At 49.8% G+C, this 51,360-nt stretch carries 44 protein-coding genes and 1 tRNA gene; 24 read left to right on the forward strand and 21 right to left on the reverse strand.

All coding sequences use genetic code 11. The features are described from left to right. The 4 genes from AACZ40_RS05975 to AACZ40_RS05990 form a co-directional block, all read left to right on the forward strand. Positions 1 to 374 (forward strand): GYF domain-containing protein (locus tag AACZ40_RS05975; RefSeq protein ID WP_339673608.1); only part of this gene is annotated, 374 nt, incomplete at its 5' end. Between the two features lie 37 nt (positions 375 to 411). Continuing rightward, positions 412 to 1,320: a PrsW family glutamic-type intramembrane protease gene (locus AACZ40_RS05980; RefSeq protein ID WP_339673610.1), complete on the forward strand. Its 909-nt coding sequence runs from the start codon at positions 412 to 414 to the stop codon at positions 1,318 to 1,320. A 561-nt stretch (positions 1,321 to 1,881) separates the two neighbouring features. Further along, positions 1,882 to 3,069 (forward strand): hypothetical protein, encoded by a 1,188-nt coding sequence (locus AACZ40_RS05985; protein ID WP_291166499.1) that lies wholly within the window; start codon positions 1,882 to 1,884, stop codon positions 3,067 to 3,069. Positions 3,070 to 3,451: 382 nt separating this feature from the next. After that, positions 3,452 to 4,639, forward strand: a complete 1,188-nt coding sequence (locus tag AACZ40_RS05990; RefSeq protein ID WP_291166498.1) for a site-specific integrase — start codon at positions 3,452 to 3,454, stop codon at positions 4,637 to 4,639. Positions 4,640 to 4,822: 183 nt separating this feature from the next. Here AACZ40_RS05990 and AACZ40_RS05995 read toward each other — a convergent pair. The 3 genes from AACZ40_RS05995 to AACZ40_RS06005 all read right to left on the reverse strand — a co-directional run bounded on the left by AACZ40_RS05995 (position 4,823) and on the right by AACZ40_RS06005 (position 6,632). Beyond that, positions 4,823 to 4,911, reverse strand: a tRNA-Ser gene (locus tag AACZ40_RS05995). Positions 4,912 to 5,193: 282 nt separating this feature from the next. Then, positions 5,194 to 6,072 (reverse strand): dTDP-4-dehydrorhamnose reductase, encoded by an 879-nt coding sequence (rfbD, locus tag AACZ40_RS06000; protein WP_291166496.1) that lies wholly within the window; start codon positions 6,070 to 6,072, stop codon positions 5,194 to 5,196. Between the two features lie 71 nt (positions 6,073 to 6,143). Beyond that, positions 6,144 to 6,632: a GNAT family N-acetyltransferase gene (locus tag AACZ40_RS06005; protein ID WP_291166494.1), complete on the reverse strand. Its 489-nt coding sequence runs from the start codon at positions 6,630 to 6,632 to the stop codon at positions 6,144 to 6,146. Between the two features lie 161 nt (positions 6,633 to 6,793). Between AACZ40_RS06005 and AACZ40_RS06010 the strand changes: the two genes are divergently transcribed. The 3 genes from AACZ40_RS06010 (at position 6,794) to AACZ40_RS06020 (ending at position 10,479) form a co-directional block, all read left to right on the forward strand. Next, entirely contained in the window at positions 6,794 to 7,363 is a 570-nt protein-coding gene (locus tag AACZ40_RS06010; RefSeq protein WP_291166493.1) for a Uma2 family endonuclease, read from the forward strand. A 109-nt stretch (positions 7,364 to 7,472) separates the two neighbouring features. Beyond that, positions 7,473 to 8,873: a Si-specific NAD(P)(+) transhydrogenase gene (gene sthA / locus AACZ40_RS06015; RefSeq protein ID WP_291166491.1), complete on the forward strand. Its 1,401-nt coding sequence runs from the start codon at positions 7,473 to 7,475 to the stop codon at positions 8,871 to 8,873. A 181-nt stretch (positions 8,874 to 9,054) separates the two neighbouring features. Next, positions 9,055 to 10,479: a sulfatase gene (locus AACZ40_RS06020; RefSeq protein ID WP_291166539.1), complete on the forward strand. Its 1,425-nt coding sequence runs from the start codon at positions 9,055 to 9,057 to the stop codon at positions 10,477 to 10,479. Positions 10,480 to 10,550: 71 nt separating this feature from the next. Here the strand turns inward: AACZ40_RS06020 and AACZ40_RS06025 are convergent, their stop codons facing one another. Further along, positions 10,551 to 12,536 carry a redoxin domain-containing protein gene (locus tag AACZ40_RS06025; RefSeq protein WP_291166489.1) on the reverse strand — a complete coding sequence of 662 codons (1,986 nt, stop codon included), beginning with the start codon at positions 12,534 to 12,536 and terminating at the stop codon, positions 10,551 to 10,553. Between the two features lie 304 nt (positions 12,537 to 12,840). On the opposite strand from AACZ40_RS06025, the gene acpS reads away from it, so the two are divergent. After that, positions 12,841 to 13,227 (forward strand): holo-ACP synthase, encoded by a 387-nt coding sequence (gene acpS / locus AACZ40_RS06030; RefSeq protein ID WP_291166488.1) that lies wholly within the window; start codon positions 12,841 to 12,843, stop codon positions 13,225 to 13,227. A gap of 22 nt (positions 13,228 to 13,249) precedes the next feature. Here the strand turns inward: acpS and AACZ40_RS06035 are convergent, their stop codons facing one another. Both AACZ40_RS06035 and ftsH read right to left on the reverse strand, forming a co-directional pair. Continuing rightward, positions 13,250 to 13,840: a TIGR00730 family Rossman fold protein gene (locus tag AACZ40_RS06035; protein ID WP_291166486.1), complete on the reverse strand. Its 591-nt coding sequence runs from the start codon at positions 13,838 to 13,840 to the stop codon at positions 13,250 to 13,252. Next, positions 13,837 to 15,894: an ATP-dependent zinc metalloprotease FtsH gene (gene ftsH / locus AACZ40_RS06040; RefSeq protein ID WP_291166484.1), complete on the reverse strand. Its 2,058-nt coding sequence runs from the start codon at positions 15,892 to 15,894 to the stop codon at positions 13,837 to 13,839. Before ftsH ends, AACZ40_RS06035 begins: the two co-directional genes overlap by 4 nt. Before the next feature lie 400 nt (positions 15,895 to 16,294). Between ftsH and AACZ40_RS06045 the strand changes: the two genes are divergently transcribed. The 3 genes from AACZ40_RS06045 (at position 16,295) to AACZ40_RS06055 (ending at position 20,030) form a co-directional block, all read left to right on the forward strand. Further along, on the forward strand, positions 16,295 to 17,440 hold the full coding sequence (locus AACZ40_RS06045; protein WP_339673616.1) for a 1-deoxy-D-xylulose-5-phosphate reductoisomerase: 1,146 nt from the start codon (positions 16,295 to 16,297) through the stop codon (positions 17,438 to 17,440). Next, positions 17,431 to 19,452 (forward strand): site-2 protease family protein, encoded by a 2,022-nt coding sequence (locus AACZ40_RS06050; protein ID WP_291166481.1) that lies wholly within the window; start codon positions 17,431 to 17,433, stop codon positions 19,450 to 19,452. The genes AACZ40_RS06045 and AACZ40_RS06050 overlap by 10 nt, the downstream gene beginning before the upstream one ends. A 140-nt stretch (positions 19,453 to 19,592) precedes the next feature. Beyond that, a complete protein-coding gene (locus AACZ40_RS06055; protein ID WP_291166479.1) occupies positions 19,593 to 20,030 on the forward strand; it encodes a hypothetical protein in 438 nt (145 codons plus the stop codon). Between the two features lie 21 nt (positions 20,031 to 20,051). Here the strand turns inward: AACZ40_RS06055 and AACZ40_RS06060 are convergent, their stop codons facing one another. Next, positions 20,052 to 21,554, reverse strand: coding sequence for a hypothetical protein (locus AACZ40_RS06060; RefSeq protein WP_291166477.1), 1,503 nt, complete (start codon positions 21,552 to 21,554; stop codon positions 20,052 to 20,054). Positions 21,555 to 22,223: 669 nt separating this feature from the next. On the opposite strand from AACZ40_RS06060, the gene AACZ40_RS06065 reads away from it, so the two are divergent. From AACZ40_RS06065 to AACZ40_RS06075, 3 genes are all read left to right on the forward strand, one after another. Further along, the gene (locus AACZ40_RS06065) at positions 22,224 to 23,372 is read left to right on the forward strand and encodes a prepilin peptidase (RefSeq protein WP_291166476.1); all 1,149 of its coding nucleotides are present in this window, start codon (positions 22,224 to 22,226) and stop codon (positions 23,370 to 23,372) included. Between the two features lie 109 nt (positions 23,373 to 23,481). Beyond that, positions 23,482 to 24,600, forward strand: coding sequence for an SAM-dependent methyltransferase (locus AACZ40_RS06070; RefSeq protein ID WP_291166475.1), 1,119 nt, complete (start codon positions 23,482 to 23,484; stop codon positions 24,598 to 24,600). 5 nt (positions 24,601 to 24,605) lie between these two features. Next, on the forward strand, positions 24,606 to 25,460 hold the full coding sequence (locus AACZ40_RS06075; RefSeq protein WP_291166474.1) for a hypothetical protein: 855 nt from the start codon (positions 24,606 to 24,608) through the stop codon (positions 25,458 to 25,460). Between the two features lie 33 nt (positions 25,461 to 25,493). Here AACZ40_RS06075 and AACZ40_RS06080 read toward each other — a convergent pair whose 3' ends face one another. Next, complete coding sequence (locus AACZ40_RS06080) at positions 25,494 to 25,781, reverse strand: hypothetical protein (RefSeq protein ID WP_291166472.1); 288 nt, start codon at positions 25,779 to 25,781, stop codon at positions 25,494 to 25,496. Between AACZ40_RS06080 and AACZ40_RS06085 the strand changes: the two genes are divergently transcribed. The 9 genes from AACZ40_RS06085 to AACZ40_RS06125 all read left to right on the forward strand — a co-directional run bounded on the left by AACZ40_RS06085 (position 25,780) and on the right by AACZ40_RS06125 (position 39,142). Next, complete coding sequence (locus AACZ40_RS06085) at positions 25,780 to 28,872, forward strand: PSD1 and planctomycete cytochrome C domain-containing protein (RefSeq protein WP_291166471.1); 3,093 nt, start codon at positions 25,780 to 25,782, stop codon at positions 28,870 to 28,872. The two genes, AACZ40_RS06080 and AACZ40_RS06085, sit on opposite strands and share 2 nt — an antisense overlap. 59 nt (positions 28,873 to 28,931) lie before the next feature. Beyond that, positions 28,932 to 30,359 carry a DUF1501 domain-containing protein gene (locus AACZ40_RS06090; protein ID WP_291166470.1) on the forward strand — a complete coding sequence of 476 codons (1,428 nt, stop codon included), beginning with the start codon at positions 28,932 to 28,934 and terminating at the stop codon, positions 30,357 to 30,359. 190 nt (positions 30,360 to 30,549) lie between these two features. Continuing rightward, entirely contained in the window at positions 30,550 to 32,670 is a 2,121-nt protein-coding gene (flhA, locus tag AACZ40_RS06095; protein ID WP_291166469.1) for a flagellar biosynthesis protein FlhA, read from the forward strand. 85 nt (positions 32,671 to 32,755) lie between these two features. Further along, entirely contained in the window at positions 32,756 to 34,096 is a 1,341-nt protein-coding gene (flhF, locus tag AACZ40_RS06100; protein ID WP_291166467.1) for a flagellar biosynthesis protein FlhF, read from the forward strand. 88 nt (positions 34,097 to 34,184) lie between these two features. Then, positions 34,185 to 35,165: a P-loop NTPase gene (locus AACZ40_RS06105; RefSeq protein ID WP_291166465.1), complete on the forward strand. Its 981-nt coding sequence runs from the start codon at positions 34,185 to 34,187 to the stop codon at positions 35,163 to 35,165. A 326-nt stretch (positions 35,166 to 35,491) separates the two neighbouring features. Further along, positions 35,492 to 35,767 carry a hypothetical protein gene (locus AACZ40_RS06110; protein ID WP_291166463.1) on the forward strand — a complete coding sequence of 92 codons (276 nt, stop codon included), beginning with the start codon at positions 35,492 to 35,494 and terminating at the stop codon, positions 35,765 to 35,767. Positions 35,768 to 35,842: 75 nt separating this feature from the next. Further along, positions 35,843 to 36,619, forward strand: a complete 777-nt coding sequence (locus tag AACZ40_RS06115; protein WP_291166462.1) for a FliA/WhiG family RNA polymerase sigma factor — start codon at positions 35,843 to 35,845, stop codon at positions 36,617 to 36,619. A 256-nt stretch (positions 36,620 to 36,875) separates the two neighbouring features. Next, on the forward strand, positions 36,876 to 37,835 hold the full coding sequence (locus AACZ40_RS06120; protein WP_291166460.1) for a MoxR family ATPase: 960 nt from the start codon (positions 36,876 to 36,878) through the stop codon (positions 37,833 to 37,835). Beyond that, on the forward strand, positions 37,832 to 39,142 hold the full coding sequence (locus AACZ40_RS06125; protein WP_291166458.1) for a DUF58 domain-containing protein: 1,311 nt from the start codon (positions 37,832 to 37,834) through the stop codon (positions 39,140 to 39,142). Before AACZ40_RS06120 ends, AACZ40_RS06125 begins: the two co-directional genes overlap by 4 nt. On the opposite strand, the gene AACZ40_RS06130 is transcribed toward AACZ40_RS06125, so the two are convergent. After that, the gene (locus tag AACZ40_RS06130; RefSeq protein WP_291166456.1) at positions 39,139 to 39,639 is read right to left on the reverse strand and encodes a nuclear transport factor 2 family protein; all 501 of its coding nucleotides are present in this window, start codon (positions 39,637 to 39,639) and stop codon (positions 39,139 to 39,141) included. The genes AACZ40_RS06125 and AACZ40_RS06130 overlap by 4 nt on opposite strands. A gap of 557 nt (positions 39,640 to 40,196) precedes the next feature. Here AACZ40_RS06130 and AACZ40_RS06135 point away from each other — a divergent pair. Continuing rightward, on the forward strand, positions 40,197 to 40,775 hold the full coding sequence (locus AACZ40_RS06135; RefSeq protein ID WP_291166455.1) for an FHA domain-containing protein: 579 nt from the start codon (positions 40,197 to 40,199) through the stop codon (positions 40,773 to 40,775). On the opposite strand, the gene AACZ40_RS06140 is transcribed toward AACZ40_RS06135, so the two are convergent. The 12 genes from AACZ40_RS06140 to AACZ40_RS06195 form a co-directional block, all read right to left on the reverse strand. Beyond that, positions 40,756 to 42,891, reverse strand: a complete 2,136-nt coding sequence (locus AACZ40_RS06140) for a YfhO family protein (RefSeq protein ID WP_291166453.1) — start codon at positions 42,889 to 42,891, stop codon at positions 40,756 to 40,758. The two genes, AACZ40_RS06135 and AACZ40_RS06140, sit on opposite strands and share 20 nt — an antisense overlap. A 99-nt stretch (positions 42,892 to 42,990) precedes the next feature. Further along, positions 42,991 to 44,208 carry a hypothetical protein gene (locus AACZ40_RS06145; protein WP_291166451.1) on the reverse strand — a complete coding sequence of 406 codons (1,218 nt, stop codon included), beginning with the start codon at positions 44,206 to 44,208 and terminating at the stop codon, positions 42,991 to 42,993. Between the two features lie 68 nt (positions 44,209 to 44,276). Next, positions 44,277 to 45,209 (reverse strand): lactate/malate dehydrogenase family protein, encoded by a 933-nt coding sequence (locus tag AACZ40_RS06150; protein ID WP_291166449.1) that lies wholly within the window; start codon positions 45,207 to 45,209, stop codon positions 44,277 to 44,279. Between the two features lie 59 nt (positions 45,210 to 45,268). After that, positions 45,269 to 46,159 carry a class II aldolase/adducin family protein gene (locus tag AACZ40_RS06155; protein ID WP_291166447.1) on the reverse strand — a complete coding sequence of 297 codons (891 nt, stop codon included), beginning with the start codon at positions 46,157 to 46,159 and terminating at the stop codon, positions 45,269 to 45,271. Between the two features lie 64 nt (positions 46,160 to 46,223). Then, complete coding sequence (locus AACZ40_RS06160; protein WP_291166445.1) at positions 46,224 to 46,505, reverse strand: EutN/CcmL family microcompartment protein; 282 nt, start codon at positions 46,503 to 46,505, stop codon at positions 46,224 to 46,226. A gap of 20 nt (positions 46,506 to 46,525) precedes the next feature. Further along, positions 46,526 to 47,197 carry a hypothetical protein gene (locus tag AACZ40_RS06165; RefSeq protein WP_291166443.1) on the reverse strand — a complete coding sequence of 224 codons (672 nt, stop codon included), beginning with the start codon at positions 47,195 to 47,197 and terminating at the stop codon, positions 46,526 to 46,528. Between the two features lie 31 nt (positions 47,198 to 47,228). After that, positions 47,229 to 47,489 carry a EutN/CcmL family microcompartment protein gene (locus AACZ40_RS06170; protein WP_002647073.1) on the reverse strand — a complete coding sequence of 87 codons (261 nt, stop codon included), beginning with the start codon at positions 47,487 to 47,489 and terminating at the stop codon, positions 47,229 to 47,231. 46 nt (positions 47,490 to 47,535) lie between these two features. Next, on the reverse strand, positions 47,536 to 48,966 hold the full coding sequence (locus tag AACZ40_RS06175) for an aldehyde dehydrogenase EutE (RefSeq protein WP_291166440.1): 1,431 nt from the start codon (positions 48,964 to 48,966) through the stop codon (positions 47,536 to 47,538). Between the two features lie 71 nt (positions 48,967 to 49,037). Beyond that, positions 49,038 to 49,556 carry a hypothetical protein gene (locus AACZ40_RS06180; protein WP_291166438.1) on the reverse strand — a complete coding sequence of 173 codons (519 nt, stop codon included), beginning with the start codon at positions 49,554 to 49,556 and terminating at the stop codon, positions 49,038 to 49,040. Positions 49,557 to 49,582: 26 nt separating this feature from the next. Then, on the reverse strand, positions 49,583 to 49,894 hold the full coding sequence (locus AACZ40_RS06185) for a EutN/CcmL family microcompartment protein (RefSeq protein ID WP_291166436.1): 312 nt from the start codon (positions 49,892 to 49,894) through the stop codon (positions 49,583 to 49,585). 50 nt (positions 49,895 to 49,944) lie between these two features. Beyond that, positions 49,945 to 51,135, reverse strand: coding sequence for an acetate/propionate family kinase (locus AACZ40_RS06190; protein WP_291166434.1), 1,191 nt, complete (start codon positions 51,133 to 51,135; stop codon positions 49,945 to 49,947). 97 nt (positions 51,136 to 51,232) lie between these two features. After that, positions 51,233 to 51,352, reverse strand: coding sequence for a BMC domain-containing protein (locus AACZ40_RS06195; RefSeq protein ID WP_339673627.1), 120 nt, complete (start codon positions 51,350 to 51,352; stop codon positions 51,233 to 51,235). Between the last annotated feature and the right edge of the window lie 8 nt (positions 51,353 to 51,360).

Here is a 51,360-nt window from a genome sequence, read left to right on the forward strand (position 1 = left end):
AGCCCAAATGGTGGATTTCGAAAGGTGAGAGGCCAGACGGTCCTTTTGACGTTGATATGATACGTGGAAGAATCAAGGCGCTTGAGCTCTTTCCAGATAATCTTGCCTGTCCTTTGGGCGGTGATGAGTGGAGACCACTTAGAGATTGGAAGGAAGCGTTCGAAGACGCGATTTCTGTTGCTGCATCACTGCTTCCACCCCCTCCGCCGCTCAATTATTCCCCTGATTGTGTTAAGACGAGTTCATCTCCTGAAGAGATGGCCATTCGAACGAGTGGAGAAAAGAAACCAATCTCTGAAAATTTACAGGGGCATCCTAAAGCATCCTCCGAATTCCCCCAAAAATATTGCCTCTGGAGCAAATTCCCCATTTGAGGCCAATCTCCAGGGAAAACTGGATCTAAAAGAGCACGTGCAACCAGGCTGGCTTTTATACCTGATGATTATGGTTCCGTTTTTATTACCAAGTTTTGGATCGACTCCCGGCAGCCCGTGGTTCCTTGCCATCGTTGCGACGATCTTCGGTGGTATTGTCTTTTCAGTTTTGATTCACCCCCGGGGAAACAGTTACGGGATCGGCATAGGAGCATTTCTCTTCACATTCGTCATTGCAATACCGTTGCTCTTTTTCTTCCAAGATATGGCTACCAGGTATGCTGGAGTCACTTTTTCGGAGGTCATGAAGGGCGGTGAAGGGCGTTTCAAACTATTTTTCTGCCTGACCTGGTTGATCGGAAATGGCTACAACCAACTCTCCCCTGAAGATCTGGGGGCGAGCCTTCCCTTCTTTTATCAATTAATTGCGATGTTCTCGAGTGTCGCTTTATGCGAGGAAGTGCTGAAACTCGTTCCCGTAATGTTCATGGCTAATTGCGCTGGGGAAGGGAGGCGGAAAAACGTGTTGTTTACTGGAGCCATGTCAGGGCTCGGATTTGGAATTGTAGAGGGAGTGCTGTACCACTCCCAGATGTATCAGCCTCTGGAAATGCCGCTCTCTATCTATATGCTGCGTTTCTTCTCGGTAGCAATGCTGCATGGCTGCTGGACGGTAATTTCAGCGGCCTGTTTTTATCATCTCACAGAAAATCCGGATGATAAGTCTCATAATCCACCAACAGACATCTTTGAATATACGTTTTTGATTCTAATTTCGGTGATCGCTTCGATGTCCCTACACAGCCTCTATAATGTCCTCATTTCACGGTATCTCTTTCTGGGTCTATTGATAGCATGGTTGACAGTATTTGTCACTGTGCGCGTATTTGATACTCCACATGAGCCCCAGAACTTGCCTCATCCGGATTCAGCCGGAGTTGAGTGATCACTTTGCTTCATTTAACCCAAGGGCCACCTCACATAGCGGCAGCATCCAGGGACATATCGAATTTTCAGCACTGGTAACTGGCAATATTTAGCTGACTGAAGTAAAGGTTTTCAGTTTCTTACTCCGTGGCAGTCAACTTTTTGCCTCATCGTCTCTTTCTTAATTGCATTATACTTATCAGCAGCAGTGTTAATCTAAATTATGGGAAAAACGCATCATAATACATTATCGAAATATAAAAGCAAGCAAATAAAAAATATTAAAAGTACTAGATTACAGACTGCTTATTATTTTCAGCACTTTTAAAATAGTAAGTTTGATTTACTGATAGCGATTACCTAAATTTCGTAGGTTTTCGTGTCATAATACATAAGGAGAAACCTGATTAGCCGTCAGAAGACAAAGCAGACACAGCTATTGGAAATTGCCAATCGAACTCGCCAGGTCTGCACTAAAACTTTAAACATCATTTATTGTCTTCTGCAATATGCAGTTAATCAGTTTTCTGCAAGTGGTTAACATCTGGTGTCAATCACGGACTAGATAGGTACTGTCGTCATGCAATCATCCGACAACGCTCAAAATCAAAAAGACTCCTTCGACTTCATTCGTTTTATACGACCGCTGATTCTATCACTAGAATCAATAAAACGTGAGCCGTTTCAGTTGAGATCTTTATCAATCCCGATGAGGTGGGAAGTGACTCGGCGTCACCCCTTTTATCAAAGACTTTGGAAAGACTCCGCAGACTTCTATCGAAAAGAAACTATATCAACAAATCCATTTGAGCAATTAAAACGTGAATCAGCGGTTGAACTTTTGGCTCTGATCGGAATTTCCGGAGAACCTCCCGACCCGAGTACTCCATTTTCTAAGCTAGGCGAATCTGAACTCAATAAAGCATGGCTATCTGGCGCAGTCCATCCTATCACTCTACGGGGAATGGCTGGTATTTTATTGGCAACATTACCTGAGAGTACCCTCGGGGAATTAGGCCTATATCTGATCGAAGCCTCTGGTGAAAAAAACGATAAAGAAAAGCAAAGTCGAGACAAAAGTCTATCCAAATTGATATCGTACAAATGCGATGCACTTGACTCTTTTCCTGATGAACCACTGGTTTCGGTTAATCCGGCTGCGTCTCAGCGTCTAATCAGTGAGGCAATCAAGGACCTGCATGCACAATGGAAAAATAAACGTGAACTGAAAGAGCAGAGAGACCGCTCAGACAAAAACATAAAGTACTTAGATGTGTGGGATCTGCGTGAAGGATTTTCAAACGAAGGGACTTATGACGTTTCTCAAGAGCGAACCTTCAAAGAAATTGCCAAAGAGCAAAGTTCCCCACTTACCACAGTTAGTAACCATTATCGAAGTGCATTCGAACTGATAATCGGAAAACCATATTCTCCCGAGTTGTGGTGGAACACAATGGGCGTTTTCAAGCTGAATCTATTCAATTTTGAACACAGCGTTGTTAGCCAGCTACGACCGAGAAAATCCCGTACACCACGCCCGGTTCCCGAGTCAATACTTGGTGCGGAGATTGACTTCCTCAATCAGGTCACCCGAACCGATGAGTATGAGTTAACTTATGTTGAATTAATGGCGGAGCTCAAATCATTTATTGGACAAGGACTGAGCGATAAAGAGATCCATGAGAGACTAGGTGTTGAAACTGAAAATCCAGTATTAATAGAGACACTCACTTGGATGCGTTCCAGGACAAGTGAGATCGAAAAATAACGTCTACACTAATTGGTAACCGGTAGAGGGTGAAAGTATTTCATTCCTTCTAAAAACTACCGGATGCCATTGATGAATCACGCAGACGCAACTCTCTCCGATCCAGAATTCCTTTCTCCAAAAGAGTTTGCGTTATCTAGTGGTCTTTCGACCCTAACTGTTCGCCGCTATCTCAATTCAGGGCGACTCCCTTTTATCCAGCCGGGCGGTTTTCGCTGTCGAATTCTTATCCCCCGAAACGCCCTGAATTCCTCAGGAAAAATCCCTTCAGAAAATTCGCCCCCACCACCACGCGCGAATAAGCCAGGGACCAAGACATTTGGTCCGGAACCTGCCTGGAAGAAAAAACACAAAAATCGTAAAAGCAAAAAGTGAGAATTCTATGCCACGAAAGCGTAAAAATCAAAAAATCAAATTGAAATATTTCATTTGGGTGATTTCTCAAAGAGGAAAGACATACCAAGCAGACGGACGTTCAAACACAATTAATGTTGGCCGTCACTCACTAGGAACATCGATTTACGAGGAAGCGATAGATGCAGTTTATGAACTCGACAGAATCAAAGCCGTCGAGCATGGACTTCTCGATGTTGATGAACTTGACCGTCAGGAAAAACGATCTTTATCTCTCTTAGAAGGCCGTCAACACTACGAAGCAGACATATCGAGTTCGCTTCTCACTGGTGGAATCAGACAAAGCAGCCAAAAACGCTACAGAGCAGTACTTGATAAATTCATCAAGTTTTGTGAATTAGAACAAATATCCTGCTGGGATCAAGTCGATGTCAAGCTTTTAAAAAGATATGCCGCTTATCTAGAAAGTAAAGACTATGCCTTCCGCACAATATATCTTGAAGTAAATACGATTAAACAAATCATCAATTGGTTGATTAAAGAGGAGCTTCTACCGAATGGAAAAGCCATTGATTTATCGCTCCCAAAGGCGCAAGGAACTTCAACCTATTGCTGGAAGCAGACAGAAGTAGCAGTGATGGTAAAGTACTGTCGCAAAAACAAAGCTTTAAACTGGCTAGGGGATATTATAATCTGTCTTGCTTGCACCGGTTTGCGAATCAGCGAATTAGCCTCTCTTCGATGGTCTGATATTGATCTAGAAGAAGGAATATTGCGTTTAACAGATGAGACTATGATAAAGAAAAAATCCAAGGCCAGTAAAAGGACAACGAAATCTGGTTATAACCGATCTTTTCCAATAAACTCAACGCTGATGGAAGTGTTCCATAAAATGCCTAATCGTTCAGGAAATGTTTTTCGTGGACCTCGAGGTGGACAGCTCAAACCAGATACAGTACGACTTATTTTGATTCGGGATGTAATTAAACCGTTAGCAAAAAAGTTTCCCCAGGGTGAGGATGAAATTGGCTTTGCTGATGGCCGTCCCCATAGCTTTCGGCATTACTTCTGCTCTACCTGTGCTAATAGTGGGATTCCGGAAAACATGGTAATGAGGTGGCTTGGGCATCGAAGCAGCGAGATGGTACAGCATTATTATCATCTACATGATGCCGAAGCAAAACGACGCATGGATACATTAAATTTTATTGGATAAGTTCGACGGGTGTTCCGTCGAATCACATTTGGAGTAGGCGTTGGAGGACTGAGAATCTTTGAAATTCGTGAGTTTATTGACCGCAGTTTTGTCACAGTTTTTGTCACAGTTGACTGTGTCAAAAAAAATGGTCGTTGCAAATCACTGATAAATAAGTGTTTACAACGACCATAGATTTGAATACGGAGAGAACGGGATTCGAACCCGTGGAACCGTTTGCACGGCTCACCGGTTTAGCAAACCGGCGCATTCGGCCACTCTGCCATCTCTCCTGTATGCTTGGAATGCCACACAATGGCGACAATCAGCACTCTTTATGCTGTTTTTCACGTTGAAAGTCAACGATTGAAGACTTGAATATACAGAGACTTCGGTAAATTGACAACACAGCGGACAGGGAGTGTATCAAACCAAAATCCCAGCTGCAATAGTTTCGTCGTTCTGAAGTCTGAAAGCGGGAAACCAGTTGTGCCTACACTGCGATCACAGTGAAAATCGATAGATTCGTCACTCAATCTACTCAATAAATAATTGTCTAAGCTATTTTGAACAGGTCACTTAGGGCTGATTTCTCCCTGTGATTCAAGATAGCAGCTGAGAGATTGTTTCCAGTCTGGAATCGAACCCCCGATGGCAGCCGTCAGCCGCGAACAGTCCAGGACACTGAAGCGGGGCCGATCAGCCGGGGCGTTATACTGCTCAGTTGTGATAGCATGTGTTTTCACTGAGATGCCCGCCAGTTCGAATATCGTGCAGGCAAATTCGTACCAGGTGGCCTGTCCCTGACAGGTAGCGTGATACAGACCAAACTGGTTGGTTTCAATTAAACGGGTTAATGCTGCTGCCAGATCTCGAGTGGCTGTGGGAGTGCAGTGTTGATCATTGATGATGGACAGCTCGTCACGTTCTTTACCCAGCCGGAGCATGGTTTCCACAAAGTTGCCATTTCCGGTTTTTCCAGCCACTCCATACAGACCACAGGTTCGAATAACATAATGCTGCGGACACAGGGCACGGACGAAATATTCACCGGCCAGTTTGCTGAGACCATAAGCGCTGACAGGTCCGGGGGCTTCCTGTTCTTGAAAAGGAATCTTCCGCGATGTATCGAGACCGAAGACGAAATCAGAGCTGATGTGCATTAAGCAGATATTCTTCTCAGAACAGTAGTGAGCGAGATTTCGTGGCCCTAATGCATTAACCGCATACGCGATCTCTGGTTCTTTCTCCGCCTGATCGACTTTATTATAAGCGGCGGTATTAATGATCAGCTCTGGTGGAGATTGACCTAAAGTGTCTGCAATGCGATCGGGGTCTTCAATGGAAATCTGTTGATGTGTCAGGCCGGTTACCTGATAACCGGCGGCAGTCAGGCTTTCAGCCAGATCATGTCCCAGTTGACCTCGAGAACCAATTACGGTGATCCGTTGCATGAAAAATGCCTTTGATATTTTCTAAGGGAAAATGACATGTTAACCGGCCGCTGCAGCCAGGTATTCTTGCCTTATTTATTGTCTGTGGTCGAAGTCAGCGGTGCAACGAAATGTACCTGTTTCACAATTTCTCGGAACCCGAGTGAAGTATAAAGGTGATAGCCCACGTCATTCTGTTCGAGCGTCTCGATTTTAGCCAGCGTGAGATTGAGATTTCTGAAATGCTGTAATGCATGTTCCAGCAGTTGTCTCCCCATCCCCTGTCCGCGATACCGGGGAGCGAATGCCATATTGGGAATGTATCCGATGCCCGCTTCCGGATCATGCCAGGTTGAGATATAACCGGCAATTTCGCCATCCACTTCAGCAATAAAGATGCCCTCGGGTTCTCGACGGGCATCTGCCTCGACGTGTCCTGCTTTCCGCCATTTCCAGTCGTGGCCATTCACCAGGCCGTATTCGCGTTCAATTCCTTCATCGATTGAAACACCATGAAAGGCTTCAACCGTGATTGATTTCAGGGTTTCCAGGTCAGCAGGTTGATAAATGCGTATTTTCATGACTCTGATTCAAACGGGATTATGAAATGGAAGATCTGAAAAGAGTGACGGGAACGACTGATGTATGCTATGCTGTTACTATGAAAAATTAAAGGAGTCCGGGGGAGTCCTTTCACAGAGTTTTCAGGCTCAGTATCGATTTAGTTTGATGGGAACAGGGTATGGATGATTCAGCAACCTTCACGGCAGACCAGTTTCTGGCTATCAGGCTGGAATTACCCGACGGCGGCCGCTGGACGGAATTGAACCAGGGTAAAATTATTAATCTGGATCCACCCGATATTGAGCACGGCACGATTGTACTCAATATTTCCAAAGTGCTTTCTGTCTATCTTCACAAGGTCAACCAGGGGTATGCCTGTTTCGATTTAGGACTGCTGGTGACGCGAAATCCCGATACGGTTCGATTTCCTGCAGTCAGTCTTTTTAACAGCGGCAAGCGATTTGAAGAGACGGACAAGACGATATCAGAACGCAAGCCTGACGCTGTGATCGAGATTGCCTCCACAACTCCTCGACGAAAATCTATGACGGGGCATGTGAAAGATTATGTCAACTGGGGAATTGATCTGATCTGGGTGATTGATCCGGAATCTCGCGAAGTTCTGGAATATCAGCCGGGAAGTGGGAGTGAAGTAATCGATGTGCATGGCAAGTTGACAGGTAAAAAGGTCCTGCCGGGCTTCGTGATGCCCGTGAAAGCCTTGTTTGCAGAACCGGATTGGTGGTAAGGTAAACATTATCGTACTCAATCAGAGATGAACGGATCATCAACACTACTGCAGACAGATCGCTCGTTTCAGTAGGATTAACGCGAAAAGTTGCAAGGAATATTCAGGGATGCCAGACGCACACTATGATGTGGCAATCATCGGTACCGGGCCCGGGGGTGAAGGGGCTGCGATGCAGGCCATCAAGCAGGGCAAGTCGGTAATTTCGATCGAGAAATTTCATGAAATCGGCGGAAATTGCACACATAAGGCAACAATTCCCAGTAAGGCTCTGCGTTATTCGATTCTGCAGATGTCTGAGATCAATAACTACATGCGACAGATGGGCCGACTGGGAATGGTGCTGGACCTGGAGTTTCCAGATCTGCGAAAGACGGCGGCATCGGTGATCCAGAAGCAGGTAGGGATGCGTCGTACGTTTTATGAACGGAACGGTGTTGATCTGGTCGAAGGAGAGGCTCGCTTTCTGGATCCGCATCGCATTCACATCAATACACCCAGTGGTCTGACAGAAGAGATTACCTTTGATTATGCGATTATTGCGACAGGCTCCCGACCATACCGGCCTGGAGATGTCGACTTCAGCCATCCGCGGATTTTCTGCAGTGATACCATTCTCGATTTGAATTTTACCCCTCGATCAATCAGTGTGTATGGAGCCGGGGTGATCGGTTGTGAGTACGCGTCTATGCTGCGAACGATGGGGATGAAGGTCAATCTGGTGAATACCCGCAGTTCCCTGTTGGACTTTCTGGATGATGAAATCAGCGATGCACTCAGTTATCACATGCGAGAGAGCGGGGTGCTGTTAAGACACTGTGAGAGCTACGAATCTATCCAGGGAACGGATGATGGTGTGATTCTTTCACTGCAGTCGGGCAAGAAGCTGAAAACGGATATTTTTCTGTTCGCTGCAGGACGAGCGGGGAATTCGGAAAATCTGGGTCTGGAAACCCTGGAGATTACGCCCGATTCGCGAGGCCAGATTGAAGTCAACGATGATTTTCAGACAATCCAACCTCATATCTACGCGGTGGGAGATATCATTGGATATCCTTCCCTGGCGAGCGCCGCCTATGTGCAGGGACGCTATGCGGCCAGTCATCTGGATAATGGGGAGTGCGAGCGGGCACTGATTCGTGATATTCCGACAGGCATTTATACCAGCCCGGAAATCAGTTCACTGGGAAAAACCGAACGGGAACTGACCGAAGCGAAAATCCCTTACGAAGTCGGACATTCCATGTTTAAACATCTGGCCCGCGCCCAGATCATGAACCGTCCGATCGGGATGTTGAAACTGCTCTTCCATCGGGAGACACTGGAAATTCTGGGGATACACTGTTTCGGTCCGAACGCTTCGGAAATTATTCACATTGGCCAGGCCATCATGTCTCAGCCTGGAGAAGCGAACACCTTGTTGTATTTCATTAATACAACGTTCAACTACCCTACGATGGCAGAGGCTTATCGAGTAGCTGCATTAAACGGCTATAACCGTCTGTTCTGATCCCGGCAGCAAAAGCGAACAGAAAAGCAGCGACGCTTCCAGAGACTCACTGGTTGGATATGAGTTATGATTAATTTGCTTTCGCCAGTTGGCCCGGGGCGGTTATAATCGGCTGTCCTGTCATTCAATAACTGTTCTTGCTCAGGGGATTGGTATGTGTCGCTCGCTCGTTTTGTTAGTGGTGTTTTGGTTGGAGATAATTGCTGGCGGGGGGAATTCATTTGCAGCAGAAACACAGCAGCCGAATGTACTGTTTATTGCCGTCGATGATCTGAACGACTGGATCAGTTGCCTGGGGGGGCATCCTGACTGTAAGACGCCGAACATCGATCGCCTGGCATCACGAGGCATGTTATTTACCAATGCCCATTGTGCTGCTCCTGCCTGTAATCCATCACGGGCGGCGTTAATGACGGGAATTCGTCCTTCCAGTTCGGGCGTATATCTGAATTCTCAACCCTGGCGGCCGGTCATGCCAGACGCGGTTACGCTGCCTCAACACTTTCGAAATAATGGATATGAAGCGGTTGGCTCCGGCAAAATCTTTCATGGCGGCTACAACGATCTGGGATCGTGGGATGATTATATGAAGCAGACCGGAGATCCCAAGCCGGATCCTGCGGTCTTAAATGATCCACACAGCCGCGCCGGAACTATTATCTGGGGCGTACTGGATGTTGAAGACAGCGAGATGAGCGATTACAAGATGGCGAATTATGCCATCGATTATCTGGGCAAACAGCATGACAAACCATTTTTCCTGGCCTGCGGCATTTATCGACCGCATATGCCCTGGCAGGTACCTCGCAAATATTATGATATGTACCCGCTTGATAAAATACAGCTTCCCAAAGTGTCGGATGACGATCTGGATGATGTTCCGCCAGCCGGTGTCAAGATGGCGAAGCCGACCGGCGATCATGCTAAAATTCTGAAAACGGATAACTGGCGCTATTCCGTGCAGGCCTATCTGGCGAGCATTGCTTTCGCGGATGTCCAGGTCGGTCGTGTGCTGGATGCCCTCGACGCCAGCCCATATGCGAAGAATACTATCGTGGTTTTATGGGGCGATCATGGCTGGCATCTGGGCGAGAAACATCACTGGCGCAAGTTCTCGCTCTGGGAAGAAGCCACCCGGGCTCCTTTGATGATGGTTGTTCCCGGCGTGACCAGGCCTGATTTACGCTGTTCTAAGTCAGTAGACTTTATGAATATTTATCCGACACTCTGTGAGTTGTGTGATCTACCGATTGGCGGCTACCTGGATGGCGTCAGCATGGTTTCGCTGTTGCGAGACCCGGATATCATCTGGGAGCGCCCGGCATTGACAACGCACGGTCGCCTGAATCATGCGTTACGCGATAACCAGTATCGACTCATTCGTTATCGAGATGGCAGTGAAGAACTTTATGATCACAAAACAGATCCCATGGAATGGAAGAACCTGGCTGACGATCCCCGGTATGCGGAAGTCAAACAGCGACTGGCAAAATCGTTTCCCGACAAAAATGCATTAGATGCACCTCATGACACGAAACGGAGTGGCAAGCAGAACAGGAAAAAGCAGGGGCAGGGTAAAAAGAAACAACAACCTGCGAATAAATAGAGATGTTGCTCATTCAGCTCCTGAATCAAACAACATCTCTCAAGTGAATCCCGTGGCTCGGAAAATGAGTGTCACTCCGTTTTTTTACCTTGTGTCTTTTCGAGCATGGCTGCCAGCTCGTCGACGGTGACAATCGAATCTTTGTCCTGGTCTGCCTGAAAAAACAGGGGGAGTTCGCGAAGCGGGACTTCGTCGCGTTCGAGTTTCCCGTTGGAGTTTTTGTCACGCCGTCTCACCAGTTTAAAGGCGACTGTTTTGAACTGGTTTTCGGCGGTAGCGGCCTCTTTGGGAATGGCGACGTTGAAATAACCAATCATCATTTCATTCCAGGTCTGGTCGCCCCAGGAAACATCTTTGGTCGGATCCGGATTGGATAAATTAGTGTCCGAATTGTTGTAGTGAGCCACACAGTGAATATATTCCCCGGCCTGGATAGGAATCGGTTTTTCTACACTATAAGCGGTCTGCCAGTTGAAATCGAAGGCTGGAACATCAATCAGAACTTCCCCCGGTTGATCGGGAGTTTTGCGAAGTTCGTAGCGAAACGCTTTGCCTCGCAGATGCATGTGTGGCATAAAGCTCAGGATCATTGCATCACGGTCGCTGGGGGGAGACGTGGCTTCGATTTTGAAATTATCATCATGGGCATCAATCGAGAAACGACGACGTACGAAGTCTTCATTGATAACCTGTGCAGTTACAACCTGATGAGTCACTTTGGATTCGTCGGTAAAGATCAGGCCGACTTTACTCCGGTCCTGCTGTTCCACGCCGATGGGGGTGTAATGCATCTGAAATACCAGCTTGGAACCAGCGGGTATTTTTTTTGCCATGCCTTCCGGGAGCATGACTTCGCGTGAGCCAGGCACATAGCCGACCAGGAACTGGTCTCCTTCGCCGAACACGCGGACCCGTTTCCCCTGCGGCGGGCGCGCAAAGACGAGAATATGATGCACCACAGCACGATTGCCCGGCAGCGCTTCTGCACCACTCAGCCATTTGTCTTCGGTAAAACCAGGATCAACGGTGAAGTACTGATATTTGACTCCACGTTTTCCAGCCTGGGCGGGCACGTTGAATGGTTTGTCATCCATGTAGAAGACGGCATCCGGTTTCTGGGGTAACTTCCAGCCGGTAACGTAAGTCTGTGGTTTTGGCAGATTTTTGGGATCTCCCTGTGGTGCACCATGCTCAACCCAGGAATAGATAAGTTCTTTTTCTTCTTTCGTCAGGCTGCGATCATTGGCAAATTTTCCATGCCTGGGGTCGGCGTGCCAGGGGGGCATCCGCTGGTCGCGGACTACTTCTGCGATGGTTTCTGCCCATCCGGCGACCTCTTCATATTCATTTAATGCGAAGGGGGCGATTTCACCTTCACGATGACATTCCACACAATGTTTCTGGAACAGTCGGGCGATTTGATTGGAGTAGGTGACCTTGCTGTCGAGATCGGGTTCCCGGATGCGTCCAATAAAACATCCCACTGGTTTAGTGGAGGGTTGACTGACCTGTTTGCCGGCGAGTAATTCCGTCAGGGCCACTTTCAGATCTTCCCGCTGAGGTTCATCTCGGAGATAGCCCACACCATACTGGTCGTCAACACGCCCATGATAGCAGACCTTACGCTCCTGGTTGAGAACGAAAATTTCCGGAGTGCGTCTGGCACCGATCTGATCCGCGACATGATTGCCGGCATCTTTCAGCACGGGAAAACTGATTTCATGTTTTCGGGCATACGCGGCGATTTCAGTAAGGGAATCCTGTTGATTGGACATAATCGCATAAAAGGCGACTCCCTGGCTGGCAAACTCATCGGCCAGTTTCTGCAGGCGCCCGCCATACAGCTTTGCCAGAGGGCATTCCGTTCCCAGGAATGCGATCACGACCAGCTTCTGCTCTCGCTGATCGTCCAGTTGGACGGATTTGCCACGGAAATCCTGCAGAGTGAAGTTCTTCACCTGTTTACCCAGCAGAGTCTCCTGCGATTCGGCTGAAGCAATTGAGGAAAACAGACAACAGGACAGGATTCCTGTGATTAGATAATAGAAGCATCGCATTCGACCTTGAACTCCCCTCTCAACTCATATTTAATGATGGGCGCAACTTGGGTTTCGAAACCTGTGATGGGCATCTAACCCGGACCAGGATTGATGGTAGCGTGAATTGGCATGATTTCGTCCAATCTCTCTCATAGAGCCGAATCATAAGCTGTTTAATCCAGCACTGATCGCCAGCTCTATAGGTAGTTACCCTGACTGCTCTATAGGTAGTTACCCTGACTGAGGTGAATCTGTTTCAGAATTCAGGAAAAGATCTGATTTTAAATCATTATACAAGTGACCAGAAGCAAGGTAAATATCAGTGATCTTAGGATTGGGGACAGATATCGTTGAGATCACACGAATTGGTCAGATGATCGAACGTCATGGCGATACGTTTCTTAATCGTGTGTTTACCGAAAACGAAAATAAGTATTGTGGTTCCAAAAAGAACAAAGAGCAGCATTATGCAGGTCGCTGGGCGGCCAAAGAAGCAGTTATGAAGACCCTGGGGACCGGATTTATCAAGGGGATTGGCTGGAAGGAAATCGAGGTTGTCAATCTCAAGAGCGGTAAGCCAACGATCGTGATCTCGGGGGGGGTAGAGCGTCACGCAGGGGAGATGGGGATCAGTGAGATTTTGATCACAATTTCCCACAGCCGCGAATTTGCCACCGCGACCGCGATCGCACTGGGAAAGATCAATTAAGCAGCCTGGCTCGAGGTGCTGGTCAGGTCTCTTTCAGGTCCAGAATCTTTTCAATGACGGGCAACTGGTGATGAGTGAGATGATCCACCAGGGTAGCCGGTGCTTCATCGGCAATGATCAGATCGCGGTATTTGGATTTGATAAATTCTGTTTCAATGCAGTGATCGACTAAATTCAGCAGCGGATCATAAAAGCCGGAAGTATTCAGCAGCCCCATCGGCTTTCTGTAAATGCCAAGTTGAATCCAGGAGACGACTTCGAAGACTTCTTCGAGAGTCCCAAAGCCGCCAGGCATGGCAATAAATGCATCGCACAACTCTGACATCAGGGCTTTGCGGGTATGCATGTTGTCTACAATATGCATCTGGTCTACACGCGGGTGGATCAGTTCTTTCATTGCCAGCTGTTGCGGAATGACTCCGATGACTTCGCCACCGGCATCCAGAACGGCGTCGGCGATGATACCCATTAAGCCGACGCTGCCACCGCCGTAAACGAGTGAAATATTGCGATCGGCCATCAGACTCCCGAGTTCAACTGCAGATTGCCGGTACTGAGGATTGTTCCCGGATTTTGAACCACAAAAGACGCAAATGCTGTTGAGTGTGCTCATGCTCCGGTTCCGTCGGCTGCCTGATCATTTTCGGAAGCATTCTCTTCCGGCACCTGTTCCCCGGTTTTTCCTTCCGGGGCATTCCCTTTATAGGTTCCCGGTTTGATCTGCGGGCCACGTTGATGCTCTTTAAGAATCGCCTGGAGCTGTTCCATATCCATGACTTCTATTTCCAGCAGATCCCTGGTAAGGTGCTCCAGCAGTTCACGTCGTTCATCCAGAACTTCATAGGCAATTTTGGAGCATTGATCGATAATCCGCCTGATTTCCAGGTCAATTTCCCGTAACGTGTTTTCGCTGTGGACACTCTCGACTCCCCCTTGGGAATCGCCGAGGAACGGAGACCGCCTGGTTTCGCTGTAATGGACGCGACCCAGTTTGGGGCTCATACCGAATTCGGTGACCATACGCCGGGCGAGGTCGGTGGCACGCTGCAGGTCATTCTGAGCACCCGTTGAAGTTTCCTGGTAGATAATTTCTTCCGCGGCGATGCCCCCCAGCAGGACGCAAATGCGGTTTTCCAGTTCGCTTTGTGTTACCAGTTGTTTTTCTTCTTCCGGTCGCTGCAGCGTATAGCCCAGCGCACCCAGTCCACGCGGGACAATCGAAATTTTATGAACGGGGTCAACGTTCGGCAGAGAGCAGGCCACCAGAGCGTGTCCACATTCGTGGTAAGCGACGCGGCTCTTTTCATCTTCATGAATCAGACGTGTTGATTTTTCCAGACCGGCAACAACGCGTTCGACGCCTTCTTCGCATTCGTGCATGCTGACCGCGTTTTTGTTATTTCGGGCAGCGAGCAAAGCTGCCTCGTTGATCAGGTTGGCTAAATCGGCTCCGACGAAACCAGGTGTGATTTTTGCGATGTGCTGCAGGTTGACTGAGTCATCCATCTTGATCTTGGCACTGTGGACCTTGAGGATCGCTTCCCGCCCCCGTACATCGGGACGATCAACGAGTACGTGTCTGTCGAAGCGACCGGGACGCATCAGGGCCGGGTCGAGTGTTTCCGGACGGTTGGTGGCACCCATGACGATGACGCTCTGATCTGAACCAAAGCCATCCATTTCAACCAGCAGAGCGTTTAGAGTCTGTTCCCGTTCATCGTGACCGCCGGGCATGCCGCTGCCTCGCGTTTTTCCGAGGGCATCGAGTTCGTCAATGAAGATGATCGCCGGTGAACGTTGGGCTGCCTGCTGGAACATATCCCGGACCCGGGCTGCGCCTACGCCGACAAACATTTCGACAAAATCTGAACCGGAAAGACCATAAAAGGGGACACCCGCTTCACCGGCCACCGCTTTGGCGAGCATCGTTTTTCCTGTCCCGGGAGGGCCTACCAGCAGGACTCCCTTGGGAATACGACCACCGAGTGCCTGATATTTTGCCGGAGTTCTCAGAAACTCGACGACTTCGCGCAGTTCTTCGACCGCTTCATCAATACCGGCGACATCATTGAAAGTGACTTCGATATCTTCCTGGGCATACATGCGTCCGCGGCTGCGTCCGAAAGACATCGGCGAACCGGCTCCCCCCATGCGGCGGAAGAGATAGATCACAAAAATCAACAGCACGATCGGAAAAAACAGGACCGCGATCAGTGATTCCCATTCAGAGGGGCGGCTTTCCGAATCGACCACAATATCCTTGCTCTCCAGTTTGGATTGCAGTTGAGCACGTTTTTCTGATGCGATACCCCAGACCGGGATGTAATAATTTTTGGTGGTGTCAGCCAGGGTTCCTTTCTCAGAACCTTCCTGTTTGGGCTGGTCCTGAAACACGATGTAATCTGTGCCGAACTTCAGTTCGTGAACGTTGGTTTTATTAAATTTGCCATCATCCAGACCTTTGACGAAATCGCCAAACTTGAGTTTCTCACCCCGCTTATTGTTCGAGACAATCGAGAGTGTGATAACCAGAATCAATCCACCTACGACGAGATACCAGAGCGCATTGCTTTTCGGGCCTTTGGGTTCAGCCCGCTTGCCATCCCCTTTGGGAGTGCGTTCAGGAGGGACGGGACGATCTTTTCGGTTCGGATCCGGGTTTGACATGGAGCTTTATCTTTTTTCCAAGCGTGTATATTGCTGAATTCCGGTCATTGAAGTAATCGGAACATAAGGTCAGTTGGTTAAGTCCTCAATGAAAGAACCTCTCAACGAAGAAGGGATCTTAACACAGAATGCATCTTATTCTTTAAGGCTAATGTATGTCGTTTCAGCAGAGGGGTCAATCAAACGTTTTCCGAGAAATGCGGGTTCTGACCTGAAACGCAACTGAAAAGGACCTTTTGCAGAGTGAATGCCCCTTGCCATGTTTAATTATTACGCCTAAAATGCGGATTCGTTGGTGGTTAGGACAAAAAAACAGTACCAGGGAATGTCATTTTCCGCTCTCCTCAAGAATCAATACAACAGTCAATTATAACGACTGAGGATGAAAAAACAGGGTCGAATGAAGCGAATAGCCGTTCTCGGGTCTACGGGTTCGATTGGTACCAGTACTCTTGATGTGATAGCCGCCCACCCAGAGGAAATGCAGTTAACTGCAATTACCGCACATAACAGCTGGGAACAGCTGGCTGAGCAGTCACAGCAGTTTCACCCTCGCTGGGCAGTTCTGAGCAATTCGCAGTGCGAGCCAGCTGTCTGTAGCAGCCGTTTTGCAGCAGGCACTGAAGTGCTGTTCGGCAACGATCAGATCGAGCGCGTGGCTTCTGCTGAAGATGTAGATGTTGTGATTTGTGGCATTGTCGGCGCAGCAGGACTCAAAGGAGCCTGGGCGGCGGTTGAAGCAGGAAAAACAGTTGGAATCGCCAATAAAGAGACATTAGTGGTTGCCGGTCCTTTAATTATGGATCTGGCCGCACGGAGTCAGGCGACCCTGCTTCCGGTTGACAGTGAACATAATGCAATCTTCCAGGCATTGCAGGCGGGCAAGCCTCAGGAAGTCAAACGGATCATTCTGACCGCGAGTGGCGGCCCTTTTCGTGGATTCACCCAGTCTGAACTGAAAGACGTGACACCAGAAAAAGCTTTAGCTCACCCGACCTGGGAGATGGGGCCTAAAATCACCATCGATTCGGCCACGATGATGAACAAGGCGCTAGAGATTATTGAAGCAAAATGGTTATTCAACCTGACTTCCGATCAGATCTCTGTCGTCGTGCATCCCCAGTCCATCGTACATTCGATGGTGGAATTCGTGGATGGTTCGGTGATCGCCCAGCTTTCGCCACCCGATATGAGGCTTCCCATTCAGTACGCACTTACGTATCCTGATAGGAAAGCAGGCCTGAATACTCCCATGGACTGGAGTCGGTCATTTGAGCTAACCTTTGAACCACCTGACCTGGAAGCGTTCCCCGCGTTGCGACTGGGATATGAAGTTGCAGAGCACGGGGGGACGTGCGGTGCGGTATTAAACGCAGCTAACGAAGCTGCTGTAGAGCGTTTTTTGTCGGGTGAATTGCGTTTTTGCGATATCGCGACCTCCTGTCAACAAATATTAGAATCACATCAATTCGATCCCAATCCAAGTCTGGAAGATCTATTTCTGCTGGATGACTGGGCTCGCAAGGAGATAAAAAAGTGGAAGTAGTGCTGACCAGTCTGTTGTTAGGAACAATCGGAGGAAAAATTGCCAATATTGCCATGGTCGCTCTGGGGCTGGGGCTGGTGATTTTTTTCCACGAGTTGGGGCACTTCGCTGTTGCCAAATGGTGTGATGTTAAAGTCGAGCGATTCAGTATCGGCTTCGGCCCGATCATCTACAGTTTCAAATATGGTGAAACGGAGTATGCGCTGTCGATCATCCCTTTCGGCGGTTATGTGAAAATGCTGGGTCAGGACGATGTCGACCCCAGCCAGTTGAGCAGTGAAGAAATAGCGCTCGATCCCCGCTCCTATTCGGCCAAACCCGTTTATCAGAGGATGGGAATTATTTCTGCGGGTGTGATCATGAATATCATCACCGGCATGTTATTCTTCGCATTTGCATTTCGCCTGGGAGTGGCATCGACACCCTGTATTGTCGGGACTGCCGTACCGGGAATGCCCGCCTGGGAATCTGGCATCCAGCCCGGAGATGTGATTCACAAAATCAATGGTAACGAGACGACCTCCTTTATGGACATCATTCGCAGTGCTGCCTTCAGTGATGGAGATATCACGATGGAAGGGACACATCTGAACGGCGAAAAATTCGAAGTCAAGGTCACTCCGGATCAGACCGGAACCCGGCCACAAATTGGACTGCTGCCGGCACAGAGTCTGCAGATTCCCGTTTTCCAGGATCCCAATGAGCGAATCACCAGTAAAGGCACTGCGGCGGCGAATGCGGAGCCTCGTTTTTTGCCGGGTGATACAATAAAAACGATCGATGGTGAAACCATTGAGAATTACGCGCAGCTGCAGCGAGCCTATGCAGCAAAAAGCAGTGAGACATTGAAAACGGGAGTCGTTCGCAACGGGACTCCCGATACCGAAATTGTGGAAATCGAAGTCAAGAACAATCCCTTTCGGACTTTAGGATTGTGGATGGAAATTGGTCCGATTGAGTCGATTCAGCAAGGCTCCCCCGCTGATCGAGCAGGTTTGAAAGTGGGTGATAAAATCACCCATATTGACGGTCAGGATGTGGGCAAGGCTTTGAATCCATTGCGGCTGCCTAATTATTTTTCGGGTCGAGCCGGTGAAACGATTCCCATTGTCGTCAATCGAGAACAGGATGGTGACCAGCCAACCGAGGTCAACCTGAATGTCGTTCCGCTCGACAATCCCGCCTGGCTGGAACATCCCGTCTTTTCCAATACTCCGCTGGCGGTGGGTTCACTGGGGATTGCGTTTCACCTGATTCCCACGGTACTCAAAGTCGAAGAGGGAAGTCCTGCTGCTAAAGCGGGAATTAAACCGAACGCCCTGGTCAAGAAAATCAAAATTCGCTATCCGGAAAATGAAACCGAAGCAGACTGGGCACCGATTCCGGAAGTTACATACGAATTCGATGATAAAAACAAGAACTGGGCGAATGCATTCTGGGAGATGCAGGTTCGTCCCGGCTGGCCTGTCGAACTGACATTCAGTCAAGATGGTAAAATTATCGAAGAAAAACTCCAGCCATGGGTCAATCCCAAACAGAAACCGGAAGAGCAATGGTCTCTGCCTGTCCGGGGGATCCGCTTACAGTCACTGCGTGAAATTCAGCAGGCCGACAGTATGGGCCAGGCTCTGGGGATGGGAGTGCAGTACACAACGAATTCAGCAAAAGACATTTACCTGACTCTGCGAAGTCTGATTACCGGTCGCGTCTCCCCCATGGAATTGAGCGGTCCAGTGACGATTGCCAAGGTTGCTTATGAAGTGGCCCATGACGGTTATGCACAACTGCTGCTGTTCCTCGGGTTCCTGAGTGTCAATCTGGCTGTGTTGAACTTCCTGCCGATTCCTGTCCTGGACGGAGGTCACATGGTGTTCCTCTGCTGGGAAGGCATTACCCGCAAGCGACCCAACGAAAAAGTTCTTACAGCTGCTACCTACGTGGGAATGATCTTTGTGCTGGGGCTGATGATTTTTGTGCTGTACCTGGATATCTTTCTGCGGGCATTATCTTAATTTCATTTCCTGAGTGACTTCAAAAAATCATTGGGATCACAAGTTTAGATGTGTTAAGCTGAGAGTAACTTCTGGTAGGAACGAGATGCCGGGAGTTGAAGGTCCTGTCGTATTTTGGGAGCACATCGGAGAACCGATTTATGACTGCAGGTCAATCCCCTCGTGGTTCAGGAGATCAGGCGGCGGCCTGGCTGGCAACGGTATTCACACTTACCGGCGGATTATTTGCGTGCATCTTCGTCGTTGTCACCAGTGGAGAACCGCCGGGCAGACCCATGATGGTCGCCATAGGCGTCATTACCGTCTTACTGTTAACGCTCTGGCTGTTACGTGATAAGCCCCCGGAATCACAGCAGGAGAAGCTCAAGTTGTGGCACTGGTGGAAGAAGCAGGAAGCAGATCCCTACGAATACAAACCACGCCCCCGAAAAAAAGCGAGCCATACCGATTATGGTACGAATCAGCCGCCCACTCTGGACTCGATCCGGGAGGCCACTGATGAGCAGCGGACCTGGGTTCCCTCGATCCGGAATATCAAAGAAACTTCAGAAGACGCCCCGTCGGATCGATCTGAATAAACTCAACAAGTTACCGGGAGTTTATCGGTATCGTGAAAAGATGCCACGACGACGTGCCGAACGCGAAGGATCATCGTCGGGAGTATTGTTCTGACGGTACTGGGGCTGCTGATGGCTCTGAGCGGCGTTTTGCTGCCGCAGGAATCGATTGGAGTAGCCGATGATCTGGTCCGAGGGTTCCGGTTGTTCAAAGTCTCTGCTCTTAGCCAGTTCCTCTAAATACTTTGCATATTCAGGACGGGTTCGTTCACGATAAATGACCAGTGAGTCAATCGCGTGATACATGCCACCCGGTTCCAGAGGCTGACTTTTATATTCAATCAGATCGGTCGCGATACGATAGACGGCGCTGCGGACCCATTGCTCATCCAGTCGGTTCTGGGGCAAAGCTTCCATGATGAATTCCAGTGTATGGCCAGTGGTTGAGACACGCTTGTTGACATCACTGGCATACTCCGGGCCTTCAAAATACTTTGAGGAGAAGGAACCGTCCCGATTCTGCATGGAACGGGCATACTCAGCATATTGACGAACCCGCATGCTGGCTTCCAGCCAGGTTCCCCGCAGTTGTTTCTGATCTTTGAGGTAGCAGTTAACGGCACTGGCTGTCGCGAACAGGCCGTGAGTTCCACCGCAGGCTGATTTGGTTGGTTCAGACTGCATCTGCTCCCGTACCAGTCTCTCCATACTCCACTCTTCCTGTCGGTCGCTCACCCATTCTGCATCCCAGGGGAGGTAGCGGGAGAACGCCCACAGGGTCCAGGTGATTTCTTCGTTGGTATTCACTTCTGCCTTGGCATTACGGATCATATCAGCGATTGTGATTGTTTTTTCGCCCGTTTTAAATTCATGGTCGAGTGGAATACCGGCCATCGCGTAGAATGCCAGAAACTGATTCGGGTGACCTTCAAACGCGTATGGCTCTGTAAAAGGGTGTCCTTTACCACCATGGGGGGTGGTAATAAACCAGGGGCGTCCACGGAAACTGGGGCCAGTCGATACCCAGTCGATGGCGCGAATGCGTTTGTTATTCTGGTACAGCGAGTATTCCCAGCGTAGCGCGAGAATTCCGTGTGCAATCTGCCACGGAGTATGTATGTTCGTTGAAAGCATCCGGCGGTGAGAGACTTCGATCGCCTCGTCTACAAGTTTGTCCAGCGGATCTACAATTTCCGGGACGGGAGGCGCTTTGGGGCCCTCTGGTTTTTTCATCTCAGGTGAGGACTTGCTGGCAATACCAGGAAATGGCTTGGGTTCCGGTACGGAGCCTGATTTGTTTTTCGTTGTTTCATCAGCCAGAAGTTCCGGTTTTCTGGCTTCAATACTGAAATCCGGTTTGCGGGCAACCAGCGGGGTTTCCATGTCTTCAGGCGTTGTGGTGACCTGTCTGACTCCCTTGGAATCTGCCTTGAGATCGGGGACCAGTAACTGGGGTCCAGAGGCTCCCTGAAGATCACAGGCAATCTGAGATAATGTGGTGAATACAATTAAAGTCGAACATTTAATCCAAAGGTGGGGGGGCATCCTTGAATTCATTGCTGTGTGCTTTCCAAATCTACAATTTGTATTCTAATCAGGGCAGGAAATTTCCGTGAGCCTGGGAAATTTCATCCATACTTTCGGGTAATATCTCGGATTGATGTCAGGGAATAACGTCTCTAAACAGCGAAACTGAAAGCAGTGACTTCCAACTGTCGTTCAAGCCTGAGGTCGGTAATTAAATCAGAAAATGTGGTCGGTGTACTCTTACGGATTTCGAAAATCAGATTCTTTTGAGAGAGATAATTCGTATCCGAAGGAGTCGAGGTTCGTGTATATTCATTTCTTGAGATACATGGATTATCGGTAGATGTAATTCGATCTGTTGACCGGGGTTTTGGAGAAAGCGGAATCTCAGCAGACTTTGTCAAGATTCGAGTACCAGTTACGTAAACTGGTGTATGTATTTTTGATGCGGACCGAATTATGATATCTTGAGTTGAAATATCTGTTCTCCGATTCCGATGACTTCGCACAGATTGACCTAAGGGAATTCCGCAAAATTAGGAGTTATAATCTTTTTAAGTCAAGTCAGAGCTATCCGAATCGATTCAGATTTGGACTCGAGAATTTTATGAAAAGATGGTGTGATACGTACAGCTGACGGTGAGCCTGATTCTTGAAACAAATGGAACCCTAGATAGACCCTGAGCCATGCAACTGATGTTAGAGTTTTCCTCAAGTTCGCACTTGTGGGTACTGGAGGTGTTTACTGCCCTCTGGTTTTTCGTGATGGGGTCTGTGATTGGCAGTTTTTTGAATGTCGTCATTTATCGAATGCCTCTGGGATTAAATATTTCTAAACCCAAGTCCCGCTGTCCGGTATGTGAAACACCGATCCAGACGCGAGATAACCTGCCGATTCTGGGCTGGCTTCTGTTACGAGGCAAATGCCGCACCTGTCAGACACCGATCTCGGTACGGTACCCGATCGTTGAAGCACTGACAGGTATCTTCTTTCTTCTCTTATATATCCTGCTGGTCCATTCTGGTGGGCAGTTTCTTCCCTACCGCACTCCCAACCGTTTCTGGGGGAGTTATCAGATCCTGGAAGGTCGGACCTGGGACCTGATTGCCATAGATGTCTATTACAGTTATCTGTTTATCGTTCTGCTGGCATCAGCCTACATTCATTATGATGGTCAGGAAATCCCCCGCCGGTTGTTACTCTGGTGTTTTGCGATTGGCCTGGGGGCTGGAGCAGTCATTCCTGCTTTACATCCTGTTCCGGCTTTTATTTCCACTCCGTCAGAACTGTCAACTGGCAAAGGACTACTTAATGAAATTAACTATTACGGTGTGCTGCAGGCAGCCATTGAAATGGAAACGCTCAAGACACTGGGTTGGGGGCTTTTATATGGCATCATTACAGGAGTCCTGTTCTGCTGGCCGGTTTTATTCAAGCAACAATCAGCCAGCCCGTTCCGGTCACGAACCTCCTGGTTGCTGATTCTGGTGGGCGTTTATCTGGGCTGGCAGCAGGTGGTGACTGTCGGGTTTCTGGCGGCATTCTGTCTGTTCTGCTTTGAGCTGTCATTCAGGGGAAATCGATCTTTACTATTGCGATTGCCGGCATCAGCTTTTATCGTAGCGATACTTACATTACAGTTATTGTTCGGTAAGTATCTGACAATCCTTCCCTTTCATCTAAGTTACCTGAGCTATCTGCTCGTAACAGCCACTCAGATTGTAGCAATCCCTGTTCTGACGGGACTGTCGCAGTCGATCTATATAAAACGGGTACTTCAAAGTCATACAGAGGACCAGATTTCAAGTAATGAATCCAGATCCATCACATTCTGATCTCACTTTGCCTGATGTCGTCCTGCGGTCACTTGAAAGCGGGGAATGTATCCAGTTGCTGTTATGCAAGCCGAGGGAGAAGCAGGTTTCAGCTTTGAAAAAAGTTACGATGAGACCTTTGGAAATCAAAGGAAAACCCCATTTTCAGTTTGCTTTCCTGCGAGGCAGGCAGGAAGTTCATGAGAATCTGCTGCAGGCTGAGAGTTTTCAGCGACTCAGGGAACTCTGGTCAGAATATTTTCAAGAGGGATATCTTTTTACGCAGCACGCTGACTATCATTTTCGCAAATCAAAGCAGGGAACTGTTTCTTTGAAGAAACATGCCCCGACCAAAGCGCGCCAGCAGGAATCGGAAACACATAACCGAACGAAACAGTATCTGATTCCTGAAGGGGTGCCCTGCACTTTTCTGGAGGCGATTGGTGTGATGACTGACACGGGCAAGGTGAAGTCAGCACAATACCGCAAGTTTCGACAGATTAACCGCTACCTGGAATTCATCAATGATATTGTGCCCTCCCTGTCGGGGAGTGGAGAACTCAATATCGTTGATTTTGGTTGTGGTAAAAGCTATCTCACTTTTGCCACACATTATTTATTCACCGAAGTCCTGAAACGCAGAGTGAACATAACGGGGCTCGATCTGAAGCAGTCTGTTGTATCGCACTGCCAGCAGATTTCCGCTGATCTGCACTGTGATGGCCTGACATTCAATACGGGAGATATCTCCCGCTTTCAATCAGGTTCCCAAAAATGTGATCTCTCCATTTCCCTGCATGCCTGTGATACGGCGACTGATGCCGCGATTGCAGCGGCGATGTCTGCTGATACGGATGTGATCATGGCCGTGCCCTGTTGCCAGCATGAACTATTTCAGCAGATCAGCAGCGGGCCCCAGGCCGGTTTATTGAAACATGGAATTCTGAAAGAGAGAACAGCCTCCCTGGTGACAGATGCCTTACGGGCTCTGGTACTGGAAATCAGTGGTTATCGTACTCAGGTAATCGAATTCATTGAGACGGAGCATACACCCAAAAATCTGCTGATCCGAGCGGTCAAACGACAGTCCCGACTGCCAGTGCGGGAGTGGCGCGAACTGGTCAAACAGTTTCGGTCATTAAAAGAGCAATATGGAATTAACACATTTTATCTGGAGCAGGCATTGGGAGAACAATTTCAAAAACAATGCCAGACTTCGGGACATATCATGACAGGGATTGATGGATAGACTTAATGATGCCTGAGGAATCAGAAACAGATCCCCAAACAGAACCAAAACGAATACGTGTCCACTCCAGTGTGATGCTGTTTGTCTGCCTTACGCTGGTGTCGGCTTTTTTGATTTACTGGATTCAGATCCGTGAGACAAATCAGCCTGTTTATCCATCAGGAAACTTCAATCCAGCGCCTGCCGTGGCTGTCGTGCCTTCCGGGAGTGCGCACAAAGCAGAGGTGGCTAATATCCAGCCAGGTTCTGTTTCCTCTGACTCAACAGTGGATCTTGTTCTGACTCAGGCCACCAATCGAAAACCTCTCTTACCTGACCTGAATACCATCAACGAAGGTGAACTGGAATCAACCAGCTGGCAGAACCCTTTTTACAAACTGTTCTGGAAAAGTCAGGGCTGGCTGTTCACCGAAGAAGGAATGGAATCTGCTGCGGATCAGGTTTCAGTGGCAACATTCAACAGGCCGTACCAGAAAATCAGTGTCAGTTTTCGTGTGGCAGTTGATAAGGATTTTCCGGAATTTGAACTGCAGTTACTGACCAGGAAAGAAGATCATGTCGATCAGATTCTGGTTTCCAGTGTCATTCATTTTCGAAATGATGCCGTCAGTATTTCGGAATCTGTCGGGAATACCAGACTGGAACTGAAACAGGTCAAGTTAGATCTGAGTCGAACCAAACCGGAAGCCGTGCCTGTAAGGCTGGTGGGGACCGGGAACCGCTTTGTGGTCAGTATTGGCAGGCGGCGGGTGCTCACCTGTGCCCAACCCGCACTGCAGTCGGGAAAAGAATGTTTTCTGTGCTTTCTCACTAATCGGCAACGCGTCAAACTGACCTCTCTGAGAATTGAAGGCGAGTGAATCTGAGGGCAAATTCTTCAGAAAATGAGGAGTTCAACAGGGGAAATCAGAACTGTACATCCAACAAAAACTTGCAATCTGCCATTTCTGCTGGTAACCTGAATGAGAGCCTCTTACCGGGTTCTGAGTTAAATCTTTAGGATGAACTAAATCGTTTCTCATTTTGAAGATATTGCAGCGATGTTCTGCATCAGACTCAATGAACAAGCGACCTGCCTGCTTCTCCAGCGAACCCGCATTCTGATTTATGTTCCTGAGTGGGAACGGAGTTGATCCAATATCACAGAAACGCGGCTTACCTTCTATATCGGGTTTTTCCATGCGGGATTTGTTAAGACATGTGACAGCCACTGTATTGATCACCACAGCCATGGTGCATTCCGGATTCGCAGCGGACAACAAAGTCGGCATAGATTTCGAAAAACAGATTCGTCCTCTTTTAAAGCAGTACTGTTACGACTGTCATTCCCAGGATGCTGAAGAATCGGGACTGCGTCTTGATTACGGAGCCAATATTCTCAAAGGGGGGGACCGGGGACCATCTGTCATTCCCGGTAAAAAGTCCGACAGCCCCTTGTTTCAGAGCCTCACGGGACAGGGTAAAATTCCCCGCATGCCACACGACATGCCTCCTCTCAAACCGGAGGAGATCAATCTGATTGGAGAGTGGATTGAACAGGGAGGCCACATTCCAGAATCAGAGTCGGTTCTCACGCAGTCCCAGGTGTCATCGGAGCACTGGGCTTTTCAACCCATAAAGCGTCCTGCCGTTCCCGTAGTCACACAGCAGGACTGGGTTCGAAATCCGATCGATGCCTTTATTCTTCAGGGGCTGAATCAAAACAAACTGACTCCTTCAGAAGAAGCTGAGCGGCATACACTGATTCGCCGATTAAGCCTGGATTTAACAGGTTTACCTCCCACGGTGGAGCAGGTACAGGCGTTTCTGGCCGATACGGAAACGGGGGCTTATGAAAGACTCGTGGATCAATTGCTGGCATCTCCTCATTATGGAGAACGCTGGGCCAGGCACTGGCTGGATGTGGCCCGTTATGCGGATTCAAATGGATTTACAATTGATGGACCGCGTTCGATCTGGAAATTTCGGGACTGGGTCATCAAGGCCATCAACGACAACATGCCCTTTGATCAGTTTGTCACAGAACAGTTAGCCGGGGATCTGCTACCGCAGCCTGCGACCGAGCAGTTGATCGCGACCGGATTTCATCGAAACACGCTTATCAACCAGGAAGGGGGAACCAACCCCGAGCAGTTCCGCGTGGAAGCAGTGGTGGACCGTGTGAATACAACAGGAGCCGCTTTTCTGGGGCTGACCGTTGGTTGTGCACAATGCCACAAACACAAATATGATCCCCTGACACAGCGGGATTTCTATCAGCTGTACGCCATCTTTAACAGTACGGCTGATATTAACAGTGCCCCGCCTACTCTCGCGTTACCCACAGACGAACAGAAAACCAGGCAGACTGAACTCAAGCAGCAAATTGCCATGCTAACCAAGCAACTGGCTGAGCAGGAAAAATTGCTTGCTCCCGAATTCGAAACGTGGAAAGCGTCAATCCAACAGACTTTTAATGATGACAAACAGCATTGGTCTGTTCTCAAGGCTCAGGATGCGATCTCAGAAAATGGTGCGACCATTACGATTCTGGAAGATCAGTCTTTACTGGTGGGCGGAAAAATTCCCAACAATGATGTCTATCGTGTCGAAACCGAAAATATTCCCCCGGAAACAACGGGATTAAGACTGGAAGTTCTCACCCACGAGAGTCTGCCGAAGAAGGGTCCTGGCTGGGCAGGCAATGGAAACTTTGTGCTGGACGAAGTGATTGTTGAAGTCGCGAAAAAAACTGGGGATCTCTGGACGGATTTTGAACCGGTAAAACTGGTTCAGGCTACCGCGGATCATTCACAGAATAAGTTTCCCGCGAGTTACCTGATTGATGGCGACCTGAAAACCGGTTGGGCCATCAATGTCAGTCAAGGGAATATGAACGTGAACCGCAGGGTTTTGTTCTCATTACAATCACCATTGCAGCATTCCGAACCGATGAAATTAAGGGTGACTTTAACGCAGACTCGTGATGCGAAATACAATGTGGGACGCTTTCGAATTTCTACAACAACCATCGCCCCAAGTGTTTTCAATGTCGATCCGGGCCTGCTGGACATATTGAAAGTACCTGAAGAAAAGCGGGATGCAAAACAGAAGACCAGCATCAAAGAGGCCTTTCATAAGTCAAACCCTGAGTGGGTAGAACTGAATCAACGGCTGACCAAACAGAAAACAGAGCAGACCAGACTTAATAAAGACATTGTCACCACAATGGTCATGAAGGAACTGCCAAAGCCACGTGAAACCTTTATTCTATTGAGAGGGAATTTCCTGGCTCCCGGAGCCCCCGTCAGTCCGGATGTACCCGCTGTCCTGCCCCCGTTTCCGCAAGAGGTGAAAGAACCGACGCGTCTCGATTTTGCCCGCTGGCTCACCAGTCCGGAACAGCCCTTAACCGCCCGCGTGACCGTTAACCGCTACTGGCAACGCTTTTTCGGCAGAGGTATTGTGGAGACCGAGAACGATTTTGGTACTCAAGGCACACCGCCAACTCATCCTCAACTGTTAGACTGGCTGGCCTCGGAATTCATGCGGCTGAAATGGGATGTCAAGCAGCTTCACAAGCTGATTGTAACTTCCGCCACTTATCGACAGGCCTCCGACTTCAGGTCGGAATACCAGGAACAGGATCCCCGTAATCTTCTGCTCTCAAGGCAAAACCGTTTTCGTATGGAAGCCGAGTCCATTCGGGACCTGTTTCTGGCCAGCAGTGGTTTGCTGACCCGAAAGATCGGCGGTCCGAGTGTGTATCCACCGCAGCCGGAAGGGATCTATGTTCTGACACAGAATAAGAAAAGCTGGCCTGAAGAGCAGGACGCTGATCGATTTCGTCGAGGCATGTATACTTTCTTCTGGCGTTCGAGTCCATATCCAATGCTGCCGACATTCGATGCCCCCAACAGCAATACCACGTGTACCCGCCGCGTGCGTTCAAATACGCCGTTGCAGGCGCTAACACTGGCTAATGACCAGTCCCTGTTTGAACTGATCCAGGGACTTGCGCTCCGGATTCTTCAGGAAGGACCTGATTACGATGAGGGAAGATTAAGACAGGCTTTTCAAATCTGTCTGTCACGTACTCCTGCAGATCATGAACTGGAAGTTTTGACACGATACCTGAATGAACAGAGAGCCTGGTTCAAAAAATCACCACATCAGGCGAAGCAGGTTGCTGCCAGCGATTTGCCCGAAGAGATCGAAATAGCGGAAGCTGCCAGCTGGACTGCTGTCGCACGCGTGTTAATGAACCTGGATGAATTCATTACACGCGAATAACACTTCTTCACTATGAATGTCTATCACTGAGTATCAAAGGCGTTCTGGGAGAGAGATACATGAGTTTAAATAATCTGGGTTTACGAGATCTGACACGCCGCCATTTTTTTGAAAATTGCGCCGTGGGGGCGGGGGCCATCGGTCTGGCGGCTTTGATGCAGTCGGAACAACAGGCGCAGGCTGCGGCTTCCACACTCGGTAAAACCCATCATCCACCGAAAGCTAAAAATGTCATATTCATGTTCATGGCTGGCGGACCCAGCCAGCTGGAAATGTTTGACTATAAGCCGAAGCTGCAGGAGCTGGAAGGTCAGGTCATTCCGGAATCGTATGTCGAAGGCAAGCAGTTCGCCTTCCTGAAAAAAGACGCGAAGTTACTGGGAACGCGACGGAAATTCAAAAAATATGGTGAATCAGGTACCGAACTGTCCGATGTGGTACCGCATCTGGCGAGTATTGCGGATGACATCACCATCCTGAAGAGTATGAAAACGGATGTATTCAATCACGGGCCCGCCAAACTGTTTATGAATACAGGTACGCAACAGTTTGGACGCCCCAGTATGGGGGCCTGGGTGACATATGGGATCGGCAGTGAATCGCAGAACCTGCCAGGCTTCGTCGTATTACAGTCCGGTCCCCGTGGTCCGCGCGGTGGCGCTCCGTTATGGGGGAGCGGCTTTCTGCCGACGACCTACCAGGGTGTGCCGTTTCTAAATGGTGCCGATCCAATTCTCAATTTGTCAAATCCGTCTGGAATTGATTCCCAACGGCAATCGGAGTTTATCGAGACCGTAAACCAGTTAAACGCGCTGCGATTGGAGAAGACGCGGGATCCTGAAATAGCAACGCGCATCTCCGCCTATGAAATGGCATATCGGATGCAGTCCAGTGCTCCTGAATTAATGGATCTTACTGGCGAGACAAAAGAGACACTGGACTTATATGGTGTTGATCCGGCGACGCCCTCTTATGCCCGCAACTGTTTACTGGCGCGCAGGTTAATTGAAAAAGGGTGCCGTTTTGTGCAACTTTATCACACTGACTGGGATCATCATGGGAACAAAGGGACGGACCTGGAAGAGTCGCTGGATGCCCGCTGCCTGGAGACGGATCGTGCGTCAGCAGCTCTGGTGAAAGACCTGAAACAGCGTGGTCTGTTAGAGGATACGCTGGTGATCTGGGGAGGCGAATTTGGTCGGACACCGCAAGGAGAGCCACGCGATCTGATAGGCCGCGATCACCATATAGATGCCTTCACCATGTGGGTCGCTGGTGGCGGATCCAAACCTGGTGTCACAATAGGAGAAACTGACGAACTGGGATATTACTCAGTGGAGGACACAATTCATGTCCGCGATTTTCATGCGACGGTCTTACATCTGCTGGGGATCGATCATCATGAGCTTTCCTATTTTTACCAGGGTCTCGATTTCCGCTTAACGGGAGTCGAAGAAGCGCATCTGGTGAAGAAAATGCTGGCTTGAAAGGAGGGGTTCGGCTCAGGCTGATAAAAACTTGAGCGAATTATGAAGAAATCCTCTGGACAGAATTTGCAGATTCCATTATCACTCGCCTCTCTCTCGCACATCTCTAAATCTTAACAACTCACTTCACCATTCTTGCTGTCACTCCAACGTCTTTTTTCCCCATTACCCTGTAATCACGGAGGCATGGATGCCACCGGAGTCCAATACCGGTCTATCCGGATCGATCATGCGCAACACCGGGCTGATTTTCCCACTAGTCATAGTGAGTTCAGTCCTGGTAATCATTGCGCCTCTGCCTCCGTTCGTGATGGACTTTCTGTTGTCCTGTAATATCACCGTTTCCGTAGTGATTTTGATGACAACGATTTATGTCAAGCGTCCACTGGAATTCAGCGTATTCCCGGCGATTCTGCTGGGGACCACATTGGCACGACTGGTGCTTAACGTGGCGTCCACCCGTTTGATTTTAACACGTGGGGCTGCCGACGGGACTGCTGCTGCCGGGGGTGTCATTGAAGCTTTCGGTCACTTCGTTGCTGGCGGTCAGCTGGTTGTGGGGCTGATCATCTTTGTGATCCTGGTTACGATTCAGTTTATGGTGATTACGAAAGGTGCGACCCGTATCAGTGAAGTCGCTGCCCGTTTCGCTTTAGACAGTATGCCCGGGAAGCAGATGGCCATTGACGCCGATCTGAATGCCGGTTTAATCAGTTCCGATGAAGCCAAATCCCGACGCAGTGAAATTACTGAGCAGGCGGACTTCTATGGTTCCATGGACGGTGCCAGCAAGTTTGTCCGCGGCGATTCGATTGCCAGTATCATCATTACCCTGATCAATGTTGTCGGGGGACTGTATGTCGGGATGGTCGACCACGGCATGGAACTCTCAAAAGCTGCTACCGTATTTACAACATTAACAATCGGCGATGGACTGGTCACACAGGTTCCCGGCTTCCTGATTTCACTGGCTGCCGGCTTGATTGTCACGCGAACTTCAGTCGACAGTAACCTGCCAGGCGATGTGGTGAAACAGTTCTCAGGGCATCCGGAAGCCCTGTTTCTGGCTGCCACATTTCTGTTTGCCCTGGCGTTTACTGGCCTGCCCGCTGGACCGATGCTGGCTTTAGCCATCGGATGTGTGGTCACTGGGCTGATGCGGCGAAAAGGCCTCCAGGCAGCCGAGGTAAAGAAACAGAAAGCAGAAACCCAGCAGCAGACCCAGAGTCAGCCTGAACCGAAACCGGAAGATCATCTGTTTGTTGATCCCCTGGAACTGGAGCTGGGAGTCGGATTGTTAAGACTGGCTGATCCTGCTACTGGTGGTGATTTACTCGACCGTGTGACGCGCATCCGGCACAAGATCGCCCAGGAGCTGGGAATTATTCTTCCCAAGGTTCGTATCCGCGATAACATCCGACTGGGACAGCGTGATTACCAGATTAAGATTCGCGATGTCGCCGTGGCCTGGGGATCGATTTATCCCGATGGATTACTGGCCATCGATACGGGAGCGACCAACGGAGATATACCGGGTATTGATACAGTAGAACCCGCATTCGGTCGTCCGGCCAAGTGGATTGAACTGGGGCAGAAAGAACGTGCGGAACTGATGGGCTATAACGTGGTGGAACCTTCGGCAGTCGTGATTACCCACCTGACTGAAGTGGTACGGGAACACAGCAGCGAACTGTTGACACGGGAACAGGTCCATGGCCTGATTGAGAACCTGAAAGAGTCCTCGCCCAAAGTTGTTGAAGAACTGATTCCTGATGTATTGAAGATCTCCCAGGTGCAGCATGTCCTTTCCAATCTGCTTCGCGAACGGGTGCCGATCCGCGATCTGGAGACCATTCTCCAGTCCCTGGGCGATTATGCAGATCGCACCAAGGAGCCCATGATTTTGACTGAGTACGTTCGCAACGGCCTGGCACGTGCCATCTGTCAGCAGTATCGAGACAGTAAACGACTGTTGAGAGTCGTGACGCTTGATCCGGAACTGGAAGACGTATTGATGTCAGGCATTGATTACAACGAACATGGTCTGGTCATCAAGCTGGCTCCACAAACCGGCGAAGTGATTACCCAGGCCATCGCAGATCAGATCGAACCTCTGGTGGAATCAGGCGGACATCCGATCGTCTTGTGTAATCCCCAGATCAGGGCAGGTCTGAAACAGATTACATCTCCCATGATTCCCCGGTTAATCGTCTTGAGTCTCAATGAAATCACCCGTGATACTGATGTGGAAGCGATCGGTCAGATCTCTGCCAGTCGGTTGAAAAAAGAGGTTGCCGCCGGAGCAGCATGAAAATATCCTGATTCGCAAACGCGATTTAATACAAACAAATACAGAAACGATCTCAACGGAATAATAAACAGAGGAAACATCAAGTATGTCAGATGTTCGAACATTTAAAGCGGCTTCCATGCAGGAAGCACTGACGCTGGTGCGGGAAGAGATGGGCAGCGAAGCCGTCATTCTGCAGACACGTCAGATTCCGGGTCGCAAAAGTCTGTTGCCCTGGTCCAGAACACAGGAAACCTATGAGATCACTGCGGGCCTGGGCATCGAAACAAAAACTCCGGCTGCATTACAGAACAAAAATCGCTCATCCAGGGCCGGCTCTGCTTTAAGGCACCGGGCCTCCAATCTGCCACAGGAAAATCGTCAGCGGGAAACAGTCTCTCAACCACTGACCGCACATCAGGAAGCTCCAGCTGCTCGACGCGAAACCGCACCCCGTCGGGAATCAGCGTACTCCCATCCATCGGAACAGCCGAGATTCCGACAACGATTCGCAGAAGCTGCCCCGCGCGAAGTAACTCCGTCACAGAAACATTTTGATCCGACAGAAGAATTTACTGAGAAGCTGAATGCAATTCAGGAGATGCTGGAGTCTCTGGATCGTCGTACCCGCTCACATCGATCCAGTGATGTACCTTCTGAACTGTTTCATATCTATACCGATCTGATCGAAGCGGAAGTCGACGAAAGTATCGCCCACGATCTGATTACCAGACTGAAAGAGCACGCGAGTCATGAACAGTTAAAAGACTCAGCTGCCAGCAAATCGCTTCTGGCTGCGTTGATTGAATCTCAATTGGTCTGTTCCCAGCCGATTCGTCCTGTGCCCGGGCAACGTAAAGTCGTGGCACTGGTAGGACCAACGGGAGTCGGTAAAACAACCACGATTGCCAAACTGGCAGCTAATTTCCGCCTGCGTGATAATATTAAAATGGGACTGGTAACGGTCGACACCTATCGAATTGCCGCTGTCGAACAACTGCGAACGTATGCCGAAATCATCGACCTGCCCATGCAGGTGGTCAGTACGCCAAAAGAAATGCAGCAGGCACTTGATGAAATGGTGGGCCTGGATCTGGTGTTGATTGATACCGCAGGTCGCAGTCCCAGTGACGATCTTAAAATTCAGGAGCTGGAAAGACTGTTTCGCGAAGTTCCCATTGATGAAGTCTCGCTGGTGATGAGCATGACATCCAGCGTAAAAACTCTGGAAGCGATTGCCCAGCGGTTCCAGGTAGCACGACCGACATCAATGATTCTGACCAAACTGGATGAAGCCCCTGTGATGGGCAGTCTGTTGACCCTGAGCCAGAATGTGAAACTGCCTGTTCGATATCTGACAACCGGCCAGGATGTACCCGATGATATCGAGCCGGCCAATGCTGCCCGGATGGCACGTTTGATACTGGGCGAGGATCAGCCGCGTTAAAAAGTCGTATTTCAAGAATTGTATTAACAGTACATAATCACGTTCAATAATTTCGTTACTCACGAGATCCAGATATAAGGAAGTCGCGATGGCTCCAGCCGTCAATGAATGGACCTTGAAGCAGGTGGAAGCAGTTCCTCCTGCCAATCCACCTGAAGTACAGTCATCTGTAACTTCGCGGGGGGATCAGGCGAAGGTTCTGCGTGGGCTGATGGAGCAGCGACGACCTGGCATCATTGAGAACAACAAAACCTCGCATTGCAGGACGCTGGCAGTCTGCAGTGGAAAGGGAGGAGTCGGCAAATCGGTATTGTCACTGAATCTGGCTTTGGCGCTGGCACAGTCCGGGGCTTCCGTCTGTCTGATTGATGTGAATCTGGCGCTGGGCAATATTGATCTGTTATGCCGTCTGAATGGTTACTGGAATCTGTCGCATGTTGTCAGTGGCGCCCGTTCCTTAAAAGAAATTCAGCTGGAAGGCCCCCTGGGTATCAGTGTCGTCACGGGGGCCAGTGGACTGACAGACCTGGCAGACTGTTCTGAAGCTGTCCGGAAAGATGTCCTGGGGCAGATGCAGGAACTTGAAGCCAATCACGATTATCTGATTCTGGATAATGGAACAGGCATTCATCGCAGTATCAGGCAGTTCGTGACATCAGCCGACAATGTTCTGGTCATGACCACTCCCGAACCGACGGCCATTGCCGACGCTTATGCGACAATCAAATCACTCTCTAACATACCATCGCTGGAGATCCAGGCCCTGGTCAATCAGTATACGTCAGACGATCAGGCTGAAAAGGTTTTCCAGCAACTTAAGAAAACAACGGAACTGTTTTTACATACCGGTTTAACACAAGCCGGTCAGATTCCCCATGACATGCATGTTGTTCAATCTGTTTATGATCGGAAACCATTTGTATTAAGCCACCCGGATTGTCCCGCTGCGGAATCAATATTCCGTCTGGCGAATACATTACAGGCACGACACCAGGCAACTGAACCACAAAACAAACAAGAGTCTTACTTTCCGCGACTTTGGCAGCGATTGCTGGGCGAAGCCGCGTAACCCCCCTTGGGTAAAAGGATTGAAACCACGGGAAACACTCTCTCATCTCTCACTTGTTTCCTGTTCGATCCCTTACTTGAGTCACGTCACTACTAAATCCCTTAACAATTGATTCCATTCGCTGTAACTGCAGATCCTGGTCTGTAGATGCGTATCTCAACCGCCGGTCTTCCCGTGAATTACGGGTTTACCTCGAGGATCGGATTACGCATCGGCGACAATTCAAATGTTAATGTTTAACGGTTAATTAAATTGTAGGAGAAAGGTTAAAATTTCTGGAGCAGGACGCCGATACTTAAGGATAGACGAGTGAAGGTCTCTTCGGAGTGAAGAGAAACCTCTCGCTCAAAGGTTTTTCAAACTCTATCCGGAAATATTCTGTGGCCCTGCATTATGCATTTCGATTATCGCTAATCGCTTTTGCGACTGAATCAGTCCGAGGTGTCCTATCTCATTCTGATTTCATCGGCGCGACACAATCCGCACTCATAGCAGCCGTCATTTTTTTTGGTCTGGGTCTGTTGTTCGGAGAAGTTGCCGCTCGTGTGGTTGAAGAATCAGCACGAGCAAGTTTTGAAAAATGGAAAAATAATCTTGCTTAAATATAAAATGTTTTAGCAGTCCTCGTTTCATCTTAATCCATATGAAGCGGCTGTATGTTGATCACGGAGGAGTAAATGGCCATCAAAGCCAGTGAAGAAATCGCAGAAATCTGGAAGGTGTTCAAGCAGGATCAATCCGACCAGTCCTTGCGTAACAAGCTCATAGAGCAATACGTTCCGCTGGTTCGTTACAATGCAGAACGAGTCTGGGCGAAGCTACCTGAAGGGGTAGATCTGAACGACTTGATTTCGGCTGGTGTGTTTGGGCTGATGGATGCAATTAATGCATTCGACCTGGAGCGGGGGGTCAAGTTTGAGACCTACTGTGTCCCCCGTATTCGTGGAGCCATGCTGGATGAGCTGCGCACCATGGACTGGGTACCACGCCTGGTTCGCAGCAAAGCCAGCAAGCTGGAAGCAGCCCGAAAATCAGCCGAAGCAGAGCATGGTCGTCCGCCCGCGGACGAAGAGATTGCGCGGAAAATGCAATTGTCCCGCAAGGAATTTGAGAAGCTCAAGAACGAGGCGAATGCCGTCGGTCTGGTGAGCCTGAATAAAAAATGGTATGAAACCGACAGCTACAAAGATGTTCGGGAAGTGGATATCCTGGAAGACGCCAAAGGGGAAGACCCCACCAAGAGCATTCAGAAACGGGATCTGATGCGACTGGTAACCAAAGGCCTGAATCGGAATGAGCGTCTGATTATCATTCTGTACTATTATGAAGAACTGACCATGAAAGAGATCGGCAGCACGCTGGGGCTGTCGGAATCTCGCGTCAGCCAGATGCATTCGAGCATCGTCAACCGCCTGAAAGAACAGCTGGGTCGACGTCGCCCTGAATTTGCTTAACCGCTACAATTCGTGATCAAACAAATGAAAAAGGCCTCCATCTCAATGGGGGCCTTTTTTACGTCCTGTTTCCGGTTCCCGCTTCCTGTTTCCCGGGACAATTTGGAAAAACATCACAGTTCTCGACCCGGATGCTCGAAATCTGAACCTGATTAGTTCTAGAATGAACGTCTCAGGGAACATCAGTTCCCACAATGTGATCCAGGTCACTTTAGATTTACTTACTTTGACAGACAATCGGGGTTACAGTTCATCCATGGATGTTTCACATATTGAAGATTACTACCAGAGATCACTGGTTGAAGTGGGTAAAGTACTCATGGGTCAGGAAGATCTGGTGGAAGGGGTCCTGATCGCATTATTTTGTGAGGGAAATGTCCTGATTGAAGGAGTTCCAGGCCTGGGTAAAACGCTGCTGGTCAACACCCTCAGTCACGTACTCTCCAGCGAGTTTCGCCGAATCCAGTTTACGCCTGACCTGATGCCTTCTGATATCACCGGCCACTCTGTGTATGACATGCACGAGCAGAAATTCACCTTTAACCAGGGGCCGTTATTTACGAATCTCTTACTGGCTGATGAAGTCAACCGGGCGCCCGCCAAAACACAGTCTGCGCTGCTGGAAGCAATGCAGGAGCGACAGGTGTCCGTCGATGGAAAGACCTATCCACTGCAGAGACCTTTCCTCACCATAGCGACACAGAATCCGCTGGAACAGGAAGGGACCTACCCGCTCCCGGAAGCCCAGCTGGACCGCTTCATGTTCAAGTTACTTGTTGATTATCCCACTCAGGATCAGGAGAATGCGATTCTGGATCTGTATGCTGCGGGAAAAGATAACCGGAATCTGAACAGTTTCGGGATCGAACCGGTGCTCAATACAGAAACCATCCTCGCGATTCAGCAGCGTGCGACAGAAATCATTGTGGAACCTTCCATCATTCAATATATCACATCCATTGTCCAGAGAACCCGCAGCTGGCATACCATTGAAGTCGGGGCCAGCCCGCGTGCCAGTGTAAATCTGCTGATCGGATCTCGTGTCATGGCTGCCTGCCAGGGACGTGATTTTGTTGTGCCCGATGATGTGAAAGAACTCTCTTTGCCTGTTCTGCGACATCGGATTCGGTTGCACCCGGAAGCAGAAATCGAAGGGATGAAGGTCGATGAAGTCATTCGAGATATTCTGGAAAGCGTAGAGGCTCCCCGCCAATGATGCCTCGTCTGTCGTTGTTGTATCTGTTTGCTGCTGCCATGTTGCCCTTTGCCCTGGGGACGATCTGGCCGGCAGCGGGGCAGGCTGGAGTTTTAATCTGTCTGCTGGTATTTCTGTTCTCACTGATCGACCTGGTACTGACGCCTTCGCTGCTGGCAATAGAAGTGCATCGTGAAGTGAACGAAGTACTCAGTGTCGGCACTACAAACAGAGTGAAAATCTGGTTTAACAATCGAGGCGATGTTCCCCTGAAGATTCATGTGCACGATGAACCGCCTCTGCCTTGTCAGTACACTGATCTTCCGTTTGATATTGAACTCTTTCCGAACAAGCATCAATACAGCATCTATCATGTCGAGCCCCATCATCGCGGAAAGAACCGTTTTCGCCGCGTATTTCTACAGATGAAGAGTCGATTTGGGCTCTGGACCGTGTATGACGAGCGGGACATTCGTCAGGAGATTCGGATCTATCCCGATATTCAGGCTGTGCGTGGCGTAGAACTGCTGGCGCGTCGCAACCGACTGGCTGAAGCGGGGATCAAAATGTCACGATTACGTGGACGGGGAACGGATTTCGATCGGCTGCGTGAGTACCGACGGGGTGATGAATTTCGCAGTATCGACTGGAAAGCCACGTCGCGCCATCAGGAATTGATCAGTCGGGAATACGTGGTAGAGAAAAATCAGAATATCATATTTATTCTCGACTGTGGTCGTTCGATGTGTAATGCCGATGAAGGAGTCACGCACTTCGACCGGGCATTGAACGCTGCGATTTTATTAAGCTATGTTGCCCTCAGGCAGGGGGATACCGTTTCACTGATGGCCTGCTCCAGCAAGGTGGAACGCTGGGTACCTCCCATTCGTGGTGCCGGTTCGATTCAGAAACTGATCCGCCAGGTCTATGACCTGGAACCGATCTATGAGGCTTCCGATTATCGACTGATGTCGGAACAGCTGCAATTGCGTTATCGCAAACGATCACTGGTGGTCGTACTGACGCATGCTCTGGATGAAGTTCACCTGGAGTACCTGGGAAGCGCTCTGCGGATGATGCGCTGGCCACATCTGGTGTTGTCCGCCTTTTTACGCAACGTACCACTTGAGAATCGGATGAACTCCATTCCGGAGACAGACAGGGAAGCATTTCAGATTGCTGCTGCTGCTGAGATCGTTTCTTCTCAGACGCAGCAAATCTCCGCCTTGCAGAAATCAGGACTGCTTGTGCTGGACACGCTGCCGGAAAATCTGTCGGTGAATCTCATCAGCCGCTACCTGGATATCAAAGCAAGACAGCTGCTTTAGCCAGAGGTTGACTTTGACAGGAATGGAAGCAGGTCGGTGTGATGACCAATCATTTTCCAAATTCCGTTTTCTTTGCGAAACAGGCTTGTCGCGCGGATTTTGACTTTGACTGTTTTTCCATCAGGACCGACGTTATGTCCAATTTCATAGTTACTGACAATGGCCAGTTCCTGTCCGACTGTAATGTGCATCTCTTTCGCTTCGACTTTGCCCCCCAGTTTCATCGAAGCCGTTTTTTCCCATTCCGCAGCAATTGGTTTCCAGCCACGCAGAAAGCTGCCATCCGGGCCCATAAAAGTGATATCATCCTGGTGCGACCAGACTTTATTCATGGGTTCAACTTCCCCGGTAAACAGCTTATTCAGAGCCGCGTAAAACTGCTTCGCAGCGGTTCGCACCTTTTGCTGATCCTGTTCACTTGCAGATACGGATTGATTACAGTTCAGGCTAACGGCAGAAAATACGATCATCGCGACTTTAATCAGCTGTAATTTCATTTCGGAGTCTTTCTTCAGATTTTTGAATCAGCAAATGTTCTAAGCTGGTGTGGACTCTCAACACGCTTGTGCGGTAAGAGTCGATCTAATCCCGCGAATGTTAGCGTGGGCAGGAAAGTGAGTCTATCTGAGTATAGTTCATCAGAGTTCCTTCAGAGAGTAATTTATCTGACAGCATCAGGATTTTCAGGATTCATCAAATTAGTCCTGTGACAATGGATGCGCGGTATTAAACCATGTACGCCAGTTCGGTTATGCGGGTTGTGCGAATTGTATCTGGAAGTGTCCAGGTTGACCGGGGAATATTTCAGGATCGCTTGCGTGCAGTGAATCACTCATTTTTGCGAGAAACAGCGAGTCTTTGTTGAGTGTATATCTATAAATAGTCGATATTTATCAATAATTAACATATTAAGTTTCCGTGTAAGATATATGGGTTATGGTGTGAAATTCTGTCACACACGTTGCCCTCGGGCCTTTTTTCTTTTACTTGGATCTGGATGACTCGTATAATTATAAATCATTAAGTTTGCTAACGTTTCTGACTGGAGTCTTCTATGGCAGTCTGCTTAGTCCCCGTGAATCAAGGTCGCCCGATCGTGCTTGACAAGGCGATCATTCTTGTCGGACGCCATCCCGACTGTGATATCGTGATCAATGACAGTCCCAAAATCTCTCGCAAGCATTGTTGTCTTGCGATTGTTAATGACCGTCCCGTTGTTCGTGATCTGGGCAGTATGAACGGCGTGTATGTGAACGGGAAAAAGATTGACCAGCAGGCCTGGCTCAAACTGAATGATGAACTGAAAATTGGAAACGTTGCCTATCATCTGGAAAATATTGGCGCTGACTACCATAAGAAAAAAGAACTCTCTGACAGTCAATCTGAATCTGACAGCACCCCCACCAAAGCACCTTCGGTTCAGCACTTCAAAAAACCGACTAAAGACGTGGATATCTCTCAGCAGTTTCCGGTCGCCATTTCAGACAGTGGTCACAATGTGAGTGCAAACGAAATGCTACCCAGCGATGAGCTGGAGAGTGTTGACGACGAAGATGACGATGAAAATTATTCCGACAGTCACCGCTTTGAAGGGACTGGCTCCAACGTGGAATTTATTTCCTCTTCTTCGTAATCTTATCGACTGGCACATCTGGCTGCACTTCCACTGTTCTCTGCTTCATTTGCAACAGAATCGGATGCCAGAATCGGAAGTGGGCGATCGTAAATATCAACAGCAGTGTGACGCAACTGATGATTGCGCCGATCAGGAACCAGCCTGATTGATACGCCCACACCACTTCATGTTTCCCCGCCTCAAGTTTTACCCCGCGATACATGCCTTCGATCAGTTCTGCTTCAGCAGGTTGTCCATCAACGTAGACCTTCCAGCCAGGATACATCAGATCGGTTAAAATCAGTGTATTTTCTGTGGGAGTTTCTGCCTCAATTTTAATTTCATTCGCACGATATTCGGTAATCGTGGCGCTTTGATTTGCTTCGGGATGCAACCAGGCAAGCCGCCCCCGGGAATCCTGCAGTTCATAAAAATAAAGCGGTTCGTCGAATCTTCCCCAGGCGGGATTAATCACAGCGTCGAAATCACTCCAGACTGGTTTTACGGGCCAATGGTTCAAATCGAGTCGATGCTGGCTGAGGATGTGTGTCACACCAGCTTTGCGGAGCCAGTCAATCTGCTCGGGGGTCGCAGGCTCTTTAAATGGCAATGGTTGAGGCATTGTCAGTTCAGGATTGAAATACTGTTCGGGACCAATCCCCAGATAAACGGGTGTGGAAGAAACGCCCAGCAGAGTTGGTAAGTTCGCTCCCGGAGCAAACAGGCGGACCGGTTTGCCATATTCGGTCACGATTTTTTTGAGCGCACTTTGATCAACATTATTAATCGGCGGATTGGGAATAATAGCGGCATAGGTGACATAGCGGCTGACGACCCAGAAATCGGCTGTAGTAATCAGGCAGATAACGGCGACTGCCAACAGCCGAAGGTGACGATGCCAGTTTGTTGTCAGTCGTTCCAGGCAGACACCAGCGATGACTGCGACAGCAAATGTGGTCAGGATTCCATAGCGACCGGGGCCCGTGAAGAAGCTGAAGCCAGGCAGATGCCTGGTGAGGGGGAGGAACCAGCCTGGCGTGTACAACAACGCCAGGAACCCGATCACCGCCAGCAGGATCAGCCTGCGGTCGCGCGTCCAGGCACCACTCCACGTTCCATAAATCAGCAGTAGAATTGAGACAATTCCGAAGTACAGATGCGCTTCGACCTGATTCGTGGCATCGTCTCCGGGGGCCAGACCGGCATCGAGATTCACTTCGTAAGGATACCAGGCCCAGGGAGCAACGACCTGTGAGAGATACCAGGCCGGGATGTGACCATAACCGGGCTGATGCGATCGCTCACCGACTTCGGCCCGCTGACTGAGTTGTTTCAGTTCCCAGGTCGGAGCGAGCTGAACTGCCGAGAGTGCATAGGTGGAAATAAATGCAAACAATAACAGGATTATGGTTCGTCTGCGATACGGTTTGAGTGCATCGGTCGTTTCGTCGCGACTGAACCAGATGCGGGCAGGAATATAAACGACCAGCATTAACTGCGTGATGAATGCCAGGTTGAAGTGGCCAGGCAGAATCTGCATCGTCAATGCGAAGCACAGCAGGATCGCATACCGCCAGTAGCGGGTCTGAAAGAATGATTCAACGCACCATAAGGTCAACGGGAGCCACGCACCACCAATGATAGCCCATTCCAGGCAGATTCGCGAAGGGAACCACCCATACGTGTAGACCAGTCCTGCAAACAGAGCGGCGACCAGGGAGTAGCCCAGTCGTTTCACATACAGGCCGGTGAAGACGAATGCCAGGATGTAATGCAGAATCTGCACGAAGTTGTAAGCGGTGTTGACGGGGAGAAAACGATAGGCGAAATAGTTGAAGGGGTAGAAAGCCCCGGTCTGGCTTTCTGCAACCAGGGGGACACCATGACCAATGTTGGAATTCCAGAGTGGAAATTCTCCCGCCTGCAGTCGTTCAGCAAAGAACGTCTTTTGCGGAAAGAAATAGGTGTAAAGGTCACCGCCGATCAGTCCGCCACCCGCCCAGAGACCGTACCAGAAGATCCATGTCAGTCCGATGGCAATCGCGAGGATCGTGCCCGCAAAGACAGGAGTACCGGCAGGGGATGCGGTTTCCGGCTGGGTTGACCGGGTTTTCTGCTTTGAAGAACGACTCAAACGACTGAACCTTGTGCTGACAAAATAAAAGCGGCCTGGAATGACAAGTCTTGTATTCTAAGCCGCTGGATATGATGTCTCAACTTACAGGAGCAGATGTTATTCACCAAACATCCGGTTTAGTCGATCCTGATGGTAAGCCAGCTTCTCTGCTGAGCTCATGGCTGCGAAGTCAGGCGTTCCTTTCCCGTTCGTCGTTGCAGGTTTGGCAGACGTTGTTTTCGCACTTCCGGCAGCAGGTTTGCTGGCTGTTTTTGTTGCAGGGAAGCTGAATGTTTTTCCGTCTTCTCCCCCATAGCTCATCACCGCGGTCTGGTAAGTCAGGTCCACGTCCAGTTCACGCGTCGGTTTGATGCCCAGTTCCTGCAACACGCCATGATAGGCTTTGACAGCTTCGACCGGTTGAATCTTGTCTTCGACCAGGTAACGCAGGAATTGAATAAATGCCAGTTGATGCTCGGCCTGATTGATCTTCCGACCAAACAGGGCCACACGACCACCATATTTTTTCGCATCGTAAATCAACTGGAACGCATCAAGGGTCGTTCCCGCTGAACCACCGAGGATGCCTACAATCAAATGAGGATCGTAGGCGACCAGTTCCTCCATGGCCCGGGGACCATGATAGACCATTTTCAGGAAGGTGGGACGTCCAGCTGTCGCGACACCTGCCAGGGTGCGGGCAATCAGGTCATTGATAAATCCCGGTGCGAGGTCGGCGGCGATGGCCGTACTGATATTGGGATCGAAGATTTCCAGGAAGTGGCGGAACTTTTTGCGTTCGGCTTCTTCCCGGAATTCTTTGTAACGTTCGAGGGTGGCCAGATCCTCTTCCAGATTGTTATTAAAGGTTACTGAGTAAAGACCCAGGTCGGCACCATAGGCGCGTTCTTCCGGAGCACAATCGAGGTGGCCACATTGAATGTGATCCAGGCTGGCCGAGCGAAATGGTTTCGCAGGCGACAAATGGATTTTTCCGCCTCGGGGAACGTGCACGTCAGTTGTGTCGTTGGCCCGGGCAGCCGGTGTGATCGGCGAATTGTCGAACAGGCGTTCGTCAATCGTCAGTTTCTCGCTGGTACTGGCAGACATCAGAACGATGTCGACCACTTCCTGCTTGATCACTTCCCGGATCTGTTCCCGGTACTCCGCCAGCGTTTTGTATTTGAGTTCCTGGTCATGCCGTTCTGGAGACAAGCCGGGAGCACCAATTCCGAACGCCATGTCGGCGTCTTTGGCATCCGCGATAATAAACTCTTTGGAACCACTGGGGTCCTTATGAATCGACTGCAGCTTCCTGTCGAGTGATTTTTCCATCAGACAATCATTTCAATACAAAACGCAAGTAAACAGAATGCAACAAAACTCAAGGTGTCATTTCTGGCTCAGTGGCCACCCAGCACTTTGTCCACGGTTTCCCGCAGAACTTTTCCGGACTGGGTGAGTGCCAGTTGTTCTTTCGGCCAGAGTTCAATTTCCAGGTGTTTCATCACACCGGAACGACCCATGACAGTCGGAACGGAAATACAGACGTCCCGCAGTCCAAAGGCGCCATTCTGCAGCGAAGAGACAGGCAGAATGCGACGCTGATCGAGGGCGATACAGTGCACGACATCAGCGATACTGACGCCGACTGCAAAACCGGCTCCCCCTTTTTTCTTGATGACTTCGGCTCCGCTGCCACGAGTTTTCTTTTCGACTTCGGCAATCAGGCTGGGGTTACAGCCCGGGAATTTTTCAAGGGGCAGTCCACCAATTTGCGCGGCAGACCAGATGGGAACCATGCTGTCGCCATGCTCTCCCAGGATCAGGGTTGAAACCTGGGTCGGCGGCACGTCCAGACGGGCCGCCAGCATACTGCGAAGACGGGTTGTGTCGAGCACAGTACCCAGGCCGATCACCTGTTGTGGTGGCAGGCCGAGTTCTTTCATTGCCAAATATGTCAGCACGTCCACCGGATTGGAAACGACAAACACAATCGCGCCCGGCTTGGTTCCGACACGCTTCACATCTTCCAGAATGTTTTTGAACAGAGCCACGTTTCGGTTAATCAGATCCAGACGGCTTTCATCCGGCTTACGTCGCAGACCGGCGGTGATTACGATCACGTCGCTGTCTTTCACAAGTTCGGTGCCACCAGCGTAGATTTTCTGATCGGCGGTCAAAGAACTGCCATGCAACAGATCCAGTGCCTGGCCTTCGACCAGGTCCTGATTGACGTCTACCAGAGCGATTTCCCGGACGATGCCTCCGGCCTGTAATGCAAAGGCGGCACAGGAGCCAACGAGCCCGCCACCACCGATAATACTGACATTCATGTTGAGATCTTTTCTATATGACGATGTGATGCGTGTTATATAAAATGAGAATACAGGGATTATTTACCCAGAGCCGACATGACCTGATCGGTGATCGCTTTGATCAAGTGATCTGAGTTACCGTTATTGGTCGTGGGGGTCGTCTGCGTAGAAGGTTTCGACAGGTATCCGGGATAGCTGGGAGCGGGTTCGAAAGATTTCTGTTGAGGAATCCCTTCTTTGTAGCCATCACGGAATGCACTGTTACCACACAGATCACAGTCTTCGACGTGGAAGCGTGGATCATCAAATCCGAGTTTTTTCTTCAGGTCGAGCAGTTCGCGGGTTTCGTTTTCGCTGAAGTAAGTCACGCGACCCAGCTGTTTGGAAAGCAGCAGGATATTGCAGTAGGCATCCAGAATTTCTGTTTTCCAGTACGCGTCTTCCAGTGACTTTCCAAAGGTCACGGTACCGTGACCGGTCAGGATGATCGTGTTTGTGCCCCCTTTGAGGAACGGCACTACCGTGTCAGCGAACTTCTGTCCGCCGGGAGTTTCGTAAGGAGCCATCGGAACTTCACCCATGAAGACTTCTACTTCGGGCAGCACACATTGAGGAATGGGCTCGCGGGCAACAGCAAAGGCGGTCGCGTGAGGAGGGTGACAGTGCACAACCGCTTTGACGTCCGGACGCTCTTTCATGATCGCCAGGTGCAACAGGATTTCACTGGTGCGTTTCCGTGTGCCGGCGATCTGGTTTCCGTCGAGGTCGACAGCGCAGATATCGTCTGGTTTCATGAAACCTTTGCAGATCATGGTCGGTGAGCAGAGCACTTCGTTTTCGCCAACACGAATGGATATGTTTCCGTCGTTGGCTGCTGCGAAGCCCTTGTTGTAGACGCGACGTCCGATTTCGCAGATTTCTTCTTTCAGCTTCCGATCATGAATTCCACTGGTCCATTGATTTGACATGGTTTTAACTCCAAACGTTAATAAAATATGTGATTTGTGTCAGGGGATTGATTTCAAACTTGTCTCAGTAAACTTCAACCTGATCGAGAATGGCTGACACATACGCGTCAATCGGTTTCACTTCAGGATGAAAGGGAGCGGCTGCTTCTGCTCCTTCGCTGACTGCAATCTGGCAGCCAGGTGAGGCACCCAGCTCATCGTATATGATAAACGGTTCCGTTTTTTTCTTCTTTTTTGAATTCAGTTCATCACTCTTCAAAGGAATCGCGATCAGCCAGCGAGCACCATCCAGACTGGGATGCTTGCGAGATAAGGTCACTTTTCCGATGACTTCTGCGATTTTCATAATTCTTTACTTTCAGCAGATCAATTTCCCTGGGGAATGCCTGCCTTGACGAATGTTTTGACCAGGTTTCTCAGTTCGATAAACGATTTCTGTTTCGGATTCACGCAAATCAGGTTCGGACTCATCTGCGAAATGACATCTCGCAAGTGATTGACGTCCTGCACTGCTGCCCCCCTGACTTTCTGATTTCGATTTGCCAGGCAGGCTGCTTTTTCTGCCGCAGAAGCAAACAGGACCACTCCTGCAGCATCGGCACGACACAGGCTGCTGGTCGCATCCTGGACAGCATGATCCAGTGAAGTACTTAATTCCTGTGACCAGCGTGAGCCAGTCTGTTGTTCGATATCAGTCAGGGCATTTTCCACGGCTGAGGAATGAGTGAGTACAATCGCCCGCCACTGGCTTCTCTGCTGTGTTGAAGCAGATGATGTCGAAGCACGATGCACGCTGATCTGATTCTGACGTATATAATCTTTTGCAGTGGGTGTCAGGATGGCGCCCGCGACGATGCCGACGGCTGCCTGTCCTTTGACTTTTGCGGATAACAGATCCGCCGTGATGACTTTTTCTGTTAACACCACTGAAGCATCAGACGCAGCAGCGCCTGTGTGCTGAGCGACCTGCCCCTGGCGGGAAAGGTTCGACAGTACATTGGCGACTACCTGGTTGACTAATTCTTCAGAAAACTGCATGACTCTGTAATCTACTCTTATTCTGTTTTGTTTATTCGCGATCAATGACGCCCATCGTGGCCCAGCGAATGGGAGTATTATTGGTTCCTACCATGTCCCGGACGGCTGCACCGTCGGAAGTCAGCAGGACAATATCCCCTTTGCCACAGCCCAGGCGGTCGATGACCAGTTCCGGAAATCCATCGGCGTTGCCTTTGATATCCAGGGTCTGGACCAGCAATAAGCGCCAGCCGGCAAGACTGGGATGTTTTGCCGTTGCGGTAGCTCGTCCTATGACCTGTCCTGTCAACATGTGAATGTCATTCCTGCAGCGGAGTTCCGCTTGATTGTCTGTTTAATTAAATAACCCGTAAGTGTCCCACGGTGGTGGAACGACGGAACCGTGTGAATGTCATGGGGTTGGTGACGCCTTCACCTGTCGGAGTGGCGATGCTGAATGAAGCATAGCCTTCTCCCCCGTTCCCCAGGGCAGCGCCACAGGGACCATTCTGTACAAACAGAGTGGTATCCATAATGCGTCCCATTTTGGTAATGGTTTCGATATTGCGGGAATGGATCATACTGGTATGACGGAACCCGTGTTCGAATTCTTTGGCCAGTTCAATGCCGTGGTCTGCGTTGCGGCAGCGGACGAATGGCACGAATGGCATCATCTGTTCTTCCGGCACGAATGGATTCATGGTGTCGGTTTCACCGTAGAGCAACTGTGTTCCTGGTGGCACATTGACGCCGATCAAGCCGGCGAGGACAGCGGCATCTTTACCGACCAGATCACGGTTGAGAACAGCGTGTCCTCCCGGTTCTGTGGGAGGCGAGAATGCCAGAGCTGTCAGCTGTGTAACCTGCTGATCATTCAACTGATAACCCCCGTGTCGCCCCATGGCAGACATCAGTTCGTTGAAGATGCTCTCCACGGCAAAGACTTCTTTTTCGCCGATACATAGCAGGTTGTTATCGTAGGCGGCACCCGCAATGATTGACTGGGCAGCGTTTTCGATGTCCGCGGTTTCATCCACGACGACGGGCGGATTACCGGGGCCTGCGACAATCGCACGTTTCTTGGCAGCCAATGCAGCCCGGGCGACTCCAGGGCCACCAGTGACACACAGCAGTGGAACGCCACGATGATTAAAGATCTGGTCTGCCGTTTCGAGTGTAGGGGTCTCGACAATTGTGACCAGATTCTGCAGGCCGGTTGCCTGGTAAATGGCTTTGTTGAAGCGACGCACACCTTCGCAGGCAACTTTGGCTCCGCCGGGATGCGGATTCACAACCAGTGTATTTCCGGAGGCGACCATGTTGATGAAGTTACAGGCCAGGGTCGGCAGTGAGTGTGTTACGGGAGTGATGGCACCGATGACGCCGAAGGGGGCGTATTCAGTTATACCGATCCCGTAGTCACCAGAGACGGCTTCGGTCCTCATGAATTCCATACCGGGAATGCCTTTGATCAGGTGCAGCTTTTCGATCTTATGATCCAGCCGACCGATTTTTGTCTCTTCCATTTCCATGCGACCGAGTTCATCGGCCTGGCTGGTACAGATCTGTCGGACGATTTCCAGTGCTTTGGCCCGGTCAGCCAGAGTGGCGTTCAACAGTTGTTTCTGTCCTGCGGTGGCTGCAGCGACGGCCTGATCGACACTGCGGAAGACACCCCAGTCACCATCCGTTTGAGTGGTGGCGGAAGCGGATCCATAGCCGCCTTTGTTATTAAGTTGTGATAACACTTCCTGAACGACACTACGAATGGCTTCTTCAGTCGCCTGCATAATTTATTTCTCCCCGAGCAGTCCGGCGTTGAGTTTGATAACTCGCAGCGGCTGTCTCAGTCTGTGATATTTCAGTTTTGATGTTCCAGGTTATAGTTTTCCATCTGGTTGCGAATCCATGCGTCCAGTTTCGATTTCGTGGGCATTGAAGCAATCATGACCAGCAGCAAAATTACTACCGGAATGAAAGCCAGTTTCTGTTTTTCAATAACGACAGCAAACAGATTGAGCATGGCGGCTCCTTCCAGTAAGGCCATTCCGATAATCAGTCGCACCAGAAAGATCTGATAAAATGTTCCCAGCAGCTGTTCTTCATCCTGATTCCCTTCTGCTTGCGCCTCCTGCATTGCCTGTGTAAATTGATTACGGGCAACCAGATTGGGAACAACCATTCGCAGCACCAGCATCAGAGCTGCAATACCCATTCCCAGATATGTCATGATGGGTAATCCCTTCCCCGGTTCTTCTTTCAGTCCGATTGAAGTCACAATAATTCCGAATGTCACCACACCCAGGATCAACGCAAGCCAGATGACAGTCATCATCATCTGTCGCTGTTGCAGTGTGATTTGTGGCAATTCTCGGGACATGCTGTGTTTCCGGAACAGAACGAAGGTCAATCCGTTGAGTTAAAAATTTCTCTGGAACCAATGTGAACCTGATCGACTATGCCGATGATGGCTGCGTCGATTGGCAGTGATTTCGTTTCGGGTGTGAAACGGGCCGATGACCCCTGCACACACAATACGATTTCGCCCTGCCCTGCCCCCACGGTATCGACGACGATAAACGATCGTCCGGTGGGAGTCAGATCACTCTGGTCTTTTTCGTTGACGCGCAACGGTTCGACAATCAGCAGTTTCTGACCGACCATCGTTTCGACTTTCTGAGACGAAACAACACTGCCGGTTATGCGTCCTATAAACATCGAACCAACTCCTGTAAAATCCTCTAAGGGATAACTGTATTCTCCAGGCGTTACGAACGCCCTTCAATGACCTCGACGGTCTGTCTGCCGACTACAATCTCCTCATTCGTAGGCACAACCCAGATTTGTACTTTACTGTCGTCCGCCTGGATTTGAGCCTCATGCGAGGCTGACTTGTTCTTTTCAGAATCCAGACGAATTCCCGCCCATTCCAGGTTGCTGCAGACTTTTTCTCTTAAGCTGACACTGTTCTCACCGATTCCACCTGTGAAAACAATCGCATCCACGCCTCCCAGTACCGTCATGTAGGCTCCCAGGTATTGACGGATGGCTGAGTGAAACACGCCCAGTGCAAGTTGCGCCCGTTTGTGTCCTTTGGCGGCCGCTTCTTCCAGATCGCGACAGTCACCACTCAATCCGCTCATGCCCAGTAAGCCTCCTTTGCTCGACAGGTCTTCCAGCAGTTCCGCCAGCGATTTCCCGGTGGCCTTCATCAGAACCGGCAGAGCAAACGGATCAAAATCACCCACACGGTTATTGTGAGGCAACCCTGTCTGAGGGCTCATTCCCAGACTGTTGGCCTTGGAGACACCACTCTCGATGGCACACACAGAGCTGCTGCCTCCCAGGTGGCAGGATATCACCTTCAGATCGTCTTTACCGGTGAGCTCGGCCATACGAGAGCCGATATACCGGTGGCTGGCGCCATGAAACCCCCAGCGCTGGACTTCGTATTCTTCCTGCCATTCATGGGGAATGGCATAAGCACGATTTTCAGCAGGAATGGTTTCATGGAAGGCGGTTTCCAGTGCAGCAACCAGCGGGATTTCAGGGAACGCCTGCCGCAGTTGTCGCATGGCCCGGGCATAGGGAGGGTTATGAGCAGGTGCAATATCTGCCAGCGCCTCCATTTTGGTCAGTAACGCTTCATCGACCAGACGTATGCCACTCATGTTTCCGGCAAAGACTGCTTTGAAACCAATACCGGCTACTTCGTCTGCGGAATCAAGGCAACCCCAGTCGGAGTTGGTCAATTGCGACAGACATAAGTTGACGGCAGCCGCATGGTCGGGCACATTCTGTTCGTGCTCTTCCCGATGCGCACCAATTTCGACGAAACAAAAACTCTGTTCCCCACCAATTCGATCGATGCCGCCGCGGGCAAGCTGCACTTCGGCTGGCATATCGAACAGGCGATATTTGAAACTGGTGGAACCTAAATTGGCAACAAGTACTTTCATTGCAGGAATCCATTCTGTGACTTAAAGACTGGTGTTTCGACTTCCTTTTCCCCGTTGCTCACACGTTGAGCAGTGGGAAGAACCAACAGTGTCTCTTTTAGATAAAGTTTGACATCAGGCCTGCGGAGGGGCGTGCGATCACGTGTGCGCCAACCAGTTCTCCGATTTGAGAAGCAGCTGCGGCACCAGCGTCAACGGCGGCACGAACCGAACCGATATCTCCCT

Origin of the sequence: uncultured Gimesia sp. (assembly GCF_963972345.1) — a bacterium.
Classification (GTDB): Bacteria; Planctomycetota; Planctomycetia; order Planctomycetales; family Planctomycetaceae; genus Gimesia.

Bases quoted from the DNA above. Each gene is read 5' to 3' on its own strand.
- AACZ40_RS06125 (WP_291166458.1), top strand. From the start codon at position 37,832: ATGATGCCTCGTCTGTCGTTGTTGTATCTGTTTGCTGCTGCCATGTTG.
- AACZ40_RS06090 (WP_291166470.1), top strand. From the start codon at position 28,932: ATGAGTTTAAATAATCTGGGTTTACGAGATCTGACACGCCGCCATTTT.
- AACZ40_RS06075 (WP_291166474.1), top strand. From the start codon at position 24,606: ATGATGCCTGAGGAATCAGAAACAGATCCCCAAACAGAACCAAAACGA.
- AACZ40_RS06045 (WP_339673616.1), top strand. From the start codon at position 16,295: ATGAAGCGAATAGCCGTTCTCGGGTCTACGGGTTCGATTGGTACCAGT.
- AACZ40_RS06025 (WP_291166489.1), bottom strand. From the start codon at position 12,536: ATGCGATGCTTCTATTATCTAATCACAGGAATCCTGTCCTGTTGTCTG.
- AACZ40_RS06185 (WP_291166436.1), bottom strand. From the start codon at position 49,894: ATGTTTATAGGACGCATAACCGGCAGTGTTGTTTCGTCTCAGAAAGTC.
- AACZ40_RS05990 (WP_291166498.1), top strand. From the start codon at position 3,452: ATGCCACGAAAGCGTAAAAATCAAAAAATCAAATTGAAATATTTCATT.
- flhA (WP_291166469.1), top strand. From the start codon at position 30,550: ATGCCACCGGAGTCCAATACCGGTCTATCCGGATCGATCATGCGCAAC.
- AACZ40_RS06080 (WP_291166472.1), bottom strand. From the start codon at position 25,781: ATGGAAAAACCCGATATAGAAGGTAAGCCGCGTTTCTGTGATATTGGA.
- AACZ40_RS06085 (WP_291166471.1), top strand. From the start codon at position 25,780: ATGCGGGATTTGTTAAGACATGTGACAGCCACTGTATTGATCACCACA.
- AACZ40_RS06060 (WP_291166477.1), bottom strand. From the start codon at position 21,554: ATGCCCCCCCACCTTTGGATTAAATGTTCGACTTTAATTGTATTCACC.
- AACZ40_RS06065 (WP_291166476.1), top strand. From the start codon at position 22,224: ATGCAACTGATGTTAGAGTTTTCCTCAAGTTCGCACTTGTGGGTACTG.
- AACZ40_RS06070 (WP_291166475.1), top strand. From the start codon at position 23,482: ATGAGACCTTTGGAAATCAAAGGAAAACCCCATTTTCAGTTTGCTTTC.
- AACZ40_RS06150 (WP_291166449.1), bottom strand. From the start codon at position 45,209: ATGAATGTCAGTATTATCGGTGGTGGCGGGCTCGTTGGCTCCTGTGCC.
- sthA (WP_291166491.1), top strand. From the start codon at position 7,473: ATGCCAGACGCACACTATGATGTGGCAATCATCGGTACCGGGCCCGGG.
- AACZ40_RS05985 (WP_291166499.1), top strand. From the start codon at position 1,882: ATGCAATCATCCGACAACGCTCAAAATCAAAAAGACTCCTTCGACTTC.
- AACZ40_RS06010 (WP_291166493.1), top strand. From the start codon at position 6,794: ATGGATGATTCAGCAACCTTCACGGCAGACCAGTTTCTGGCTATCAGG.
- rfbD (WP_291166496.1), bottom strand. From the start codon at position 6,072: ATGCAACGGATCACCGTAATTGGTTCTCGAGGTCAACTGGGACATGAT.
- AACZ40_RS06035 (WP_291166486.1), bottom strand. From the start codon at position 13,840: ATGAGCACACTCAACAGCATTTGCGTCTTTTGTGGTTCAAAATCCGGG.
- AACZ40_RS06145 (WP_291166451.1), bottom strand. From the start codon at position 44,208: ATGGAAAAATCACTCGACAGGAAGCTGCAGTCGATTCATAAGGACCCC.
- AACZ40_RS06135 (WP_291166455.1), top strand. From the start codon at position 40,197: ATGGCAGTCTGCTTAGTCCCCGTGAATCAAGGTCGCCCGATCGTGCTT.
- flhF (WP_291166467.1), top strand. From the start codon at position 32,756: ATGTCAGATGTTCGAACATTTAAAGCGGCTTCCATGCAGGAAGCACTG.
- AACZ40_RS06155 (WP_291166447.1), bottom strand. From the start codon at position 46,159: ATGTCAAATCAATGGACCAGTGGAATTCATGATCGGAAGCTGAAAGAA.
- AACZ40_RS06005 (WP_291166494.1), bottom strand. From the start codon at position 6,632: ATGAAAATACGCATTTATCAACCTGCTGACCTGGAAACCCTGAAATCA.
- AACZ40_RS06055 (WP_291166479.1), top strand. From the start codon at position 19,593: ATGACTGCAGGTCAATCCCCTCGTGGTTCAGGAGATCAGGCGGCGGCC.
- AACZ40_RS06115 (WP_291166462.1), top strand. From the start codon at position 35,843: ATGGCCATCAAAGCCAGTGAAGAAATCGCAGAAATCTGGAAGGTGTTC.
- AACZ40_RS06180 (WP_291166438.1), bottom strand. From the start codon at position 49,556: ATGTCCCGAGAATTGCCACAAATCACACTGCAACAGCGACAGATGATG.
- AACZ40_RS06190 (WP_291166434.1), bottom strand. From the start codon at position 51,135: ATGAAAGTACTTGTTGCCAATTTAGGTTCCACCAGTTTCAAATATCGC.
- AACZ40_RS06160 (WP_291166445.1), bottom strand. From the start codon at position 46,505: ATGAAAATCGCAGAAGTCATCGGAAAAGTGACCTTATCTCGCAAGCAT.
- AACZ40_RS06120 (WP_291166460.1), top strand. From the start codon at position 36,876: ATGGATGTTTCACATATTGAAGATTACTACCAGAGATCACTGGTTGAA.
- AACZ40_RS06130 (WP_291166456.1), bottom strand. From the start codon at position 39,639: ATGAAATTACAGCTGATTAAAGTCGCGATGATCGTATTTTCTGCCGTT.
- ftsH (WP_291166484.1), bottom strand. From the start codon at position 15,894: ATGTCAAACCCGGATCCGAACCGAAAAGATCGTCCCGTCCCTCCTGAA.
- AACZ40_RS06175 (WP_291166440.1), bottom strand. From the start codon at position 48,966: ATGCAGGCGACTGAAGAAGCCATTCGTAGTGTCGTTCAGGAAGTGTTA.
- AACZ40_RS06170 (WP_002647073.1), bottom strand. From the start codon at position 47,489: ATGTTGACAGGACAGGTCATAGGACGAGCTACCGCAACGGCAAAACAT.
- AACZ40_RS06105 (WP_291166465.1), top strand. From the start codon at position 34,185: ATGGCTCCAGCCGTCAATGAATGGACCTTGAAGCAGGTGGAAGCAGTT.
- AACZ40_RS06165 (WP_291166443.1), bottom strand. From the start codon at position 47,197: ATGCAGTTTTCTGAAGAATTAGTCAACCAGGTAGTCGCCAATGTACTG.